Genomic DNA, 43,614 nt, shown 5'->3' on the forward strand with positions numbered 1-43,614 from the left:
GAGGCCGTGCCGGGCTCCCCCTGCCAGGAGAGTTCGGCACGCCAATGCCCGGGTGCGGCCGCCCGCCGCTCCCCGCCCGCCGTGCCCCGACGGCCGGCACCGTCACCGGCGGACCGGCGCGTACGGCGCGATCGGGTTGACCAGGTCGCCGACCAGTTGCAGGGCGGCCGACGGGTCGGCCAGGTCCACCATCTGCTGGTTGTCGCGCAGTTGGAGGCGGTTGAGGCAGGAGAGCGGGAACGCCTCGGTGAAGGGGTCGAAGCGCTCGAACTTCTCGGCCAGCTCGGGCACCCGGGCCCGGTAGTCGGCCACCACCTCGGCGACGGTGCGCCAGAAGGCGTCCTCGGGCAGCGTCCCGGCCTCGTCCAGGGTGGCCGCGAGGTAGCGGAAGAAGCAGTCGAAGACGTCAGTGAAGATCGACAGCAGCTTCATGTGGTCGGGGACGTCGGCCCGGATCCGCTGGACGGGCTCGGGCAGCTCCGCCTCCGGGTTCATCACCACGATCTCCTCGGCGATGTCCTTGAAGATCGCCCGCTGCACGGTGCCGGCCTCGTCCAGCACGAGGATGACGTTCTCGCCGTGCGGCATGAAGGCCAGGTCGTGGGCGTAGAAGCTGTGCAGCAGCGGGGTGAGGTAGGCGTCCAGGTAGCGGCGCAGCCACGCCTCGGGAGCGAGCCCGGACCGCTCGACCAGCGCGGCGGCCAGCGAGCCGCCCCAGCGGTCGGTGTGCAGCAGCGAGGCCATGGTGGCGAGGCGCTCGCCCGGGGCGAGCGAGGGCACCGGGCTCTCCCGCCAGAGCGCGGCCAGCATCTTGCGGTACGGGGAGTACCGGTCGGTGGCGGCCTCGAACTGCCGGTGCCGGTAGCCGATCGCCGCGTGCTCGCGGATGATCGTCAGGCCGGTGCCGCGCAGCACCTCGTCCTGCTCGACCAGTCCGGCCAGCCAGTCGTTGATCGCCGGGGTGGCCTCCATGTAGGCGGCGGACAGGCCGCGCATGAAGCCCATGTTGAGCACCGAGATGGCGGTCTTGACGTAGTGCCGGCCCGGGTTGCTCGTGTTGAAGAAGGTGCGGATCGACTGCTGGGCGAGGTACTCGTCGTCGCCCTCGCCGAGCAGCACCAGGCGGCGGGCGGCGAGTTCCCCGGCGAAGGTGACGGAGATCCGGTTCTCCCACTGCCAGGGGTGCACGGGCAGCAGGTGGTAGTCGGCCGGGTCGAGCCCGAGGCCGGTGAGCACCGCCGCGAAGCGGTCCCGCTCGGCCTGGCTCAGCTCCTGGGCGAGGTGGCGCTCGTAGTCGGTGTCGGCGCCGCAGGTGAAGACCGAGTGGGCGCGCTGCGCCGCCAGCCAGACCAGGCGCAGCGGGTGCGCCGCCTCGGGGGCGTAGCGGTGGTACTCCTCGCCGTCGAAGCCGATCCGGCCGTTGTTGGCGACGAAGCCCGGGTGGCCCTCCGTCATCCCGGTCTCGATCGCCTGGAAGCCGGCCCCGGCCAGCTCGGCGGCGGTCGGCTCGTCGCGGTCCAGCTTGTAGGCGGTCCCGGCCAGGGTGGAGGTGATCTCCTCGAGGTAGACCGGCAGGACCTGGTCGGAGAGGCCGAGGGTCGAGCGCAGCTCGATGAAGAAGTCCACCGCGTCGAGGGGCAGTTCGTCCTCCCCGCGGTGGCGGGTGACCGAGTCGGCGGGGATCTGCCAGTGGTCGAGCCGGAGCAGCCGGGCGGTGAAGCGGTACTCGACGGTGCCGTCGTCGGAGCGCACCCGGTAGCGGCCGTCGGCCGTCGGCTCGGGGGTCAGCAGCCGCTCGTGGGCGAACTCCGCGAGCGCCTTGCGGACCAGTCGGCGGTTGGCCTCGGCCCAGGTGTCCGGCCGCAGGTGGTCGACGTGTCGGTCGGTGGTGGTCATGGGCGGGCTCCGGTGGTGGCGGCGAGGAACTGTTCGCGGGTGCAGAAGCTGAGCAGTGCCTCCTTCTCGGGCTTGGTGATCGGGCCGTGGGGGACGAAGCCGACGGCGGCGTTGAGCGCGTGGACGGCCGTGTTGCGCACGTCCGGCTCGACGACGACGCGGCGGGCGGCCGGGTCGGCCAGCACGAAGCCGACCACGGTGGTGATCACGGCCAGCGTGAAGCCGTGCACCGGCTGCTCGGTGGCGGGGCAGAGGAAGTGCATGCCGACGTCGCCGGGGAGCGCGTCGTACAGGCCGACCAGCTCGACCCGGGCCGGGTCGTAGCGCTCCAGCAGGAACGCCGGGCGGCCCTGCCAGAGGCCGATGAAGGCGTCGTGGTCGGGGTGTTCGACGATCTTGCGGTACTCGGCGGTCACCTCGTCCGGGGACAGCCCCTGCATCATCCAGTAGGCGGCCTTGGGGTGGGTGACCCAGGCGTGCAGCAGGGCCGCGTCCTCGTCGAGGTCCAGCGGGCGGACGGCGAACTCCCCGAGCCGCTCGTCGGTGCGGGTGTACCGGAGGTCGGTGGCGGTCATGCGACCAGCCCCTCGGGGGCGCCGAACTCCTGGAAGGCGATGGACTTCTCGATCGGGTAGACCTCGCGGCCGGTCAGCTCGCGGACGATCCACGAGTTGCGGTACGGGCCCATGCCGAGGTCGGGCGAGGTGATGCTGTGGGTGTGGGTGCCGCCGTTCTGGAGGAAGATCCCCCGGCCGGTGGTGTCGATGCTGTAGTTGCGGGCGACGTCGAAGCGCCCGTGCGCGTCGTGCCGGATGCGGTCGAGCACCGGGGTGAGGAAGGCGGGGGCGGTGTACCTGTACCCGGTGGCCAGGACCAGGCCCTCGGTCTCCAGGGTGAAGCCGCGCTGCTGCTCGGCGTGGTGCAGGCCGAGGGTGTAGCGGCCGGTGGCCTCGTCCCAGTCGGCCGTCTCCAGGGCGGTGTGGGTGAACAGCCGGGTGGGCACGGGGCCCGAGACGCTCTTCTGGTACAGCAGGTCGTAGATGCTGTTGATCAGGTCGGCGTCGATGCCCTTGAACAGCCCCTTCTGCTCCGCCTCCAGGCGGTAGCGGGTCTCCTCCGGCAGGGCGTGGAAGTAGTCCACGTACTCGGGGGAGGTCATTTCCAGGGTGAGCTTGGTGTACTCCAGCGGGAAGAACCGGGGCGAGCGGGTCACCCAGTTCAGCTTGTAGCCGTGCACCTCGGTCTCGGCCAGCAGGTCGTAGTAGATCTCGGCCGCACTCTGGCCGCTGCCGACCACGGTGATGCTCCGCTTGCGCTGGAGCGCGGCCTTGGCTTCCAGGTAACCGGAGTTGTGCACCAGGTCGCCGCCCAGGTCCCGGCAGGCCTCGGGCAGGTGCGGCGGGGTGCCGGTGCCGAGCACCAGGTGTCGGGCGCGGTAGCTGGCGGTGCCCTCGGCGGTGGTGGCGGTGACGGTGTAGAGGCCCTCGGCCTCGTCGTACTCGACCAGGGTGACGTGGTGGCCGAAGCGCACCGAGTCCAGCTTCCCGGCGGCCCAGCGGCAGTACGCGTTGTACTCGGCGCGCACCGGGTAGAACTGCTCGCGGATGTAGAAGGGGTAGAGGCGCCCGTTCTCCTTCAGGTAGTTGAGGAAGGAGAACGGCGAGGTGGGGTCGGCCAGTGTCACCAGGTCGGCCATGAAGGGGGTCTGCAGGGTGGCGAAGTCCAGCAGCATCCCGGGGTGCCAGTCGAACTGGCCCTTCTCCTCCAGGAACAGGCCGTCGAGGTCCTCGATCGGCGCGGTCAGACAGGCGAGGCCCAGGTTGTAGGGGCCGAGTCCGATCGCTATGAAGTCATGGGTGGACACGGGCGTCTCCGGTGGCAGGCGGTGGTACGGGAGGGGCGGGGGCGGCGGTTTCAGGCGGCGGCAGGTTCGGCCAGGAGGCCTGCGGCGTGCCCGGCGAGCAGTTCGAGGACGTGCGCGATGTCGTCGAGCGTGGTCTCGGGGTTGAGCAGGGTGAACTTGAGGTAGTGGCGGCCGTCGACCTTGGTGCCCGCGACCACGGCCTCGCCGGAGGCGGCCAGGGCCTCCCGGGCGTGCAGGTTGGCGCGGTCCAGGTGCTCGCCGTCCGGTTCGCCGGCCGGGCGGTAGCGGAAGACGACGGTGGACAGCTGCGACCTGGTGACGACCTCGAAGCGCGGGTCGGTGCTCAGCAGGTCGAACGCGGCGGCGGCCCGGTCGACCACCTCGTCGAAGAGGCTGCCGACGGCGTCCGCGCCCATGATGCGCAGGGTCAGCCAGAGCTTGAGGGCGTCGAAGCGGCGGGTGGTCTGGATCGACTTGTCGACCTGGTTGGGGATGCGCTGCTCGACCATCCGGGCCGGGTTGAGGTAGTCGGCGTGGTAGGTGGCGTGCCGCAGCACCGCACTGTCGCTGACCACCAGGGCGCTCGAACTGACGGGCTGGAAGAAGGACTTGTGGTAGTCGACGGTGACGGAGTCGGCCCGTTCGATGCCGTCGAGCAGGTGCCGTCGGGTCGGGGAGACCAGGAGCCCGCAGCCGTAGGCGGCGTCCACGTGCAGCCAGACCCCGGCCTGCTCGCACAGGTCGGCGATCGCCGGCAGCGGGTCGATGGTGCCGAAGTCGGTGGTCCCGGCGGTGGCCACCACGGCCAGCACCGGCAGGCCCTCGGCGCGGCAGCGCTCCAGCTCGCGGGCGAGGACGGCGGTGTCCATCCGGCGGTCGGCGCCGGTGGGCACGGTGATGACGGCGTCCGGGCTCAGTCCGAGCAGCTTGGCGGACTTCTGGACGCTGAAGTGCCCGGCCTCGGAGGCGAGGACGCGCAGCCGGGGCAGCAGGGCGGTGCGCTCCTCGACGGTGCGGGCGGCGGTGAGCGCCTCCTCGCGGGCCAGCAGCAGGGCCTGGAGGTTGGACTGGCTCCCGCCGCTGGTGAAGACGCCGTCGGCGTCCACTCCGAAGCCGATCCGGCCGGCCGTCCAGTCGATCAGGCGGCGCTCGATCAGGGTGCCGCCGGCGCTCTGGTCCCAGGTGTCCAGCGAGGAGTTGACGGCGGTGAGGACGGCCTCGCCGAGCAGGGCGGGGATCACCACGGGGCAGTTCAGGTGGGCGAGGTAGCGCGGGTGGTGGAAGTACACCGCGTCGCGCAGGTAGACGTCCTCCAGCTCGTCCAGTGCGGCCGCCGGGTCCTCCAGCGGGCGGTCGAGGTCGATGTCCACGATCTCCGGGGCCAGCTGCTGCGGGGTGATCCCGCTGAACGGCCGGTCGGTGCGGGCCATCCGGTCGCTGACCCGCTCCACCCCGGCGGCCAGTGAGTCCCGGTACGAGGCGAGGGTGCGGTCGTTGAAGAGGTGCTGTCGCGCGCGCACCGCGCTGCCGGCCGGCCGGGTCTGGATGGCAGGTCCTTGGAAGCTCATCGATTCAGTCCTCAACTGTCATGCGGGCGCGGCAGATGGCAGGAAAACGGTGAAGAACGGGCAGGAATGGTCAGTTCCGCTCGACTTAGGTAAGCCTATCCTAAGTTTTGGGCAGTGCGAAGGCCCGCCCCCGGCTGCGGGGACGGGCCTTGCGGCGGTGTGGCGGTCGGTCAGGCCGTGGCGGCGGCAAGGGCCTCCGCGCGGAGCTGCTCCTCGGAGGTGCCCCGGCGCCAGTACCCGGAGAACTCCACCCGGGCGCGGTCGACCCCGACCTCCCGGACGAGGTGCCGGCGCAGCGCCCGGACGGTGCCGGCTTCGCCCGCGAGCCACGCGTACGGCGTGCCGCCGGGCAGGTCGGCCGTGCGCAGCGCCTCGGCCAGCGGGCTTCCGCCGCCCCCTGATCGGCGCACCAGCCAGGTGATCCGGAAGTCCGGGTGGCTGGGCAGGGCCTGGATGTCCTGCGGGTGCGGCACCTCGATCCAGGCGCGGACCACGGTGTCGGCCGGCAGGTGGTCCAGGATGCCGCCGAGGGCGGGCAGTGCCGTCTCGTCGGCGGCCAGCAGCACCCAGTCGGTGTCGGCGGGCGGACGGAAGCCGACGCTGCGGTTGTCCGCGAAGGCCGGTCCGAGCAGCACCACCCGGTCGCCCGGCGCGGCCCCGGCGGCCCAGCGCGAGGCCGGTCCGGCGGTGCCGGGCGGGTCGTCCGGGCCGGTGCCGTGCAGGGCGAAGTCCACGTCCACCTCGTCCGGGTTCCGGCGCTGGGCGCGGATCGTGTAGGAGCGCAGCACGGCCCGTTCGTCCTCGGGCAGCGCCTGCCAGGCCCGGTACCAGCCTTCCCCGGTGCGGTCCGGCAGCAGCGGGGCCTCCTGCCCGGGGTGGGGGAGGAAGAGCGAGAAGCTCTGGTCCCGCCCGCCCGAGGCGAGCCCGGCCAGCGGGGGCCCGCCGAAGGTGATCCTGGTCAGCGTCGGGCCGAGCCGCCGGGTGCGCACCACCTGTGCGTCGAAGAAGCGGAACTGGCCGGAGACCAGGCCCGGGTCGTCGGGGGCCGCCCCGACCTCGCCCTCTCGGGTCATCGTGATCAGCTGACCTTCCTGGCGGACTGGAGGGCCTTGGCCAGGCGCTCCAGGAGCGGGGCCGCGCCGGCGTAGGAGAAGCGGGGGACAGAGCTCCACGGCGTGATCTGACCCGCCTTCACGGCGGGCAGCTGGCCCCAGGCGGGCTTGCCGCCGAGGTCCTGGGGCTGCAGGGCGGTGCTGCGGTCGTCGAGCAGGAGCAGGTCGGCCGCGTACTTGCCGGCGTTCTCCCAGCTGAGGCCCTCGTAGTAGCCGCCGGTGTCCAGCTTGTCCGGGACGATGATGTCCACACCGAGCTGGGCGAAGTACATCAGGTCGGTGCTGATCTTGGGGTTGGAGGCGTAGAACAGGTCGGCACTGCCGGAGCAGGCCAGCACCTTGATCCCGCCGGCGGCCTTGGCGGCCTGGCGCACGCTCTCGGCGGCGGCCTCGAACCGGGCCTTGGCGTCGGTGACCTTCTTGGCACCCAGGTCGGCGCCGAGGGACTCCGCGAGCTTGGCGTAGTGCTCGATCGGCTGGGTCATCGGCACCCGGGCCACGGTGATCGCGGCGACGTTCGGGTTGACCTTGAGGATCTTGTCCTTGCTCTCGTCCGGCACGTACCAGTAGGCGCCTGGGTCGTACATGTGAGTGACCAGCAGATCGGGCTGGAGCGCCGCGTACTTCTCGATGTTGAACTCGCCCCAGGCGTTGCCCAGGACCTCGACCTTGTCCACGGCCAGGTCGCCGGCCTGCGGGTCGGCCTTGCCGTCGGCGGTCCTGGTCTCGCCGAAGACGCCGACGATCCGCGCGTCCACCCCGAAGTCGACCAGGGCGGCGGCGGCGCCGGTGAAGGCGACGACGTGCCTGGGGGTGTTCGGGAGGGAGAGGGTCCTGGGCTGGTCGTCGGTGAACGTCCAGGGGCCGTTCTTCCCGGCGGCCCCGGCCGAGCCGGAGGAGGCCGGGGCGTCCTTGGAGCCGCCGCTCCCGCAGGCGGCCAACACGGCGCCGAGCGCGGTTGCGCCACCGGCGGCGAGCATGCCGCGGCGGGTGAACTGACGAGCTGTTCTGGAGTGCGTCACGGTGTCTCTCTCGCGGGTGTTCGGGGGGGAGTCGACGGGCACGGCCGAGCCGGGCCGTACCGGGGCCGGGGGCCATGCGGAAGATAGGTTAACCTAACCTTAGTTGCCGTCCAGGGCGCGGGGGTCGCTCCTCGTCACGACCGCGGCCGCCCCGCCCGCCCGCCGCCGAGCCCGGAGTCGCCGACGTGTCCGACACCAAGTCATCGCCCCAGCCCGGGCGGGTGGTCGACGCCCCGGGCGCCCCGGCCGGGCCCGGTCCCACGGCGCCGGCGGCGTCCGGCACCCGGCGCCGGACCGGCCTGCGGACCGGCGGCCTGCTGGCGGCCGTCCTGCTGCTGACCGCCGTCGCCGCCCTGAGCCTGGCGGTCGGCGCCAAGGAGCTGACCCCCGCCCAGGCCTGGCACGGCCTGCTCGACCCCGGCAGCCCCGAGCACACCGTCGTGCACGGGATGCGCCTGCCGCGCACCCTCCTCGGCCTGCTGGTCGGCGCGGGCCTGGGCCTGGCCGGAGCCGTGATGCAGGCGCTCACCCGCAACCCGCTGGCCGACCCCGGACTGCTCGGCATCAACGCGGGCGCCTCCGCCGCCGTGGTGACGGCCAGTTCGCTGCTGGGCGTGGCCACCTTCGCGGGGTACGTCTGGTTCGCGCTCGCCGGGGCGGCCGCCGTCTCGGTGGCCGTCTACGTCGTCGGCGGAGGCCGGGCCGCCACCCCCGGACGGCTGGCGCTGGCCGGCGCGGCGCTCAACGCCACGCTGTACTCCTACGTCAGCGCCGTGATGCTGCTCGACACCACCTCGATGGACCGGATGCGGTTCTGGACCGTCGGCTCGCTGGCGGACGCCCGCCCGGAGACCGTCCTCAAGGTGCTGCCCTTCGTCGCGGCCGGCCTGCTGCTCGCCCTGCTGACGGCCCGACCGCTCAACGCGCTGGCCCTCGGCGACGAGGCCGCCAAGGCGCTCGGCGCCCGGCCCGCCGCCGTGCGCGCCGCCGCCATCCTCACGGTCACACTGCTCTGCGGCGCCGCCACGGCGGCCTGCGGGCCGATCGTCTTCGTCGGCCTGATGGTGCCGCACCTGGTCCGTGCCCTCACCGGCCCCGACCTGCGCTGGCTCTTCCCGTACAGCGTCGTGCTCGCGCCGGCCCTCTTCCTCGGCGCCGACGTGCTCGGCCGGGTGCTCGGCCGCCCCGGCGAGGTGCAGGTCGGTGTGGTCACCGCCGTCCTCGGCGGCCCGTTCTTCCTCTACTTCGCCCGCCGCGGAAAGGTGGCCCGGGTATGACCACGATCCGCATCCCCCGGCTGGGGTGGTCGCTGCGCTTCCGCTCCCGCGCCCTCGCGGCCGGGATCGGCTGCACGCTGCTCGCGGCGCTGGTCGGCGTGCTGGCGCTGGGCAGCGGCGACTACCCGCTCGGCCCGGGCGAGGTGCTCCGCGCGCTCACCGGCGGCGGCACCCCGGCCCAGGACTTCATCGTCAACGAGCTGCGGCTGCCCCGGGTGGTCACCGCCCTGCTGGTCGGCGCCGCGCTGGCGCTGGCCGGGGCGCTGTTCCAGTCCCTGGTGCGCAACCCGCTCGGCAGCCCGGACGTCCTCGGCTTCACCCAGGGCGCCGCCTGCGGCGCCCTGACCGTGGTGGTGGCCGGCGGCGGCAGCCTCGCGCTGGCCGGGGGAGCGGTGGCCGGCGGCGTGCTCACCGGGGCGGCCGTCTGCGGGCTGGCCTGGCGGGACGGACTCCACGGCGGCCGCCTGGTCCTGGTCGGCATCGGCACCGCCGCCATCCTCACCGGCGTCAACGGCTACCTGCTCACCCAGGCCAAGCTGATGGACGCCGCCCGCGCCGTGCTCTGGCTGACGGGCAGTCTGGACGGCCGGGGCTGGTCCGACGCGATGCCGCTGCTGATCGCGCTCGCGGTGCTCGGCCCGCTCGCCGTGCTCGGCTGCGGCCGCGCCCTGCACCTGCTCGAACTCGGCGACGACACCGCCGCCGGCCTCGGCGTCCGGGTCGAGCCGCTGCGGCTCGCCCTGCTGGCCTCGGCGGTCGTGCTCGCCTCGCTGGCCGCCGGGGCCGCCGGGCCGGTCTCCTTCGTCGCCCTGACGGCCCCCCAGCTCGCCAAGCGGATCACCCGCGCCCCCGGCCCGAACCTCGTCGTCGCCATGCTGACCGGCGCCGCCCTGCTGGCCACCGCCGACTGGGCGGCCCAGCGCCTCTTCACCGGCCACCAGCTGCCGGTCGGCGTGGTGACCGGCGTGCTCGGCGGCGGCTACCTGGTCCGGCTGCTGGCGAGCGAGCGCCGCGCGGGGCGGATATGACCCGCCGCCACCCGGCAGTGCGTACGACGACCCAGCGACACCGAACGGACGGAGAGACCGCGATGACGCCGCAGGCGGCACGACTGGAGGGCCGGGGGCTCACCCTCGCCTACGAGAAGCGGACCATCGCGGAGAACCTCTCGGTCGCCGTCCCGGACCGCTCCTTCACCGTGATCATCGGCCCCAACGCCTGCGGCAAGTCCACCCTGCTGCGGGCGCTGGCCCGCACCCTGCGCCCCACCTCCGGTCAGGTGCTGCTGGACGGCGCCGACATCGCCCGCCTGCCCGCCAAGCACGTCGCCCGCACCCTCGGCCTGCTGCCGCAGTCCTCCGTCGCCCCCGACGGCATCACCGTCGGCGAACTGGTCTCGCGCGGCCGGTACCCGCACCAGGGCCTCCTGCGCCAGTGGTCCGAGCAGGACGAGCGGGTGGTCCAGGAGTCGATGGCGGCCACCGGCGTCGGCGAACTCGCCGAACGGATGGTGGACGAGCTCTCCGGCGGCCAGCGCCAGCGGGTCTGGATCGCGATGGCACTCGCCCAGGAGACCCCGCTGCTCCTGCTCGACGAACCCACCACCTACCTCGACATCGCCCACCAGGTCGAACTCCTCGACCTGTGCGCCCGGTTGCACGAGGACCAGGGCCGCACCCTGGTCGCCGTGCTGCACGACCTCAACCAGGCCGCCCGCTACGCCACCCACCTGATCGCCATGCGGGACGGCGCCGTGCTCGCCGCCGGGCCGCCGCAGGAGGTGGTCACCGCCGAACTGGTCGAGCAGGTCTTCCGCCTGCCCTGCCGGATCGTCGAGGACCCGGAGAGCGGCACCCCGCTGGTCGTCCCGCTGGCCCGCCGCCGCACCCCGGCCCGGGCGGTGGGCGCCAAGTGACCGCCCGGGTCCACCGCGACGCCCACGGCATCCCGCACCTGCGGGCCGCCGACCCGCTCGCCCTGGTGCGCGCCCAGGGCCGCAACGCCGCCACCGACCGCGCCTGGCAGCTCGAGGTCGAGCGCCACCGCGCCCAGGGCAGCTCGGCCGCCTTCCTCGGCCCGGACCACCTCGACTGGGACGTCTTCGCCCGGCGGGCCCGGCTCGCCGACACCGCCCGCCGCTGCTTCGCCGCCCTGGACGAGCCGACCGCCGCCTGGGTGCGCGCGTACGTCGCCGGGGTCAACGAGGGGCTGCGGGAGAGCGCCCGCCGGGCCCCGGAGTTCGCCGCCGCCGGGCTCGCCCCCGGCCGGTGGGAGGAGTGGACGCCCCTGGCGCTCTGGCTCTCCCACCACATCCTGTTCGCCGGCTTCCCCGGCAAGCTCTGGCGGGACAGGGTCGCCCGGGTGCTCGGCGAGGACGCGGTGCACCTGTTCGCGACCGACGGCCTGCCCGCCTCCGGCAGCAACGGCTGGCTGGTGGCCCCCGAGCGCACCGCGGCGGGCGCCGCCCTGATCGCGGGCGACCCGCACCGCTTCATCGAGACCCCCGGCGTCTACCAGCAGATCAGGCTCGCCTGCCCCGAGTACGACGTGGTCGGCCTGGCCGTGCCCGGCGTGCCCGGCATCGCGCACTTCGGCCACACCGGTGAGGTCGCCTGGGCCATCACCAACTCCATGGCCGACTACCAGGACCTCTACCACGAGCGGCTGCGCCGCACCCCGGCCGGCGTCGAGGCGCGCGGCCCGGACGGCTGGCACCCGGCCGAGGCGCACACCGAGACCGTCGAGGTCGCCGGGGCCGAGCCCGTCGCCGTCGAGGTGGTGGAGACCGAACGCGGCCCGGTGATCGCCGGGGGCCCGGACGGCGACGGCCGGGCGGTCAGCCTCCGGTACCCGCCCCGGGTCACCGCACGGCTGGGCTTCGAGGTGCTGCCCGCGCTGCTGCGCGCCCGTACGGTGGGCGACCTCGACCGGGCCCTGGACGGCTGGGCCGAGCCGGTCAACGTCGTCCTCGCGGCCGACACCGCCGGCGGCCTGCTGCACCGGGTGGCCGGGGCCGTCCCGGCGCGCGACCCCCGCAACCTGGTCCGGCCGGTACCCGCCTGGGAGCCCGGCCACGAGTGGCACGGCTGGCAGCCGCTGCCCCGGGCCGAGGTGCGCGGCGCCGCCGTCATGGCCAACGAACGCGGCCTGGCCGGGCCGCTGGGCATCGAGTTCTGCGCCCCGTACCGGGCGGAGCGGATCGCCGAGCTGCTCGCCGACGGCACCGGCTGGACCACCGAGCGGATGGCGGCCGTCCACACCGACACCCACCTGGCCTCCGCCGCGCCCCTGCTCGACCTGCTCGCGACGCTGCCCGACCTCGGCCCCGAGGCGGCCGCGCTGCGCACCGAACTCCTGGCCTGGGACCGGAGGATGGACGCCGACTCGGTCACCGCCGCCCGCTACGCCGAGCTGCGCTCGGCCGTGGTGCGCCGTTACGCGGCCACCCCGGAGCTGGCCGGGCTCGCCGCGCCGGACGGCCTGCCGCCGGTCTTCGCCCCCTGGCTGTCGGCCACGGCCAGGATCGGCTTCGCCCTGCCACACGTGCTCGGCACCGGACTGCTGCCGGGCATCGACCCGGCCGCCCTGGTGCGCGCCGCCGTCGAGGAACTGGCCGCCGCCGGGCCGACCGGCGAGACCTGGGGCGAGCGGCACCGGCTCCACGCCTGGTCCGCCCTGCCCGCCGAGGAGGCGCGGCCGGGCCCGGCGCTCGCCGGCGACCACGACTGCGTGCTCGCCACCTCCTGCGTCCCCGGGATCACCGACCTCAGCGCCCGGGCCTCGGCCGCCCGCCTGGTCTGGGACCTCGCCGACCGCGAGCGCAGCGCCTGGATCGTGCCGCACGGCGCCCACGGCGACCCGGGCCACCCCCACCACCGGGACCAGCACCCGCTCTGGCTGAGCGGCGCGCTGACCCCGGTGGTCACCGACTGGACCAGACTCACCGAGGAGAACAGTGGCCACTGACCGGACAGACCGGACCGCGACCGACCGCCCCGCCGTCGACCACCGCTCGCCGGACGGCGCCCGGTTCGAGCGAACCGTCCCCGGCTTCGGCACGGTGACCATCCGCCCGCTGGACCCGGCGGCCGACGCCGAGGTGGTGCACGCCTGGGTCGACGACGAGCGCGCCCGCTTCTGGGGCATGGTCGGCAGGACCCGCGAGCAGGTCCGGGAGACCTACGAGTTCGTCGACTCCCTCGAGACCCACCACGCCTACCTGGTCCGGCACGACGGTGCGCCCGCCGCGCTCTTCCAGACCTACCTGCCCGAGCACGACCCGCTCGGCGAGCACTACCCCGTCCAGGACGGCGACCTCGGCGTGCACCTGCTCGTCGCCCCCGCCGACGCCCCCCGGCGCGGCTACACCCACCACCTGATCGCGGTCCTCATCGCCTTCCTCTTCGCCGACCCCTACGTGCGCCGGATCGTCGCCGAGCCGGACGTCCGCAACGAGAAGTCGGTCGCCCGCCTGCTGCGCAGCGGCTTCGAGCCCGGCCCCCAGCTCGATCTCGCCGAGAAGCGCGCCCAACTGGTCCTGCTCACCCGCGACCGCGCCGAGGCCCTCGCTGCCGCAGACCGCCGCGTCGTCGCAGGCGACGACGGCGACCTCGTGGCCGTCCCCGACGGCCTCGCCGCGGGCAGGCTCGTCCAGAACTGACCCCACGACGCGCAGCCCGGCCGGCGCCACACCAACCGGCCGGGCCGCACGCCGCCCCCCCCGGAGGAGCGGCAGCACCTCGGGAATCAGCAGCCGCAGCAGGGACCGGCCGGGTGCCCGAGCCCGAGGCGGTGACCCGCCCGATCCCCTGGAGGGTGCCGTCGACCGGGGCGGCAGTGGCTCCTGCCGTTCGTTCGGCCTGCCCGGGACCGGACCGGCTCCTCGCCGACCACCCGTCAGAACTGCTTGAACCAGTCCCCGATCAGGCGCAGGGCCTTCCGCCGGACCTTGGCGGTGTCGCGCCACTCCTTCTCCGCCTCGACGCTGGCACGCGTGCAGGCGAACTTCCTGTCGGTGGTGGTGCGGACGATTTCGATCCGGTGGGTGTTACCGATCAGGGAGTTCAGGTGGTATGGCCCGACACCGAGGTAGGCCGCTGCCTCTTCCTGCGTCATCCACGGGCCGTCGGGCGGCAGCGCGTCGTACCGGAAGGGTATCTGCGGGAGGCGGTCCGTCCGGGTCTTCACCAGGGCATTATCGTCGGCCACCAACCGAAGGTTCGCCCCAGCACTACCCGCTGCAACGCGCCGCCGGCCGCAGCCCGCTCCCGCCCAACTCCGCCTGCCGCCGGGGCTCCGACGACTGCCGTCCCTGACGCGCGGCCCTCACCGTCCGGCTCCGCACATGATCGACCGGGCACGTCCTGCCCAGGCAGCGGCGAACACGTTTCCGCAGGTCGGCAAGGAGCCGACCTGCGGAAACGATGAGGGATCGACCTGCGTCCCCGCAGGTCGGAGCGGCTCTACAGGTCGTAGTACAGCTCGAACTCGTGCGGGTGCGGCCGGAGGGCGATCGGGGCGATCTCGTTGTTGCGCTTGAAGTCGATCCAGGTCTCGATCAGGTCCGGGGTGAAGACGTTGCCGGCGAGGAGGTACTCGTGGTCGGCCTCGAGGGCCTCCAGGACGGCGGGGAGGGAGGAGGGCACCTGCGGGACGTTGGCGTGCTCCTCGGGGGCGAGCTCGTAGAGGTCCTTGTCGACCGGCTCCAGCGGCTCGATCTTGTTGCGGATGCCGTCCAGGCCGGCCATCAGCATGGCCGAGAAGGCCAGGTAGGGGTTGGAGGACGGGTCCGGCGCGCGGAACTCGATGCGCTTGGCCTTGGCGTTGGAGCCGGTGATCGGGATGCGGATCGCGGCCGAGCGGTTGCGCTGCGAGTACACCAGGTTGACCGGCGCCTCGAAGCCCGGCACCAGGCGGTGGTAGGAGTTCACCGACGGGTTGGTGAAGGCCAGCAGCGAGGGGGCGTGCCGGAGGAGGCCGCCGATGTAGTAGCGGGCGGTGTCGGACAGGCCCGCGTAGCCCTGCTCGTCGTAGAAGAGCGGCGAGCCGTCGCTCCACAGCGACTGGTGGACGTGCATCCCCGAGCCGTTGTCGCCGAAGATCGGCTTGGGCATGAAGGTGGCCGTCTTGCCGTTGCGCCAGGCGACGTTCTTGATGATGTACTTGAACAGCATCAGGTCGTCGGCCGCGTGCAGCAGGGTGTTGAACTTGTAGTTGATCTCCGCCTGGCCGGCCGTGCCGACCTCGTGGTGCTGGCGCTCGACCTCGAGGCCGGCCTTGGCCAGCTCCAGGGACATCTCGGCGCGCAGGTCGGCGAAGTGGTCCACCGGCGGGACGGGGAAGTAGCCGCCCTTGTACTTGACCTTGTAGCCGCGCACGTCGCCCTCGGCGGCGCCGCTGTTCCAGGCGCCGGCCTCCGAGTCGATGTGGTAGAAGGACGCGTTCGCGCTGGTCTCGAAGCGGACCGAGTCGAAGACGTAGAACTCCGCCTCGGGCCCGAAGAAGGCGGTGTCGGCGATGCCGGAGGAGGCGAGGTAGGCCTCGGCCTTCTTGGCGACGTTGCGGGGGTCGCGGCTGTAGGCCTCGCCGGTGACCGGGTCCTGGATGAAGAAGTTGATGTTGAGGTGCTTCTCGGCCCGGAAGGGGTCGAGGCGGGCCGTGGCGAGGTCCGGCACGAGGGCCATGTCGGACTCGTGGATGGCCTGGAAGCCGCGGATCGACGAACCGTCGAACATCAGGGTCTCGGACGGGTCGAAGGTCGCCGCAGGTACGGAGAAGTGCTGCAGTACGCCCGGCAGGTCGCAGAACCGGACGTCGACGAACTTCACGTCGTTGTCCTGGATGAACTGCTTCACTTCGGCGGCGCTGTTGAACATCCATCCTCCTCGGCGTAGCGAATGGGGCTCACCCTAGGAATGGGTCGTTTCCGGCCGGTGACCCGCTCGTTTCCTCGATGTTAACCGCGTCCGCCGAGTGGGCGGCAAAGGTGTACGGGCCGGGGCAAATCGCCCCGCCGACCTGGGGGGTCGTCGGGCAGTGGTCTGGACCACTTGGTAAGCCCGGAGATCGCGATTCACCCGGTAGGGGACGGGCCCGGCACCACGCCCCGCCCGGAGGGGAGCCGGTGGGGGTGTCCGGGGTGAGCCCGGTTAGTGTGGATTCGTGGACACCAGAGAAGCGTTGGGATCGTGGATCGACGGCCCGAAGGCGGCCGCCGAGAAGATGGGCGCCGACTTCGGCTACCGCGGCGAGCGCCTCGGGCTGCCGCAGGAGGGCCCCGGCTCGATCGCCGGCCCGGGCCGACGGATCGGCTCCCTGTTCGTGGACGGCTGGCTGGTCTCGCTGATCTCCTACGGCCTGATCGCCAAGGGGGACCAGGCCGAGGCCAACCTGTGGACCCTCCCGCTCTACTTCGTGGTCGCCGCCGTCCTGCTCGCCACGACCGGCACGACCGTCGGCAAGCGGCTGTTCGGCCTGCGGGTGGTCCGCCTGGACGGCCGCCGGGCGACCATCCCGCAGATCCTGCTGCGCACCGTCCTGCTCTGCCTGGTGGTGCCGGCGCTGGTCTGGGACCGCGACACCCGCGGCCTGCACGACAAGGCGGTCGGCACGGTCGAGGTCCGGATCTGACCTGACGCCGCCGCGCGCCGCCCTCGATCGCTGCGCGCCGGACCCGTCACCGCGCACCGGACCCCCGGCACCGCGCACCGCCCCCGTCGACGGCACCGCCCCCCGGCCACCCCCGAGGGCTGAACGCCGAACGGCCCCGCTGAGGACATCAGCGGGGCCGTTCTCGTGCGGTTGGGGGACGGTCAGCGGACCTGGCCGCCCTTGGGCATCCGTGCACCCTTGGGCATCGGGCCCTTGGGGATCGGCGCCTTGGAGAGCAGGTCGCCCAGCGCGCGCAGGCGGTCGTTGGTCTCGGTGACCTGGGCGGGGGTGATGGCGCGGGGCAGGCGCATCAGGTGGATCTGCAGCTTCTTCAGCGGGACCTCGTCCGCGCCGTTGCCCACCACGATGTCGTGCACCGGCACGTCGCCGACGACCCGGGCCATCTTCTTCTTCTCGGAGGCCAGCAGCTGGCGCACCCGGTTCGGGTTGCCCTCGCCGATCAGCGCGATGCCGGCCCGGCCCACGGCGCGGTAGACCGCGTCCTGGTTGCGGGTGACCGCGACCGGGGTGGAGCTGGAGCTCCAGCCGCGCCGGATGTTGTTCAGCACCGCCGCCACCGCACCCGGCTGCCCCTCCATCTGACCGAACGCGGCGCGCTCGGCCCGGCGCCCGAAGACGATCGCCATGGCCAGGACGGCCACGATGAAGCCCAGGATGCCCAGGTAGATGGGGTGGTCGATCGCGAAGCCGATGGCGAGGAACACGCCGAAGGTCAGCAGGCCGACGCCGGCGATGATCAGGCCGATCTTGGTGTCGACCTTCTTGGTCATGGTGTACGCCAGGCGGATCTGCTTCAGTCGCCCGGGGTTCTCGGATGTTTCCCTCGCCATAACGCTCATGGTACGTGGCACGGGTACGGGATATCCAAGCCCGGGTACCCGTTCGCCCGAACCGTGACCCGTGTGGCCGTACGCCGTCGCGCACAGCGACGCCGCAGGCTCACTGCCGTACGGAGCGTGCCCCCGCGGTGCCCGTCGGCGCGGCCGCCGGGGTGTCGTGCCGGCGGTCCGCCGCGTACCGGCGGTTCTCGCACACCGCCGCCCAGGCGTTCAGCCGGGCGTGCCGTTGGCCGGGTGCCAGCAGGACGCTCTCGGCGAACCGCAGCGCCACCCCCACCGACCGGATCCGCATCCGCATGCCGAACAGCTCCTCACGTGGGCTGAGAAGAATCGAACGCCTGCCAGGCGTCCATCGTCCCCACCCCGTGTTACCAGCCCGTGACCGGGCAGTCAAAGCGTGGTGAAAGCCGGAAGGGCGGAGCCGCGGCTCCGCCCTTCGAATGGCCCAGTGGCCGGAAATCGACCCACCGCCGACCGCTGAACCGGCCGGCGACAAACTGGCCGGCGACCGGCCGGCGACAAACCGGCCGGTGACGAACCGGTCGACGACCGACCGACCGGCAACCGGTCGGCGACGTCAGACCGCGGCCTGCTCGCGCCGCTCCAGCGCCTGCCGGTACAGCCGGCCGGCCCGGTACGACGAACGCACCAGCGGGCCGGACATGACACCGGCGAAGCCCAGCTCCTCGGCCTCCTCCTGGAGCTCGACGAACTCCTGGGGCTTCACCCAGCGCTCCACCGGGTGGTGGCGCAGCGAGGGGCGCAGGTACTGGGTGATGGTGATCAGCTCGCAGCCGGCCCCGACCAGGTCGGCCAGCGCCCGGCTGACCTCCTCGCGGGTCTCGCCCATGCCCAGGATCAGGTTGGACTTGGTCACCAGCCCGGCCGCGCGAGCCTGGGTGATGACGTCCAGCGAGCGCTCGTACCGGAACGCGGGGCGGATCCGCTTGAAGATGCGCGGCACCGTCTCGACGTTGTGCGCGAGCACCTCGGGACGCGAGGAGAACACCTCGGCGAGCTGTTCGGGCACCGCGTTGAAGTCGGGGATGAGCAGCTCGACACCGGTGCGGCCGCCCGCCCGGTCGGCGGTCATCGCGTGCACCTGGCGCACGGTCTCGGCGTACAGCCAGGCGCCGCCGTCCTCCAGGTCGTCGCGGGCGACGCCGGTGATGGTGGCGTAGTTGAGGTCCATCGTGACGATGGACTCGGCGACCCGGCGCGGCTCGTCGCGGTCGAACTCGGCGGGCTTGCCGGTGTCGATCTGGCAGAAGTCGCAGCGGCGGGTGCACTGGTCACCGCCGATGAGGAAGGTCGCCTCGCGGTCCTCCCAGCACTCGAAGATGTTGGGGCAGCCGGCCTCCTGGCAGACCGTGTGCAGCCCCTCCTTCTTCACCAGCGAGTGGAGGGCGTTGTACTCCGGGCCCATCTTCGCGCGGGTCTTGATCCACTCGGGCTTCCGCTCGATGGGGGTCTCGCTGTTGCGGACCTCCAGGCGGAGGAGCTTCCTGCCGTCGGGCGCGACAGCGGACACGTGCGACTCCTAGAACTAGACGGGGTACCCCCAGGGTACGCCTGTGGTTGTACGGGCTGCGCTGGGCCTGGCGCCCCGCAATCGCAGGGCAACGCACCTACCGGCCGGTAGATTCCCAGCAGCGGGAGGTTTCGGGGCCTTTCAGCGGCTGAGCGCCGGCTCCGGCAGCTCGGCGAGGACGTCCTTGAGGTGCCGCTCGACCGCCGGCAGCGCCTCGGCGACCTCGAAGCCGCGCCCCAGCTCGCCGGCCAGCGAGGCGACGCCCGCGTCCCGGATTCCGCAGGGCACGATCTTGTCGAAGTAGGTCATGTCGGGGTCGCAGTTGAGGGCGAAGCCGTGCATGGTCACCCCGCGGGCGACCCGTACCCCGATCGCGGCGAGCTTGCGGTCGTCGCCGCGCTGGCCGGCGTTGGACGGCGCGTACTCCGGCCCGGCCAGCCGCGGGTCGATGCCCAGCGGCAGGCCCATCCGCAGGGTCAGCTTGCCGATGTCCACCACCGCGGCCGGGTCGACCACGGCGTCCGGGATGGTCCGGCCGAGCACCCAGACGCCGCTGCGGCCCTCGACCCGGCTGGTCGCGACGCCGAAGTCGGCGGCGGCGCGGATCAGCGCCTCCTCCAGCCGGCGGACGTAGGCGATGACGTCGATCGGGTCGGGCAGCTTGACGATCGGGTAGCCGACCAGCTGGCCGGGGCCGTGCCAGGTGATCTCCCCGCCCCGGTTGACCTCGACCACCGGGGTGCCGTCCAGCGGCAGGTCGGCCGGGTTGGTGCGCTTGCCCATGGTGTAGACGGGCGGGTGCTCCAGCAGCAGCACGGTGTCGGGGATCTCGTCCGCGACCCGCAGGGCGTGCAGGCGCTGCTGCTCCTCCCACGCCTCCTGATAGGGGACGACGCGCTCGCCTATGCCCATCCGCACGAACCGCACGTTCTCACTCATGCGCCCACCGCACTCCTTGCCAGGCGTTCGAGACCAACCTCGCCACTGTACGCCCACGCCCCGACGGGCCGTTCAGGCGCCCGAGAGCAGCTGCAGCCGCAGCGCCAGCTGCAGCTCCAGCGAGCGCTCGGGCTGGTTCCAGTCCGGTCCGAGCAGTGCCTCGACCCGGTCCAGCCGCTGCACCACCGTGTTCACGTGGACGTGCAGCGCGTCCTTGGCCCGGGTGAGGCTGCCGCCGCAGTCGAAGTAGGCGCGCAGGGTGCGGACCAGCTCGGTGCCGCGCCGGGCGTCGTAGGCGAGCAGCGGGCCGAGCGTCCTGCCGACGAAGCCGTCCACATCGTGGCCGTCGCCGAGCAGCACGCCCAGGAAGCCGAGCGCGCGGGCCGAGGCGCCCTCGCCGGCGCGGCCGAGCACCCGCAGGGCCCGCACGCAGCGCAGGCCCTCGGCGTACGAGGCGGCCAGCGCCGGAGGGCCGGCGGCCGGGCGGCCGGCGCCGACGGTGACGGGGAAGCCGGCCAGCCGGGCCAACCGCTCGGCGGCCTGCCGGGCGGTCCGGTCGGTTCCGTCGGGTCCGTCGGTCCCGGGGGTCCTGCTCGTCCTACCAGGCCCGTCGGTCCTACCAAGCCCGTCGGTCCTGCCGGTCCCGTCGGTCCTGCCGGTGCTACTGGTCCTACCGGTCCTACCGGTCCCGTCGGGCCTGCCCGTCCTGTCGGTCCCGTCCGTCCCGTCGGGGGCGGCCGCACCGTCGGGGTCGTCGGCGGTGCCCGCTTCGAGCGGCACCAGCAGCACCACCGCCTCGCCGTGCTCGGCGCCGAGGCCCCGGGAGCCGAACAGGTACCGCCGGGCGGCGGCCGCCAGTCGCCCCCGCCCGGCACCGTCGCCGTCCGCCGGCTCCGCGACCAGCACCAGGTGCGGCCGCGCGAGGTCGACCCCGAGCCGGCGGCCGCGCGCGGTGAGTCCGGCCGGGTCGCGCTCGGGGGCGGTGAGCAGGTCGGTGAGCAGCTCGCCGCGGACCCGGTTCTCGGTCTCCGCCACCGAGCGGCGCAGCAGCAGGAGCAGCGCGGTGACGACGCCGGCCCGCTCGAACAGCCGCCGGTCGGCGTCGTCGAGGTCGGGTCGGCCGCGCAGGACCAGGGCGCCGAGCGCGTCCTGCCCGGCCAGCACCGCGCACACCCACAGCTCGCCGTGCCGTACGGAGCGGCCCTCGGCCCGGGAGGCGGCCACCGCCCGGGCCAGCTCGGCGGCGGGCGCCGGCTTCCCGGCCAGCGGTTCGCCGTCGGCGTCCAGGACGGCTATCTCGCCGCCCAGCAGCTGGGCGACGGCGGCGGCGACGTCCGGCACCTCGGCGCCGCGCAGGACGAGGTCGGTGAGCCGGTCGTGCGCCTGCTCGGCGCGCTGGACGGCGGCGGAGTGGGCTCGGACCAGCTCGTTGGCGGTGTTCAGCTCGGCCAGCGCGGCCCGGGTGTCGGCCAGTGACTTGGCGGTGTCCAGGGCGATCGCGGCGTGCGCGGCCAGGGTGCAGAGCAGCGCCACCTCGTCGGGGGAGAAGGTGCGCGGCGAGCGGTCGGCGGCGAACAGCACCCCGATGACCCGCCCGCCGAGCAGCAGCGGCACGCCGATGATCGCCACCAGGCCCTCGTCCAGCACGCCCGCGTCGATCGTGCCGGTGTGGTGGAAGCGCTCGTCGGTGCGGTAGTCGGGGGTGGCGTAGGGGCGGGCGGTCTGCGCGACCAGCCCGCCCAGGCCGTCGCCGAGGCTGAGCCGCAGGGTCTGGAACAGTACGGAGACCGAGCCGTCGGTGACCCTCATGTAGGTGTCGCCCGCTGCGTCGTCCGGGAGGGTCAGGTACGCGGTGTCGGTGCCGAGCAGCATCCGGGCCCGGCGGACGATCGCCCGGAGCACCGTGTCCAGGTCGCGGGAGGCGGCCAGGTCCCCGGCGGTGTCGAACAGTGCGGTCAACTCGGCTTCGCGCCGCCGGTGTTGGCGCAGGGTCCGGTGCACCCGAAGGGCCTGCCAGGTGGCGCCGTCGATCTCGGCGAGGACGGCCGGCGGCGCCCCCCGGCGGCGGGCGTCGGCCAGCACCTCGGCGAAGTCCTCGGTGGCGGCGCCGGTGGCGAGCAGGTCGAGCAGCCGCCGCAGCGCGGGTGCGGCGCTCTCGTCGGGGTGGTTCATGGTGCGGGCCGCCAATCGGCGTCGGTTCCGACGGTGCGAGGAGTCGCCGATGCTATCGGCTCAACCCCCGGGCCACGGTCGGCTTTCCGGTCGGGGCGCCGTCCGCCGGCCGCTCCTCGACCAGGGCGAGGTCCCGCCCCCTGGTCTCCCGCCCGCAGAGCACCGCCAGCACGGTGATCGCGGCCGCGAGGGCCACGTACACCGAGACGGGTGTGGCGTTGCCGTAGTCCTTGAGCAGCGCGGTGGCGATCAGCGGGGCGGGTGCCCCGGCGGCCACCGAGGCGAACTGGGCGCCGATCGAGGCGCCCGAGTACCGCAGCCGGGTCGCGAACAGCTCGGAGAAGAAGGCCGCCTGCGGCGCGTACATCGCGCTGTGGAAGACCAGTCCGACGGTCACCGCGAGCACCAGCGACCCGAACGACCGGGTGTCCACCATCCCGAAGAACACGAACGCCCATCCGCCGACCCCGGCCGCGCCGGCCAGGTACACGGGCTTGCGTCCGACCCGGTCCGACAACGCCCCGAACAGCGGGATCAGGGCGAACTGGACGGCCGAGGCGATCAGTACGGCGTTCAGCGCGCTCTGCTTGTCGAAATGCGCATGGCCGACGGCGTACGCGAGCACGAAGGTCGTCATGACGTAGTACGAGATGTTCTCCGCCATCCGCGCGCCCATGGCCACCAGCACCTCCCGCCAGTGGTGCTTCAACACCCCTGCCAGTGGGGTGGGTTCGGCCTTCGGCCGGTTCGCCAGCGCCTGCTGGAACAGCGGCGACTCGTCCACCGCCAGCCGGATCCACATCCCGACGCCCACCAGCAGCGCCGACAGCAGGAACGGCACCCGCCAGCCCCACGCCAGGAAGGCGCTGTCCGACTGCACCGCCGTCATCAACGACAGCACCCCGGCCGCCAGCAGGTTCCCCGCCGGTGCCCCGCCCTGGGGCCAGGACGCCCAGAAGCCCCGCCGCCGCTGGTCGCCGTGCTCCGACACCAGCAGCACCGCCCCGCCCCACTCCCCGCCGAGCGCGAACCCCTGGACCAGCCGCAGGGCCGTCAACATCACCGGCGCGGCCACCCCGACCGCCCCGTACGTCGGCAGCAGCCCGATCGCCGTGGTCGACCCGCCCATCAGCAGCAGGCTCACCACCAGCAGCCGCTTCCGCCCGACCCGGTCCCCGAAGTGCCCGAACACCAGGGCCCCGAGCGGCCGCGCGGCGAAGCCGATCGCATAGGTGAGGAACGACAGCAGCGTCCCCGTCAGCGGATCGCTGGTCGGGAAGAACACCTTCCCGAACACCAGCGCCGCCGCCGTTCCGTACAGGAAGTAGTCGTACCACTCGATCGTCGTGCCGATGAGGCTGGCGGCCACCACTCTCGGGAGGGAGCTGCTCGCCGCCGAACCACGTACAGGGGCTTTCATGGGTCACCACTTCCAGGTCGGGGGGACGGTGTCGCCACAGGGGAGGAACCGCGCGGCGCCGGGACGATGGGGCGGACCGCACCGCCCCGGGGGTGGTTGTGGCCGGCCACCCCGGGGGCGGAGAGGTCAGTGCGCCGTCCAGCCGCCGTCGACGGGCAGGCTGGCGCCGGTGATGCAGGAGGCGGGCGGGGTGCAGAGGTAGAGGGCGAGCGCGGCGATCTCGGCGGGCTGGATGAGCCGCTTGACGGCCGTGCGGTCGAGCATCACGCGGTCGACGACCTCCTCCTCGGGGATGCCGTGGGCGAGGGCCTGGGCGGCGATCTGCTTCTCCACCAGGGGGGTTCGCACGTAGGCCGGGTTGAGGCAGTTGCTGGTGACGCCGTGGGCGGCGCCTTCGAGGGCGACGGTCTTGCTGAGGCCCTCCAGCCCGTGCTTGGCCGTGACGTAGGCGGACTTGAAGGCGCTGGCGCGCAGCCCGTGGACGGAGGAGATGTTGACGATCCGGCCCCACCGCTGTGCGTACATGTGGGGAAGGGTGCGGCGCAGGATGCGGAACGGAGCCTCGACCATCACGCGTTGGATGAGGGTGAAGCGTTCGACCGGGAACTCGTGGACGGGTGCGACGTGTTGCAGACCGGCGTTGTTGACCACGATGTCGGCGTCGTCCGGCAGGGCGTCCACGGCCTCGGGATCGGCGAGGTCCGCGACGATCGCGCGTCCGCCGATCCGCTCCGCCAGCTCCCGGGCGGGGCCGGCCGCGAGGTCGACGACGTAGACCCGGGCGCCGGCCGCGGCGAAGGCCTCGGCGCAGGCCCGGCCGATGCCCGAGGCGGCGCCGGTCACCAGGGCGGTGCGGCCGTCGAGCGGGCGGGCAGTAGAGGTGTCCATGGCCGAGAACGGTAGGAATCCGGCGGTGCCGCTCCCATGTGGCGGGCCACCACAGCGGCCTGATCGACCATGGCGGAAACCGACATGACGACCGATCGACGGTTCGACCCCGGAAGGCCAAACCCGCCCTGACCTCGCTTCCCCACAATGGGCGCGGTTGCTTCACCCGTTCGGAGGATTGCTCGGTCAGATCCACCCATAGCGCCCGAATGCTCGCTACATTCACGCCGATTCCCGACAGGGGGCGCCGCCCCAGGCAGCCGAAGTGCTGGTAGAGCCCGGTGCGACGTCCGAGAGGTGTTGACTGACATGCCCCAACGGCCTGCAACCGACAGCCCGGCGTACGGACCGCTCGACCCGCTCGGCCAGCACCGAGGTCCGGTCGGCCGGACCCTTCCGGACGCCCCCGAAGCCCTGGCACCCACCGCCCTGACCGGCGACACGCTGACCACCGAGACGCTGACCACCGACGCCCCGGCCGCGGACGACCTGCGGCTGCCCGTGCAGGCCACGCCGAACCGGCACGAAGCCGCCCCCGCCCCGGCCCCCGCCGCCGCGGGCGGCCACTCCGGCCACTCCGGCCCGGCGCCGCAGAACGGCCAACTCGCCGCGCTGATCGAGGAGGCCGGCTTCTCGCACGCCGGCCTGGCCCGCCGGGTCGACCAACTCGGCCTGGAACACGGCCTCGACCTGCGCTACGACAAGACCTCGGTCACCCGCTGGCTGCGCGGTCAGCAGCCCCGCGGCGCCACCCCGGCACTGATCGCCGAGGTCTTCACGCGCCGCCTCGGCCGCCGCCTCACCGCCCAGGACCTCGGCCTGGACGCCTGCGCCCCGGTCTACGCGGGCCTGGAGTTCGCCGAGACCCCGCAGGAGGCGGTGGACATCGTGGCGAGCATGTGGCGCAAGGACAACGGCCCGCAGTCCGAGCTGCGCCGGATCGCCTTCACCCCGGCCGGTCTGGTCGTCCCCAGCCGGGACTGGCTGATCGGCCGCACCGACGAGCGCGTCGCCCGCGACGGTTCCACGCTGGCCCGCCCGGACGCCGCCACCGGGCCGCCGGGCAGCGCCCCCACCGCACCGGCGCAGGGCCCCGCGGGCACGCCCGGCGCCCCGAGCGCGAGCCCCGCGCGCGGCCAGGCCGCCGGCGCCACCGGCTCCCGCAGCACCGCCGGAACCACCGGCACCGCCGCCCCGATCGGCCGGGTGCCCACCCAGAGCCGGCGCCCGCCGACCGCCGTCGAGCCGCCGTACACCGACCCGACCCGCGAGGCGCGCCCCGCCCTGCGCGTCGGCCGCGGCGACATCGCCGCCATCCGTGCCGTCGGCGACCTCTTCCGCGCGCTCGACCACGCCTACGGCGGCGGCCACGCCCGCCAGGCGCTGGTCCGCTACCTGGAGAGCGAGGCCGAGCCGATGCTGCGCGGCCGCTACGGCGAGCAGATCGGCCGGGCCCTGTTCGGCGCGGTCGCCGACCTGACCCGGCTGGCCGGCTGGACGTCCTTCGACATCGCCGCGCACGGCCTCGCCCAGCGCTACTTCGTCCAGGCGCTGCGCCTCTCCCAGGCCGCCGGGGACCGCGCCCTCGGCGGCTACGTCCTGGTGACGATGAGCCAGCAGGCCGTCCACCTGGGCCACGGCCGGGAGGCCGTCCAGCTCGCCCGGGTCGCCCAGCAGGGCGTGGGCACCGCCGTCCCGCCGGTGGTCCAGTCGCTGATGCACGCCGCCGAGGCGCGCGGGCACGGCCTGCTGGGCGACGTCCGCTCCTGCACCACGGCGCTGGTACGGGCCGAGCGATCCCTCGCGGCGGCCCGCACGGGGGACGAACTGCCCTCCTGGGCGCGGTACTTCGACGAGGCGCAGCTCTCCGACGAGTTCGCCCACTGCTACCGCGACCTCCAGCAGTGGCGCACCTCCGCCCAGCACGCGGAGAAGTCGCTTCGGCTGCGCTCGCCCGCGTACGCGCGCAGCCGGATCTTCTGCCGGCTGGTGCTGGCCACCGCCCGGCTCGGCATGGGCGACCTCGACGAGGCCTGCACGATGGCCACCGACGCACTGCGCGCGGCGGGGGAGATGCGCTCGGCCCGCTCGCTGGAGTACGTCCGGGACTTCCACCGCCGCCTCACCCCGTACCGGGGCAGCCCGGTCGCCCGCGCCTTCGAGGAGACGGCCCGCCAGGCGGGGGTGATCTGACCGCCCGCCCGGCGGCACGGGCCACGGGACCGGGCCACCCGGTCACCCGCCTGGCCACGCGCCCGCCGCCCGACCGGCGGGCTGCGAAGGCCCGACCGCTCTCCGCCGCGGGCCCTGCGCTGCCGCCGCGTCCGCTTGCCGCCGCACCCGCGGCCACCGGCTGCGGCACCGACCCGCGCGGCCGGGCACGTGGCCGACCCGCGCCGCGGACCCGCGCCGGGCACGCCCGCGTGGCCGCTGCGCGCCGACGGGTGAGCACCCCGGGCCGCCGTCCGAGCCCGGCCGTCGCCTTCGGCGCGGCCCGGCCCCTCACGGCCGACCCCTCCGGACGGGCGGCTGCTGCTGCCCCCCGGACCACCGGACCGCCAGCCCACCGGTCCACCGGTCCACCGGCCCACCGGTCCACCGGCCGACCGGACCGCCGGGAGAGCGCGTCGAACGACGTCGCCGACGCGCACCCCGTCCAGGACGTCCGGCCCGCGCGAGCCCCGAGCCGGGCCGGCCCTCAGGCCGCCGCCTCGGCCTCCGGTGCCCCGGCCGGCAGCCCGAGGTCGCGCAGCACCGCCTCCGCCGCCCGCCGCCCCGAGACCAGCGCCCCCTGGGCGGTGCTGGTGTCCCGGTGGTCCCCGGCGACGTACAGCCCGGCGAGCAGCCGCACCGGCCGACGCGGGTTGTGCGGCGGCGGCATCGCGGGCAGCGCGTCCGGGACGTGCCGCACGCTGAGGAACTGCCAGCCGGTCGTCGAGGCGCCGTACAGCTCGGCGAGCCGGGCCCGGACGGCCGGTTCGAGTCCGGCCGGGCCGCCCGCGTCGAAGGAGCGCCGCCCGAGCACGGTACTGGCGATCAGCGACTGCCCACCCGGGGCGAAGGAGGGGTGCAGCTCGCTCAGCACCAGCGAGTGGGAGACCAGCGGCGGGTGGCCGTGGGGCCGGTCGGCGTCGATCAGCAGGACGGCCTCGCCCAGCGGGGCGCGGTCCGCCGCGTGGAAGAACGTGGTCACGGGGTGGAAGTCCGGCAGCCGCAGCCCGGGCAGCAGTTCGGCGGCGGAGCGGGCGTCGGTGGCGACGACGACGGCCTGGGCCCCGATCCGCCCGTGGCCGACGGTCTCCACGCCGTCGGCGCTGACCGAGGTGACCCGCACGCCGGTCCGCACGGTGCCGGCGGGCAGCGCGGCGGCCAACTGGGCCGGAACGGCGGTGATCCCGTCGGCGGGCAGACAGAGCCGTCCGCGGGCGTAGGAACGCAGCACCAGGTCGGCGATGCGGCTGCTGGTGCCCAGCGTCGGATCGCCGAGCAGCGCGCTGAGCAGCGGCCGCAGGAAGCCGTCCACGGTGCGCGGGGCGAGGCCGTGGCCGGTCAGCGCACGGGCGGTGGTGGTCTCCGGGCGGGCCAGCAGCCGGGCGGCGGGGGTGGTGGCGATCCTGCCGAGCCAGCTGCCGAGCCGGGCCTTGTCCAGCGGGCTGCCGAGCGGTGCCCGGGTCGCGGCCTGGCGGGCGGTGGTGAGCTGCGGGTCCCCGGTCCGGTAGCGGCGGCCGGCACTGTGCACCAGCACGCCTGGTGTGAGCGGGCGCAGGTCCAGGCGGTCGAGGTCGAGCGCCCGGCGCAGTTCGGGGTACGCGGTGTTCAGCAGGTGGCTGCCGTCGTCGAGCCGGAATCCGTCCAGCTCGCGCGTGGCCATCCGGCCGCCGACCCGGTCGGTGGCCTCCAGGACCTGAACGTCGAGGCCGCGTCCGGTGAGTGCGCGGGCGGCGGCCAGACCCGCGAGTCCGGCGCCGACCACGACGACGTCCGGGTCGGACGGTCGACGCGCGCGGCGGGTGAAGTCGTACGTGGGCACTGGCGTGCTCCCTCCCTGGTCCCGGGGCTCCGGCCGACGCAGGCAGCGGGGTGCCGGGACACGGTCCGTGGAAGGTGATGCCCAGTCAGTGTGAGCGTCAGACAAGCGGTACGGACCGGATGCGGGGGTCGAGCGGGGTTGTGCGGCACCGGTGGGGGGCGCGGTCACGGACAGTGCGCCGTGGCGGGCAGCTGACGGGGTCGGCGGGCGCGCACGGTCACCGGGGGCGTGCGACGCGCCCACCATGTGCTCCCGTGCGCCCCCTCCCGGAGCCCCGTCCGACCCCCGCCCGGCATATGCCCTCGGCCAGGGCGAACACCGGAGGGCGCCCACGCGTGACGCAGGAGTCGGCGGTAGGGAGGACCCAGAACCGGCCGTCAGAGTCCCCTGACTGACCGCCAGCGCCCCGCCCCGGATGCCGGAGCGGCCCGAGCCGGATGCCGGAGCGGCCCGAGCCGACCGTCGGAGCGCCCCGGCCCGGGCGCCGGAGCCCCCCGAGCCGGCCGCCAGGGCGCCCCGGCCCGGCCGTCAGAGCGCCGCCCGCACCGCCGAGTCCAGGTCCGGGTGCGTGAAGTGGAACCCGGCGTCCAGCAGCCGCCGTGGCACCACCCGGTGGCTGCCGACGACCTCGACCGCCAACTCCCCGAGCACCAGCTTGAGGACGGCCTCCGGCACCGGGAACGGGGTCGGCCGCCGCACCGCGCGCCCGATCGCCGCGGTCAGCTCGGCATTGGTCGCCGGCTCCGGCGCGGTGAGGTTGAAGGCGCCGGAGAGGTCCTCCCGGTCGATCAGGAACCGCAGCGCCGCGACCTCGTCGGCCAGCGAGATGTAGCTCCAGTACTGCCGCCCGCTGCCGAGCCGTCCGCCCAGGCCCAGCTTGAACAGCGGGAACAGCCGCCCGCCCGCTCCGCCGGCGGCGGACAGCACCATGCCGGTGCGCGGGTGCACGACCCGGATCCCGGCCCGCTCGGCCGGCCGCGCCGCCGCCTCCCACTCCAGGCACACCTCGGCCAGGAAGTCGTCCCCGGCGGGGGAGTCCTCGTCGATCACCCGGTCGCCGGTCTGCCCGTACCAGCCGACCGCGGAGGCGCTGACCAGCACCCGCGGCGGCTCCTTGAGCTCCGCCAGCGCGACGGCCAGGGTCTCGGTGCCGTACACCCGGCTCTCCCGGATCTCCCGCTTGTACGCCTCCGTCCACCGGCGGTCGCCGACCCCGGCGCCGGCCAGGTGGACCACCGCCTCGACCCCCGCGAGGCCGTCCCGCTCGACCTCGCCGAGCAGCGGGTTCCAGCCGATCGCCGTGGTGCCGTCGGGCTGGGGGCCCGTCCGGGAACGGCGCCGGACCAGCCGGACCACCTCATGGCCGTCCGCCAGCAGGGAGCGGACGAGTGCTGAACCGATCAATCCCGTGGAGCCCGTGACAGCGATGCGCATGGCCCCATCCTCGCAGCCCCCGCGGGCCCGTCACCCCCCGCACACGCCTCACTACCATGACGCGCATGTCTCAAGCCCCACATGATGATCTGATCATCCGACAGGCAAGGCTCGAGGACGACCTCGAGCTCGCGGCCCTCGACCGCGACTCCTGGTCCACGCTCTCCGACGTCTCCCCGGAGCCCCGCGCGGAGGCGTCCCTCTTCGACGAGCGGCACACCCCCGACCAGTACCTGGTCGCGCTGCTGGACGGCCGGATCGTCGGGTACGTCCGCCAGGTGCCGCCGACGCCGCTGGCCGCCAACCGGCACGTCCGGCAGATCCAGGGCCTCGCCGTCGCCGGCCCGGCGCGGGGGCGGGGCATCGGCCGGCGCCTGGTCGAGGCGGCCTGCGCGGCGGCCCGGGCCGGGGGCGCCCGCAAGATGAGCCTGCGGGTGCTCGGCTGGAACACCCCGGCCCGTCGGCTGTACGAGAGCTGCGGCTTCGTCGTCGAGGGCTCGCTGGCCGAGGAGTTCCTGATCGACGGCCGGTACGTGGACGACGTCTGGATGGCCCGCCGGCTGGCCGGCTGAGCGCCCTGCCCTGCCGCCCCGTCAGCGGGGCCGGTGGTGCGGAGTCGTGACGTACCCGCCCTGTCTGGAGCCGCATGCCGCCGGGTACCGTACGCCCGTGAGCAACTCGACGCCTCCCGGGTGGTACCCGGTCCCCGGTGCGGACGGCAGCCCCGGTCACGAACGTTGGTGGGACGGCAGCGCCTGGACCAGTGAGGTCCGGCCGCTCCAGGGCGGCGCCGGACAGCTCGCCGACGCCCCCACCGAGACGTGGCAGCCCCCGGCCCGGCAGCCCGGCTACGGATACCCGGCGCAGGGCGGCTCACCGGCTCCCGGCCCCGGTTACGGCTACCCGGGCCAGGGCGGCGGCCAGCACCCGGGCTACGGCGCCCAGCCGCCGGGCTACGGCGCCGCGGACACCGGCTACGGCTACCCCGGCCACGCCGACTACCCCGGCCAGGAGGCCTACCAGGGCGGGGGCTACGGCTACCCGGGCCCCGGGTACCCGCCGTCGAGCCCGGCCGGGAACAGGACCGGTGTGATCATCGGCATCGCGGTCGGCGTGCTGGCCGTGGGCGGGCTCATCGCCGGGATCGTGCTGAACCAGGGCGGCGACCCGAAGGCCGGTCCGACGCCCGGCCCCACCGTTTCGGTCAGCCAGAGCGACAGCCCCGCGCCGACCCCCTCCCCGACCAGCAGCACGCCCACCGTCGCGCCGCCCAAGCCCGTCCCGGTGGTGAAGAGCACCGTCCCGGACCCCCAGCACGCGATCACCGTCCCGGTGTTCGACGGCTGGGACGTCACGCCCAACCCCGTGCACTCCACGGTCTTCCTCGGCAGCGGCCGCTACACCTGCCCGGACGGCAACGCCTGCATCCGCGGCCAGTTCTCGATCGAGAAGGACACCGTCCAGGGTTCCTCGCCCAAGGCGGCCGCCGACGCCGCCATGGCGGCCTACGCCGGCGGGATCTTCAGCGGGATCACCTCGCACACCGACTCCGGCTCCGACTACGTCACCGTCGCCGGTGTGCTCGGCTACGCCACCCGCTGGCACGTCCGCACCTCGGACGGCACCCAGGGCTACGTCGTGCTGGCGGCCGTCCCGGCCAAGGGCGGCGGCTACGTGGTCTTCGAGGGCGGCGTGGACGACGACCCGGCCGCACCGGACGCCTCGGTGCTGGACCAGATCCTCAAGGGCATCAAGCAGGACAGCAGCTCCGGCAGCAGCACCTGATCCGCCGCGCCGGAGCCGCCGCCGAGCCGGGCGGGCGCCCTCAGTCCCCGTACCGCTCCCAGAGCTTGGGGAAGCGTTTCGCCATGACGTCCGGGTCGTCGAAGTCCAGCGGCGCTCCGGACGGCCGCCCGGCCTGCGGCTCGCCCACCTCGGGCAGCGGCAGTCCGGTCAGCTGCTCGTACGCCTCGTCGGCCGCGTAGCCGAGGTCCTCGGCCTCGCCGTCCTCCTCCTCGTCGAACTCGGGCAGCAGGTCCGCCAGATCGTCCGGTTCGGCCAGCCCGCCCTCGAACACCTCCCGGCCCTGGCCGATCAACCAGCAGCGGAAGTAGTCGAAGGTGTCCTCGGAGGCGCCGTCCAGCAGGAGGTACGCCGCACCCCAGAGGTCGTAGCGGTAGGCGCGCTGGAACCGGGCCTCGAACAGCCGGGCGAAGTCGATCACGTCGTCCGGGGTGAGCCGGACCAGGTGTTCCACCAGCCGGTCCGCCTGCTCGTCGGGATCGCCCTCGGCGGCCTCCCGGGTCTCGTCGATGATCTGCCAGAAGTCGGTCTCGTCAATCACGGCTCCAGCATCCCCGTTCGGCGGCCTTCGTGCATGCCACGACCCGTTTCGAGCGGCCGGGAACGGCGGAACCCCGCGCCGTCCGGGGACGACGCGGGGTTCCGTACGACCGGGACGCAATCCCCTACAGGCCGAGCTCGACCTCGAACTCGCCGGCCTCCAGGATCTCCTTGACCGCGACCAGGTAGCGGGCGGCGTCGGCGCCGTCCACCAGGCGGTGGTCGTAGGAGAGCGACAGGTAGGTCATGTCGCGGATGCCGATGGCGGTGCCGCCGTCGGCCTCGATGACCACCGGGCGCTTGACGGTGGCGCCGATGCCCAGGATGGCGGCCTGGTTCGGCGGCACGATCACGGTGTCGAACAGCGCACCGCGCGAGCCGGTGTTGCTGATGGTGAAGGTGGCGCCGGACAGCTCGTCCGGGGTGATCTTGCTGTCGCGGACCTTGGCGGCCAGCTCGGCGGTCTTCTTCGAGATGCCGGCGATGTTGAGGTCGCCCGCACCCTTGATGACCGGGGTCATCAGGCCCTTCTCGGAGTCCACCGCGATACCGATGTTCTCGGTGTCGAAGTAGGTGATGGTGCCCTCGGCGTCGTTGATCCGGGCGTTGATGACCGCGTGGACCTTCAGCGCCTGGGCGGCGGCCTTGACGAAGAACGGCATCGGGGAGAGCTTGACGCCCTCGCGGGCGAGGAAGCCGTCCTTGGCCTTGGCGCGCAGCGACATGATCTTGGTGACGTCCACCTCGACCACGCTGGTCAGCTGGGCCTGCTCGTGCAGGGCCTTCATCATGTTGTCGCCGATGACCTTGCGCATGCGGGTCATCTTGACCGTCTGGCCACGCAGCGCGGACGGCGCGGCGGCGGCCTTCGGCGCGGCGGCCGGGGCGGCAGCGGCGGCGGGGGCCGCGGCCGGGGCGGCCTTGGCGGCCTCCGCGGCGGCGATGACGTCCTGCTTGCGGATGCGGCCGCCGACACCGGTGCCGGTGACGGAGGACAGCTCGACACCGTGCTCGGCGGCGAGCTTGCGCACCAGCGGGGTGACGTAGGCGTCACCGTTGTCGGCAGCCGGGGCAGCCGGAGCCGGAGCGGCGGCGGCCGGAGCCGGAGCAGCAGCGGGAGCCGCCGGAGCCGGAGCCGGAGCCGGAGCAGCGGCCGGGGCCGGGGCCGGAGCAGCCGGGGCCGGAGCCGGGGCAGCCGGGGCCGGGGCGGCCGCAGCCGGAGCGGGGGCCGGAGCAGCAGCCGGCGCCGGAGCGGCAGCCGCAGCACCCGGGGCGCCGATCAGCGCGAGCTGGGCGCCGACCTCGGCGGTCTCGTCCTCGCCGACCAGGATCTTGACGACGACACCGGCGACGGGCGACGGGATCTCGGTGTCGACCTTGTCCGTCGACACCTCCAGCAGCGGCTCGTCGACCTCGACGGTCTCACCCTCGGCCTTCAGCCAGCGGGTGACGGTCCCCTCGGTGACGGACTCGCCCAGCGCGGGCAGCAGCACCGGGGTGGCGTCGCCCGCCGGAGCGGCCGGAGCGTCCTGGGCAGCCGGCGCGGCGGCCGGAGCCGGGGCGGCAGCCGGGGCCTCGGCGGCCGGAGCCGGAGCGGCCGGGGCGGCGGCCGGAGCCGGCGCGGCCTCGGCGGCGGGGGCCGGGGCGGCAGCGGCGGCCTCGGAGCCGTCCTGGATGATCGCCAGCTCGGCGCCCACCTCGACCGTCTCGTCCTCGGCGACCTTGATCGAGGCCAGGATGCCGGAGGCGGGAGCCGGGATCTCGGTGTCGACCTTGTCGGTCGACACCTCCAGCAGCGGCTCGTCGACCTCGACACGCTCACCCTCGGCCTTCAGCCAGCGGGTGACGGTGCCCTCGGAAACGCTCTCGCCCAGCGCGGGCAGTGTTACTGAGACCGCCATGGTTTCAGCGACTCCTATCAAGTCTTGCGTACGGGAAGTACTGGAAACAGGGGGGTGGTGGGCGCGATCAGTCGTGCGCGTGCAGCGGCTTGCCGGCCAGCGCCAGGTGCGCCTCGCCCAGGGCCTCGGACTGGGTCGGGTGCGCGTGGATCAGCTGCGCGACCTCGGCCGGCAGGGCCTCCCAGTTGTAGATCAGCTGGGCTTCGCCGACCTGCTCGCCCATGCGGGCGCCGACCATGTGGACGCCGACCACGGCGCCGTCCTTGACCTGGACGAGCTTGATCTCGCCGGCGGTCTTCAGGATCTTGCTCTTGCCGTTGCCGGCCAGGTTGTACTTGAGGGTGACGACCTTCTCCTTGCCGTACAGCTCGACGGCCTTGGCCTCGGAGATGCCGACGGAGGCCACCTCGGGGTTGGAGTAGGTCACCCGCGGAACGCCGTCGTAGTCGATCGGCACCGGCTTGAGGCCGGCCAGGCGCTCGGCGACGAGGATGCCCTCGGCGAAGCCGACGTGGGCGAGCTGGAGGGTCGGGACGAGGTCGCCGACGGCCGAGATGGTGGGCACGTTGGTGCGCATGTACTCGTCGACCAGGACGTAGCCGCGGTCCATCGCGACGCCGTTCTCCTCGTAGCCGAGGCCGGCCGAGACCGGGCCGCGGCCGATGGCGACGAGCAGCAGGTCGGCGTCGATCTGCTTGCCGTTCTCGGTGGAGACGCGGACACCGCTCTCGGTGTACTCGACGCCGGAGAAGCGGGCCTTCAGCTCGAACTTGATGCCGCGCTTGCGGAACGCGCGCTCCAGCAGCTTGGAGGAGTTCTCGTCCTCGAGCGGGACGAGGTGCGGCAGCGCCTCGACGATGGTGACGTCGACGCCGAAGGACTTCCAGACCGAGGCGAACTCGACGCCGATGACGCCGCCGCCCAGGATGACGGCCGACTTCGGGATGCGGTCGAGCTTCAGGGCGTGGTCGGAGGAGATCACGCGGTTGCCGTCGATCTCCAGGCCCGGGATCGAACGCGGCACGGAACCGGTGGCCAGCACGATGTGGCGGCCTTCGATGCGCTGGCCGTTGACGTCGACCGAGGTTTGCGAGGAGAGCTTGCCCTCGCCCTGGACGAAGGTGACCTTGCGGGACGCCACCAGGCCCTGGAGGCCCTTGTACAGGCCGGCGATGACGTCGTCCTTGTACTTGTGGACGCCGTTGATGTCGATGCCCTGGAAGGTGGCCAGCACGCCGAACTCGGCGGCCTCCTTCGTCTCGTCCGCGATCTCGGCGGCGTGCAGCAGCGCCTTGGTCGGGATGCAGCCGCGGTGCAGGCAGGTGCCGCCCAGCTCACCCTTCTCGACCAGGGCGACGCTCAGACCCAGCTGAGCGGCGCGGAGCGCCGCGGCGTAACCGCCGCTTCCGCCTCCGAGAATGACTACGTCGAAAACGGTGCTGGCGTCGTTCGCCACGTCACGTCCTCCATGCAATGGGGTGGGTCGCCGGGCCGGTCGCGGTCCGGTGGGTCGGAAGCCTTTGTGGGGCGCCCAGTCGTGCCGGAAATACATCTTCGCACTTGTTCGCGGTGGCTGATGTCCGGGCCCACCCCAGGGGTGTCCCACGAAGCGGTCACCGGGGCGGGAAGACCCCCGACGGAAGGGCATCATCGCAGCTCAACGCGGTATTGACAGCCGCCGGACGGGCGTCTTCCGGGGCGCTTCCCGCGGCCGCTTCCGCACTGCGGAACAAAGTTTCGCCCGTGGCGAACAGAGGTGCGCCCGGGCGTCCGGCCCTACTTCCGGGTAACCGCGCCGGGAACGCCGACGGGGCCCGGCGCACAGGCGCCGGGCCCCGTCGAGTCGGGGAGACCGTCGGATCAGGCCTTGCCGTCGGCCGCCGTCTGCTCGGCGAACCGGAGCAGGGTGCGCACCGCGCTCGCGGTGCCGCCCTTCGGGGTGTAGCCGAACGGCGCGCCCTCGTGGAACGCCGGACCGGCGATGTCCAGGTGCGCCCAGTCGATGCCCTCGGCCACGAACTCCTTCAGGAACAGCCCGGCCACCAGGCCGCCGCCCATCCGCTCGCCCATGTTGGCCAGGTCGGCGATGGTCGACTCGGTGAAGCCCTTGCGCAGCTCCGCCGGCAGCGGCATCGGCCAGGACTGCTCGCCCACCTCGCCCGCGAGGGCGTGCAGGTTGTTGCGCAACTCGTCGTTGTCGGACATCACGCCGAAGGTGCGGGTGCCCAGCGCCAGCACCATGGCGCCGGTGAGGGTCGCCACGTCGATGATGACGTCCGGGTTCTCCTCGCCGGCCCGCACGATCGCGTCGGCCAGCACCAGCCGGCCCTCGGCGTCGGTGTTCAGCACCTCGACGGTCTTGCCGCCGTAGATGCGCAGCACGTCGCCCGGGCGGACGGCGGAGCCGGAGGGCATGTTCTCGGCCAGCGCCAGCCAGCCGGTGATGTTGACGGCCAGGCCCAGGCGCTTGGCGGCCACCACGGTGGCGAACACGGCGGCGGCGCCGGCCATGTCGCACTTCATCGTCTCGTTGTGGCCGGCCGGCTTCAGCGAGATGCCGCCCGAGTCGTAGGTGATGCCCTTGCCGACGAACGCCAGCGTGGCCTTCGCCTTGGGGTGGGTGTAGGCCACCCTCACCAGCCGCGGCGGGTTCTCCGAGCCGCCGCCGACGCCCAGCAGGCCGCCGAAGCCGCCCTTGGTCAGCGCCTTCTCGTCCAGCACCTCGACCTTGAGGCCGTGCTCCTTGCCGGCCGCCTGGGCGATCGCGGCGAAGCTCTTCGGGGTCAGGTCGTTCGGCGCGGTGTTGACCAGGTCGCGGGCGCGGTTCATCTCCTCGCCGATCGCGGCGGCGCGCTCCACGGCGGCCTTGGCGTCCTTGCTGCCCTTGCGGGCGGTCAGCACGACCAGCTCGCCGACCGGCGCCTTGCCGTTGCCGTCGGCCTTGTACGTGCCGAAGGAGTACGAGCCGAGCAGGCCGCCCAGCGCCACCGCCTCGACCTCGGCCGCGGACTCGCCCGGCAGGGCCAGGGCGGCCTTCTTGACGCCGGCCAGCGCACGGGCGGCGACACCGGCGGCGCGGCGCAGCGCCTCCAGCCGGTAACCGTCCTCGGCGGCCTCGCCGAGACCGACCGCGAGCACGAGCGGGGCCTTCAGGCCGGCGGGGGAGGGCACCTTGACGGCCTCGCCCTCGGCGCCGGACGCGCCCAGGGTGCCGAGGACCTCGGCCAGCTTGCCCTCGAACGCCTCGTTCACGATCTCGGCGCCCGGAGCGAGCACGACGCCCTTCGGGCCCTTCGCGACACCGACCACCAGCGCGTCCGCGCGCAGCGAGGCGGCGGAGGAGGTGCTCACAGACAATGCAGTCACGTCATGCGTCCTGTTCTTTCGCGTTCCACGGCCGGTCGCGGCGTGACTGCCGAACCGGCGCAGCCCGTCCTGGCAGGCCGTCCGCCGGCGGGCAGGCGGGTCCGGGCCCCCTGGTGTGCGCATCCGCCGTCCACGGCCGCGCACACCAGAGGCCCCGGCTCCTCGTTGCGCCGGGCGGGCAGGTCCTGCCACGGTGCAGGGCTGCGGTGCTTCACGCATGGTAGTCCGCATGCTGGGATCACGCGCCGCCCGGTGTCAGCCGAGCAACGCCAGGGCGAACAGCGTGCCGCCGGCGGCCGTCTCCGCCATCGCGCCGAGGACGTCGCCGGTGATTCCGCCGAACCGTCGGACGCACCGCCCGAGCAGCAGCCGGGCGCAGCCGACGCCGACCACAACCGCCAGCGGCAGGCGCAGGGCTGACCACCCGTCGGACAGCCCTGACACGGCGACGGCCAGGGCTCCGAGGGCCGTCCCGGCGGCGGCCCCGGCCGGTGACACGGTGCTCGCGACCATCGCCCCGAGCCCGCCGGGGCGGGCGGCCGGCACCGACCGCAGGCAGCCCCAGCCGAGCGCGCACCGGGCGGCCACCGCCGCGGCGAGCACCGCGAGCGCGCCGCGCGCCACCGAGTGCCCGAACTGTCCGGCCAGTGCGGCGACCTGGGCCAGCAGGACCAGCACCAGGGTCAGCACCCCGAACGGTCCGATGTCGGACTGCTTCATGATGCGCAGCGCCTCCTCGGCCGGTTTGCCGCTGCCCAGCCCGTCCGCGACGTCCGCCAGCCCGTCCAGGTGCAGCCCCCTGGTCAGCGCGGCGAGCACCGCGACCGCGGTCACCGCCCCGAGCGGTCCACCCGCCCGCCAGGCCACCAGCGCGCCGGCCCCGGCCGCGGCGGCGCCCAGCACGAGGCCCACCAGCGGAGCCGCCGTCATCGCCCGCGCGGCCGCCGCGCGGTCCCACCGCTCCACCCGCACCCGCAGCACCGACAGCGTCCCGAACGCGAACCGCAGCCCCTCGCCCCAGCCGGCTTCGTCGCCGCCGCCCGCCATCGCACCCGCTCCTCACCGCACCGAACCGAACCGCACCGCACCGCACGAACGAAAGTCCCCGCGCCCCGGGCGGGACGCGGGGACGACACCGTCGACGTCCTACAGCCTCCGGAGCAGGTCCGCCGCCGAAGGCAGCCTCGGCTGCTCCTTCGGCGCCGCCGGCGCGGACGGCTGCGGCACCTCGTCCGCCAGCGCGTCGCCCGCCGCCTGGAGCAGCGGCAGCGCCAGCACCGCGCCGACGCCCTCGCCCATGGTGATCCCCTGGTCCTGCAACGGCGTCAGGGTCAGCCGGTCGTAGGCCTTCGCCTGGGCCGGCTCGCCGCTGGACTGCCCGGCCCGCCACCACTCCGGCGCCCGGAAGGCGATCCGCTGGGCGACCAGCGCGCAGGCCGCCGAGACCACCCCGTCCAGCACCACCGGCAGCCGACGGACCGCGGCCTGCAACAGGAAACCGGTGATCGCCGCGAAGTCGGCCCCGCCGGTCGCACCGAGCAGGGCGATCTGGTCGCCCAGCACCGGCCGGGCCCGGCGCAGCGAGTCCCGGATGGTGGCGCACTTGATCATCCACACCCGGTCGTCGACACCAGAGCCGCGCCCGCAGACCGCGGCGGCGTCCGTCCCGCAGAGGGCGCCCACCAGCACGGCGGCCACCGTGGTGGAACCGACCCCGAGGTCGCCGAGCAGCACCAGGTCGGTGCCGGAGTCGGCCTCCTCGTCGGCCACGGCCATGCCCGCCCGGAAGGCCCGTACGGTCTCCTCGGCGGTGAGCGCGTTCTCGACGTCGATCCGGCCGGAGCCGCGTCGGATCCGGTGGCTCACCACCTCGTCCGGGAAGTCCGCCGGGTCGGTGTCCACGCCGACGTCGACCACCCGCACCCCGGCGCCGTAGCGCGCGGCCAGCCGGGCCACCGGCGCGGTGCCGTCGAGCACCGCCCGCACCCGGGCCGCGGTGCCGCCCCGGGCGGGCAGCCGGGAGACCCCGAGCGCCGCCACACCGTGGTCGGCCGCGAACAGCAGCACCTTCGGCGCGACCACCGGGCGCACCGGGGAACGCCCCTGCACGGAGGACAGCCAGCTGCCCAGCTCCTCCAACCTGCCGAGCCCGCCGCGCGGTCGGCCGGCCTCCTGCCACCGCTCCTCGGCGGCCCGCCGGGCGCTGTCGTCGGGGCGCTCGACGAGCGAGGAGAACGTATCGAGATCCACGGTCGTGTCCATCGTCGGGAAGGCTACACGCCGCGGGTGTTCAGGCTGCGGCTGGCTTGACGGTGACGACCTGCCCCGCCACCACCAGCAGCACCCGCTCCGAGGCGTCCGCCACGGCCATGTTGAGCCGGCCCAGGGTGTCGCGGAAACGCCGGCCCGCGGCGGTGGCCGGGACGACACCCATGCCGACCTCGTTGCTCACCGCGACGGCGGTGCGCGCGGTGGCCGCCCAGGCCGCCGCCAGCGCCTCGCAGCGGCGCCGCACCGCGGCCTCCCCGCCCTGCGCCCACGCCCGGTCGTCCCAGGCGTCGCACTCGTCCATCACCGAGGTCAGCCACAGCGCCAGACAGTCGATCAGCACCGGTGCCGGGTCGGTGGCGTCGGTGAGCACGGCCTCCAGGTCGCAGGTCTCGGCGGTGCGCCAGCTCGCCGGGCGCCGCTCCCGGTGCAGCTCGATCCGCTGGGCCCACTCGGCGTCACCGTCGCGGGTGCCTCCGGTCGCCACGTACAGGACGTCCGGCCGGTCGGCGAGCAGCTGCTCGGCGCGGGTGGACTTGCCGGAGCGCGCGCCGCCGAGCAGCAGCGTGCGGGGGAGGGGTGAGTGGGTCGCCATGCCGCCCATCCTGCCCGACCAGGCATAGGGAAGATCCCGGCGGGCAAGCTATGGTGCGCACCACACGAGGAGCGGGTGGCGGGAGGAGCCGGGCATGGTCTGGACGTGGCGGTACGAGAAGGCGGACGGCAGTGTGGTGACGCCGAGCGGCGGCCAGGAGGAGTTCGCCGGCCAGGGGGACGCCGAGACGTGGATCGGCGAGACCTGGAAGCAGCTCGTCGACGAGGGCGTGGACACCGCCGTCCTGCTGGAGGACGGGAGCAAGGTCTACGCGATGAGCCTGCACGAGGCCTGAGCCGCGCGGGGCGGGGGGCCGCTCCGGCGGCTACTTCGCCCCGATCAGGTGCAGCAGCGCCGCGACCTGCCGGTACGGGTCGGTGCGGGCGGCCCGGTCCTCGGCTTCGAGCAGCTGGGCCAGCTGCCGCCCGTCCACCGGCGGGGCCGCGTCGTCGGGCGCGTTGTCGGTGAAGACCCGCACGCCGTACCAGTGCCTGAGCGGCACCGACACCTCGGAGAGGGTGACGGACAGGTCGGCGAGCCGGTCGGCGCGCGCGGCCAGCCCGAGCCGGTTGTAGTAGCGGTCGCTCTCGAAGGCGTGCAGGGCGGCCCGCCAGTCCCCGGCGGCCGCCGGCCGCAGCGCCAGCGCGTCGCGGTTGCGGACCAGCAGCGAGAGCAGACCGCCGGGCGCCAGCAGCCGGGCCAGCGAGGCGATCATCGGGTCCGGGTCGGGCAGGTACATCAGGACGCCGTGGCAGAGCACCACGTCGAAGCTGCGCGGGCCGAACCAGCGCCCGCACTGGTGCCCGTCACCGCTGAGCAGCTGGAGCCGGCCGCGGACCTCGGGCGGTTCCTCGGCGAGGGCCCCCTGGGCGACGCCGAGCGCGACCGGGTCGGAGTCGATCCCGGTGACGTAGTGGCCGGCCCTGGCCAGCCGCAGGGCCTGGGTGCCCTGGCCGCAGCCGATGTCGAGGACGCGCTGCGCGGTACGGCCGGCCAACTGCTCGGCGAGCTGCCGGGAGACGAGCTCCTGGCGCACGAAGTTGCGCAGTCCGCCGAGCCGCTCCAGCCAGGCGCCGGTCCCGCCGGCGAAGGAGCCGCTGCGCGAGGGCAGTCGCCGCTCCTGCCCGAGCCGGTCGTGGCCGCCGTCCCCCTGCCCGGGCAGCGCGTACAGGCCGGGCCCCTCCCAGGAGGGCGGGGCCCAGCCGGAGTCCACCGGTTCGGCGGTCAGGGCTTCTCCCCGCGCCGCACCTGCGGCTTGGGCAGGCGCAGCCGGCGCATCTGCAGGGTGCGCATGATGCCGTAGGCAACGGCGCCGCGGGTGTTCTCCCCGGGGAAGCGCTCGCCCAGCTGCTTGCGCAGGCCGAAGCCGAGGCGGACGAAGTCCAGCACCACCACGACGAAGAAGAGCAGGAACAGCAGGGTGGAGAGCAGCTGGATCGCCTGCACCTTGACGATGCTCAGGACCAGGATGACCACGGCGGCGGGCAGGAAGAACTCGGCCAGCGACCAGCGGGAGTCCACGTAGTCACGGGCGAACCTGCGCACCGGGCCCTTGTCGCGGGCCGGCAGGTGGCGCTCGTCGCCCTCCATGAGGGCCTGGCGCTGCTTCTCGCGCTCGACCCGCATCCGGTCGCGCGCCTGGCGGGCGGCCTCCTTGCGGTCCTTGGGCACCGTCACCCGGGTACGCCGGTTGGCCTCGGCCTCACTGCGCTTGGGGGTGGGGCGGCCCTTCTTGGCCTGCGGGTGACGGGCCTGGGTCGTCTCGTCCTGCTTCTCCAGCACGGTGGCGGAGGCGGCGGCATCATCTGAACGGCGTCGGAACACACCCCCAGCGTACGGGGTGAGCGGGCACGACCACGGCTCCCCTCGGACCCAAACGCGTATCGATCCTCCGGTCCGGTTCCGACCCGGGTGTCCCGGGCCCTTCCCGTAGGGGATCAATCGGATGGAGTATGGGGAGGATGAGAGGCGGATCCACCCGGGGGATGAGGAACTGCCACTGGTCGCTGTAGCAGTCTTGTTGCAGGCAGGTGCACTGCGGCGACGGGCTCGCTGCACATACACTCGTCGTGTCTGGTAACGAGATCAAAACCGCAGGCCGGAGAAGGGGGCACCCGAGGCCCATGAGCGACGGAATCATGAAGCGTATGGGGCTGATCTTCCGCTCCAAGGCGAACAAGGCCTTGGATCGGGCGGAGGATCCCCGTGAGACGCTCGACTACTCCTACCAGAAGCAGCTCGAACTGCTGCAGAAGGTACGGCGTGGTGTCGCGGACGTCGCGACCTCGCGCAAGCGCCTGGAACTCCAGCTGACCCAGCTCCAGCAGCAGTCCGCCAAGTACGAGGACCAGGGCCGCAAGGCGCTGTCCCTCGGCCGCGAGGACCTCGCGCGCGAGGCGCTGACCCGCAAGGCCAACATGCAGTCCCAGATCACCGACCTGGAGACGCAGTACCAGCAGCTGCAGGCCGAGGAGGAGAAGCTCACCCTCGCCTCCCAGCGGCTGCAGGCCAAGGTCGACGCCTTCCGCACCAAGAAGGAGACCATCAAGGCCACCTACACCGCGGCGCAGGCGCAGACCCGCATCGCCGAGTCCTTCTCCGGCATCTCGGAGGAGATGGGCGACGTCGGCCTGGCCATCCAGCGCGCCGAGGACAAGACCGCCCAGATGCAGGCCCGGGCCGGTGCGATCGACGAGCTGCTGGCCTCCGGGGCGCTCGACGACGCGAGCGGCCTCGGCCGCAAGGACGACATCGAGGCCGAGCTGGAGCGGGTGGCCGGCGGCTCCGACGTCGAGCTGGAGCTCGCCCGCATGAAGGCCGAGCTGTCCGGCGGCTCCTCCTCCGGCCCGGCGGCCATCGAGCAGGGGCAGCCGCAGCAGCAGTCCCAGCCCCAGCAGCAGTCGCAGGACACCCCCCGCATCAACTACAACAAGTGAGCTCGGCTCGACCCCACGAATCAGGGAGACGCACGGCATGATCATGAGGGTCATGGGTGAGGGGCAGTTCGAGGTGGGCGAGGACCACCTGAACCTGCTCAACCAGCTCGATGACGAGCTGCTCACCGCAGTGGAGTCGGGCGACGAGGAGAACTTCCGCCAGGCCTACGGCAAGCTGCTCGACGCGGTGATGCGGTACGGCACCCGGCTGCCCGACGACGCCCTGGAGCCGTCCGACCTGATCCTGCCGAGTTCCGAGGCGACGATCAGCGAGGTCCGCGAACTGCTGCTGTCCGAGGGCGAGGGCGTGATCCCGGGGTTCCCCGAGTACGACTAGCCGCTCCGGCTGTTGCCAGACGAAAGGGCGGGCCCCCTCCGGTGGGAGGGGGCCCGCCGTGCTGCTGCTCGCCCGCTCGCCTCCGGAGCGCTCTTGTCCGGTGCCGACGGTCGGCGCTCCAAGACCTTCGTTCCTCAGGTCTCCTCGCTTCTCCCTTTCGGCACCGGCGCGCCCCTTCGGCTCGGGGCGGGGTCGCCCGCTCGCC

General features: G+C 73.8%; 38 protein-coding genes. 12 read left to right on the plus strand and 26 right to left on the minus strand.

The window, feature by feature from the left end; genetic code table 11:
• Window positions 1–102 precede the first annotated feature (102 nt).
• From ABT247_RS06530 to ABT247_RS06555, 6 genes are all read right to left on the minus strand, one after another.
• Window positions 103–1,896, minus strand: coding sequence for an IucA/IucC family protein (locus tag ABT247_RS06530; protein WP_350738900.1), 1,794 nt, complete (start codon window positions 1,894–1,896; stop codon window positions 103–105).
• Window positions 1,893–2,471: a GNAT family N-acetyltransferase gene (locus tag ABT247_RS06535; RefSeq protein WP_350738902.1), complete on the minus strand. Its 579-nt coding sequence runs from the start codon at window positions 2,469–2,471 to the stop codon at window positions 1,893–1,895. The genes ABT247_RS06530 and ABT247_RS06535 overlap by 4 nt, the downstream gene beginning before the upstream one ends.
• On the minus strand, window positions 2,468–3,760 hold the full coding sequence (locus ABT247_RS06540) for a lysine N(6)-hydroxylase/L-ornithine N(5)-oxygenase family protein (RefSeq protein WP_350738905.1): 1,293 nt from the start codon (window positions 3,758–3,760) through the stop codon (window positions 2,468–2,470). The genes ABT247_RS06535 and ABT247_RS06540 overlap by 4 nt, the downstream gene beginning before the upstream one ends.
• Before the next feature lie 50 nt (window positions 3,761–3,810).
• Window positions 3,811–5,328 (minus strand): pyridoxal phosphate-dependent decarboxylase family protein, encoded by a 1,518-nt coding sequence (locus ABT247_RS06545; RefSeq protein ID WP_350738908.1) that lies wholly within the window; start codon window positions 5,326–5,328, stop codon window positions 3,811–3,813.
• Window positions 5,329–5,498: 170 nt separating this feature from the next.
• Window positions 5,499–6,401 carry a siderophore-interacting protein gene (locus tag ABT247_RS06550; RefSeq protein WP_350738911.1) on the minus strand — a complete coding sequence of 301 codons (903 nt, stop codon included), beginning with the start codon at window positions 6,399–6,401 and terminating at the stop codon, window positions 5,499–5,501.
• A gap of 5 nt (window positions 6,402–6,406) precedes the next feature.
• Window positions 6,407–7,462, minus strand: coding sequence for an ABC transporter substrate-binding protein (locus ABT247_RS06555; protein ID WP_350738914.1), 1,056 nt, complete (start codon window positions 7,460–7,462; stop codon window positions 6,407–6,409).
• Between the two features lie 221 nt (window positions 7,463–7,683).
• Between ABT247_RS06555 and ABT247_RS06560 the strand changes: the two genes are divergently transcribed.
• The 5 genes from ABT247_RS06560 (at window position 7,684) to ABT247_RS06580 (ending at window position 13,399) form a co-directional block, all read left to right on the plus strand.
• Window positions 7,684–8,739: a FecCD family ABC transporter permease gene (locus ABT247_RS06560; protein WP_392897054.1), complete on the plus strand. Its 1,056-nt coding sequence runs from the start codon at window positions 7,684–7,686 to the stop codon at window positions 8,737–8,739.
• Window positions 8,736–9,767: a FecCD family ABC transporter permease gene (locus ABT247_RS06565; protein ID WP_350738917.1), complete on the plus strand. Its 1,032-nt coding sequence runs from the start codon at window positions 8,736–8,738 to the stop codon at window positions 9,765–9,767. Before ABT247_RS06560 ends, ABT247_RS06565 begins: the two co-directional genes overlap by 4 nt.
• 62 nt (window positions 9,768–9,829) lie before the next feature.
• Window positions 9,830–10,654, plus strand: a complete 825-nt coding sequence (locus tag ABT247_RS06570) for an ABC transporter ATP-binding protein (RefSeq protein WP_350738919.1) — start codon at window positions 9,830–9,832, stop codon at window positions 10,652–10,654.
• Entirely contained in the window at window positions 10,651–12,705 is a 2,055-nt protein-coding gene (locus ABT247_RS06575) for a penicillin acylase family protein (protein WP_350738922.1), read from the plus strand. Before ABT247_RS06570 ends, ABT247_RS06575 begins: the two co-directional genes overlap by 4 nt.
• Window positions 12,695–13,399 carry a GNAT family N-acetyltransferase gene (locus tag ABT247_RS06580; protein ID WP_350738925.1) on the plus strand — a complete coding sequence of 235 codons (705 nt, stop codon included), beginning with the start codon at window positions 12,695–12,697 and terminating at the stop codon, window positions 13,397–13,399. Before ABT247_RS06575 ends, ABT247_RS06580 begins: the two co-directional genes overlap by 11 nt.
• Before the next feature lie 236 nt (window positions 13,400–13,635).
• On the opposite strand, the gene ABT247_RS06585 is transcribed toward ABT247_RS06580, so the two are convergent.
• On the minus strand, window positions 13,636–13,926 hold the full coding sequence (locus tag ABT247_RS06585) for a hypothetical protein (protein ID WP_350738928.1): 291 nt from the start codon (window positions 13,924–13,926) through the stop codon (window positions 13,636–13,638).
• A gap of 275 nt (window positions 13,927–14,201) precedes the next feature.
• A complete protein-coding gene (glnA, locus tag ABT247_RS06590; protein WP_350738931.1) occupies window positions 14,202–15,614 on the minus strand; it encodes a type I glutamate--ammonia ligase in 1,413 nt (470 codons plus the stop codon).
• Window positions 15,615–15,900: 286 nt separating this feature from the next.
• On the opposite strand from glnA, the gene ABT247_RS06595 reads away from it, so the two are divergent.
• On the plus strand, window positions 15,901–16,368 hold the full coding sequence (locus tag ABT247_RS06595) for an RDD family protein (RefSeq protein ID WP_350738934.1): 468 nt from the start codon (window positions 15,901–15,903) through the stop codon (window positions 16,366–16,368).
• Window positions 16,369–16,550: 182 nt separating this feature from the next.
• Here the strand turns inward: ABT247_RS06595 and ABT247_RS06600 are convergent, their stop codons facing one another.
• From ABT247_RS06600 to ABT247_RS06630, 7 genes are all read right to left on the minus strand, one after another.
• Window positions 16,551–17,249 (minus strand): DUF4191 domain-containing protein, encoded by a 699-nt coding sequence (locus tag ABT247_RS06600; RefSeq protein ID WP_392897055.1) that lies wholly within the window; start codon window positions 17,247–17,249, stop codon window positions 16,551–16,553.
• Window positions 17,250–17,349: 100 nt separating this feature from the next.
• Window positions 17,350–17,547, minus strand: coding sequence for a hypothetical protein (locus ABT247_RS06605; protein WP_350738939.1), 198 nt, complete (start codon window positions 17,545–17,547; stop codon window positions 17,350–17,352).
• A 279-nt stretch (window positions 17,548–17,826) separates the two neighbouring features.
• Entirely contained in the window at window positions 17,827–18,780 is a 954-nt protein-coding gene (locus ABT247_RS06610) for a lipoyl synthase (RefSeq protein WP_350738942.1), read from the minus strand.
• Between the two features lie 141 nt (window positions 18,781–18,921).
• A complete protein-coding gene (gene lipB / locus ABT247_RS06615; RefSeq protein ID WP_350738945.1) occupies window positions 18,922–19,719 on the minus strand; it encodes a lipoyl(octanoyl) transferase LipB in 798 nt (265 codons plus the stop codon).
• Between the two features lie 72 nt (window positions 19,720–19,791).
• Entirely contained in the window at window positions 19,792–21,891 is a 2,100-nt protein-coding gene (locus tag ABT247_RS06620) for a helix-turn-helix domain-containing protein (RefSeq protein ID WP_350738948.1), read from the minus strand.
• 52 nt (window positions 21,892–21,943) lie between these two features.
• Window positions 21,944–23,311 (minus strand): MFS transporter, encoded by a 1,368-nt coding sequence (locus ABT247_RS06625; RefSeq protein ID WP_350738951.1) that lies wholly within the window; start codon window positions 23,309–23,311, stop codon window positions 21,944–21,946.
• A 126-nt stretch (window positions 23,312–23,437) separates the two neighbouring features.
• Window positions 23,438–24,199 (minus strand): 3-hydroxybutyrate dehydrogenase, encoded by a 762-nt coding sequence (locus ABT247_RS06630; protein WP_350738953.1) that lies wholly within the window; start codon window positions 24,197–24,199, stop codon window positions 23,438–23,440.
• A gap of 309 nt (window positions 24,200–24,508) precedes the next feature.
• On the opposite strand from ABT247_RS06630, the gene ABT247_RS06635 reads away from it, so the two are divergent.
• Entirely contained in the window at window positions 24,509–26,392 is a 1,884-nt protein-coding gene (locus tag ABT247_RS06635; RefSeq protein ID WP_350738954.1) for an NsdA family TPR-like regulatory protein, read from the plus strand.
• A 505-nt stretch (window positions 26,393–26,897) separates the two neighbouring features.
• Here the strand turns inward: ABT247_RS06635 and ABT247_RS06640 are convergent.
• Both ABT247_RS06640 and ABT247_RS06645 read right to left on the minus strand, forming a co-directional pair.
• The gene (locus tag ABT247_RS06640; protein ID WP_350738956.1) at window positions 26,898–28,229 is read right to left on the minus strand and encodes an NAD(P)/FAD-dependent oxidoreductase; all 1,332 of its coding nucleotides are present in this window, start codon (window positions 28,227–28,229) and stop codon (window positions 26,898–26,900) included.
• A gap of 528 nt (window positions 28,230–28,757) precedes the next feature.
• Complete coding sequence (locus ABT247_RS06645) at window positions 28,758–29,663, minus strand: TIGR01777 family oxidoreductase (RefSeq protein ID WP_350738958.1); 906 nt, start codon at window positions 29,661–29,663, stop codon at window positions 28,758–28,760.
• A gap of 65 nt (window positions 29,664–29,728) precedes the next feature.
• On the opposite strand from ABT247_RS06645, the gene ABT247_RS06650 reads away from it, so the two are divergent.
• Both ABT247_RS06650 and ABT247_RS06655 read left to right on the plus strand, forming a co-directional pair.
• Complete coding sequence (locus ABT247_RS06650; RefSeq protein WP_350738961.1) at window positions 29,729–30,235, plus strand: GNAT family N-acetyltransferase; 507 nt, start codon at window positions 29,729–29,731, stop codon at window positions 30,233–30,235.
• A 97-nt stretch (window positions 30,236–30,332) separates the two neighbouring features.
• Window positions 30,333–31,448, plus strand: coding sequence for a DUF2510 domain-containing protein (locus tag ABT247_RS06655; RefSeq protein WP_350738964.1), 1,116 nt, complete (start codon window positions 30,333–30,335; stop codon window positions 31,446–31,448).
• A 40-nt stretch (window positions 31,449–31,488) separates the two neighbouring features.
• Here ABT247_RS06655 and ABT247_RS06660 read toward each other — a convergent pair whose 3' ends face one another.
• From ABT247_RS06660 to cobU, 7 genes are all read right to left on the minus strand, one after another.
• Window positions 31,489–32,004: a DUF4240 domain-containing protein gene (locus ABT247_RS06660; RefSeq protein ID WP_350738994.1), complete on the minus strand. Its 516-nt coding sequence runs from the start codon at window positions 32,002–32,004 to the stop codon at window positions 31,489–31,491.
• 127 nt (window positions 32,005–32,131) lie between these two features.
• Window positions 32,132–33,907, minus strand: a complete 1,776-nt coding sequence (gene sucB / locus ABT247_RS06665; RefSeq protein ID WP_350738967.1) for a 2-oxoglutarate dehydrogenase, E2 component, dihydrolipoamide succinyltransferase — start codon at window positions 33,905–33,907, stop codon at window positions 32,132–32,134.
• Between the two features lie 67 nt (window positions 33,908–33,974).
• Window positions 33,975–35,363 carry a dihydrolipoyl dehydrogenase gene (lpdA, locus tag ABT247_RS06670; RefSeq protein ID WP_502892395.1) on the minus strand — a complete coding sequence of 463 codons (1,389 nt, stop codon included), beginning with the start codon at window positions 35,361–35,363 and terminating at the stop codon, window positions 33,975–33,977.
• Between the two features lie 404 nt (window positions 35,364–35,767).
• Window positions 35,768–37,273: a leucyl aminopeptidase gene (locus tag ABT247_RS06675; protein ID WP_350738973.1), complete on the minus strand. Its 1,506-nt coding sequence runs from the start codon at window positions 37,271–37,273 to the stop codon at window positions 35,768–35,770.
• A 255-nt stretch (window positions 37,274–37,528) separates the two neighbouring features.
• Window positions 37,529–38,320, minus strand: a complete 792-nt coding sequence (locus ABT247_RS06680) for an adenosylcobinamide-GDP ribazoletransferase (RefSeq protein ID WP_350738975.1) — start codon at window positions 38,318–38,320, stop codon at window positions 37,529–37,531.
• Between the two features lie 99 nt (window positions 38,321–38,419).
• Window positions 38,420–39,535 (minus strand): nicotinate-nucleotide--dimethylbenzimidazole phosphoribosyltransferase, encoded by a 1,116-nt coding sequence (locus ABT247_RS06685; protein ID WP_350738978.1) that lies wholly within the window; start codon window positions 39,533–39,535, stop codon window positions 38,420–38,422.
• Window positions 39,536–39,563: 28 nt separating this feature from the next.
• Window positions 39,564–40,136: a bifunctional adenosylcobinamide kinase/adenosylcobinamide-phosphate guanylyltransferase gene (cobU, locus tag ABT247_RS06690; RefSeq protein WP_392896747.1), complete on the minus strand. Its 573-nt coding sequence runs from the start codon at window positions 40,134–40,136 to the stop codon at window positions 39,564–39,566.
• Between the two features lie 94 nt (window positions 40,137–40,230).
• Here cobU and ABT247_RS06695 point away from each other — a divergent pair, with 94 nt between their 5' ends.
• Window positions 40,231–40,431: a hypothetical protein gene (locus ABT247_RS06695; RefSeq protein ID WP_350738980.1), complete on the plus strand. Its 201-nt coding sequence runs from the start codon at window positions 40,231–40,233 to the stop codon at window positions 40,429–40,431.
• Window positions 40,432–40,461: 30 nt separating this feature from the next.
• On the opposite strand, the gene ABT247_RS06700 is transcribed toward ABT247_RS06695, so the two are convergent.
• Together ABT247_RS06700 and ABT247_RS06705 are read right to left on the minus strand one after the other, a co-directional pair.
• The gene (locus ABT247_RS06700; protein ID WP_350738997.1) at window positions 40,462–41,172 is read right to left on the minus strand and encodes a methyltransferase domain-containing protein; all 711 of its coding nucleotides are present in this window, start codon (window positions 41,170–41,172) and stop codon (window positions 40,462–40,464) included.
• 188 nt (window positions 41,173–41,360) lie between these two features.
• Window positions 41,361–41,960 carry a DUF3043 domain-containing protein gene (locus ABT247_RS06705; protein ID WP_350738983.1) on the minus strand — a complete coding sequence of 200 codons (600 nt, stop codon included), beginning with the start codon at window positions 41,958–41,960 and terminating at the stop codon, window positions 41,361–41,363.
• Window positions 41,961–42,259: 299 nt separating this feature from the next.
• On the opposite strand from ABT247_RS06705, the gene ABT247_RS06710 reads away from it, so the two are divergent.
• Together ABT247_RS06710 and pspAA are read left to right on the plus strand one after the other, a co-directional pair.
• Complete coding sequence (locus ABT247_RS06710) at window positions 42,260–43,072, plus strand: PspA/IM30 family protein (protein ID WP_350738985.1); 813 nt, start codon at window positions 42,260–42,262, stop codon at window positions 43,070–43,072.
• A 37-nt stretch (window positions 43,073–43,109) separates the two neighbouring features.
• Window positions 43,110–43,409 (plus strand): PspA-associated protein PspAA, encoded by a 300-nt coding sequence (gene pspAA / locus ABT247_RS06715; protein WP_350738988.1) that lies wholly within the window; start codon window positions 43,110–43,112, stop codon window positions 43,407–43,409.
• Window positions 43,410–43,614 lie beyond the last annotated feature (205 nt).

It is taken from the genome of Kitasatospora sp. NPDC001539 (assembly GCF_040298565.1).
Classification (GTDB): Bacteria; Actinomycetota; Actinomycetes; order Streptomycetales; family Streptomycetaceae; genus Kitasatospora.

Coding starts and splice junctions, on each gene's coding strand:
- ABT247_RS06530 (WP_350738900.1), bottom strand. CDS start 1,896: ATGACCACCACCGACCGACACGTCGACCACCTGCGGCCGGACACCTGG.
- ABT247_RS06535 (WP_350738902.1), bottom strand. CDS start 2,471: ATGACCGCCACCGACCTCCGGTACACCCGCACCGACGAGCGGCTCGGG.
- ABT247_RS06545 (WP_350738908.1), bottom strand. CDS start 5,328: ATGAGCTTCCAAGGACCTGCCATCCAGACCCGGCCGGCCGGCAGCGCG.
- ABT247_RS06550 (WP_350738911.1), bottom strand. CDS start 6,401: ATGACCCGAGAGGGCGAGGTCGGGGCGGCCCCCGACGACCCGGGCCTG.
- ABT247_RS06565 (WP_350738917.1), top strand. CDS start 8,736: ATGACCACGATCCGCATCCCCCGGCTGGGGTGGTCGCTGCGCTTCCGC.
- ABT247_RS06570 (WP_350738919.1), top strand. CDS start 9,830: ATGACGCCGCAGGCGGCACGACTGGAGGGCCGGGGGCTCACCCTCGCC.
- glnA (WP_350738931.1), bottom strand. CDS start 15,614: ATGTTCAACAGCGCCGCCGAAGTGAAGCAGTTCATCCAGGACAACGAC.
- ABT247_RS06600 (WP_392897055.1), bottom strand. CDS start 17,249: ATGAGCGTTATGGCGAGGGAAACATCCGAGAACCCCGGGCGACTGAAG.
- ABT247_RS06605 (WP_350738939.1), bottom strand. CDS start 17,547: ATGCGGATGCGGATCCGGTCGGTGGGGGTGGCGCTGCGGTTCGCCGAG.
- lipB (WP_350738945.1), bottom strand. CDS start 19,719: ATGAGTGAGAACGTGCGGTTCGTGCGGATGGGCATAGGCGAGCGCGTC.
- ABT247_RS06620 (WP_350738948.1), bottom strand. CDS start 21,891: ATGAACCACCCCGACGAGAGCGCCGCACCCGCGCTGCGGCGGCTGCTC.
- ABT247_RS06625 (WP_350738951.1), bottom strand. CDS start 23,311: ATGAAAGCCCCTGTACGTGGTTCGGCGGCGAGCAGCTCCCTCCCGAGA.
- ABT247_RS06630 (WP_350738953.1), bottom strand. CDS start 24,199: ATGGACACCTCTACTGCCCGCCCGCTCGACGGCCGCACCGCCCTGGTG.
- ABT247_RS06635 (WP_350738954.1), top strand. CDS start 24,509: ATGCCCCAACGGCCTGCAACCGACAGCCCGGCGTACGGACCGCTCGAC.
- ABT247_RS06645 (WP_350738958.1), bottom strand. CDS start 29,663: ATGCGCATCGCTGTCACGGGCTCCACGGGATTGATCGGTTCAGCACTC.
- ABT247_RS06650 (WP_350738961.1), top strand. CDS start 29,729: ATGTCTCAAGCCCCACATGATGATCTGATCATCCGACAGGCAAGGCTC.
- sucB (WP_350738967.1), bottom strand. CDS start 33,907: ATGGCGGTCTCAGTAACACTGCCCGCGCTGGGCGAGAGCGTTTCCGAG.
- ABT247_RS06680 (WP_350738975.1), bottom strand. CDS start 38,320: ATGGCGGGCGGCGGCGACGAAGCCGGCTGGGGCGAGGGGCTGCGGTTC.
- ABT247_RS06685 (WP_350738978.1), bottom strand. CDS start 39,535: ATGGACACGACCGTGGATCTCGATACGTTCTCCTCGCTCGTCGAGCGC.
- cobU (WP_392896747.1), bottom strand. CDS start 40,136: ATGGCGACCCACTCACCCCTCCCCCGCACGCTGCTGCTCGGCGGCGCG.
- ABT247_RS06695 (WP_350738980.1), top strand. CDS start 40,231: ATGGTCTGGACGTGGCGGTACGAGAAGGCGGACGGCAGTGTGGTGACG.
- ABT247_RS06710 (WP_350738985.1), top strand. CDS start 42,260: ATGAGCGACGGAATCATGAAGCGTATGGGGCTGATCTTCCGCTCCAAG.
- pspAA (WP_350738988.1), top strand. CDS start 43,110: ATGATCATGAGGGTCATGGGTGAGGGGCAGTTCGAGGTGGGCGAGGAC.